We start from the raw sequence: 54,973 nt of genomic DNA, 5'->3' as shown, positions 1-54,973 counted from the left end.
CACAGGTGATGGCGATGAAGGAAGAACAGACCAGACAGGAACTGCGGATGCAGCAGGAATATGGTTGCGACATCTATGGTCAGTATGAATACCCATACAACACGATGTCGCAGGATTGGAGCGGAGATCAGGTGGAAGGATTCTACTATCACGAAATAACTGAAGAGTGCAAGAAAGCAGGCGGTCAGTTCCCTGTCATCATGCAGGTGTACACATACATCATCTGCGAGCAGAACGATGTGGATTATGAGATGGTGTTTGCCCTGATCGAAAGGGAGAGCAAGTGCGTGTGGAACGCTGACGGAGGCGGCGGAGCATCTGTCGGACTCATGCAGATCGCAGAGAAATGGCAGCAGGAGCGCATGGAAGAACTGAACTGCACGGACCTGACGCAACCGTTCCAGAACGTGAGAGTCGGGGTGGACATCCTGTCAGAACTTCAGGAGAAGCTGAAGGGAACAGTTCCGGCGGAGCAGTTACCATATGACGTTCTGGCCGCGTATAACTACGGACTCCGGGGAGCACAGAAAAATCTATGGGCCTATGGGGTGCATGAGTACGAATACAACAGAGCCATTCTGAAAAGGGCGCAGGAACTGAAACAGGAGACGAAGGAAGCAAAGGAGGAAAAGCAGTGAAAGAGGGATATGTGCTGAAAGCAGATGCGGCGAAGTACCTGACACCGGAGCCGATCACATACGCAGCGATGAAGAGAAAGAGCGAAAAAGCTGCACAGACCGCATTGAAAGATGCGAAGGCGAGTATCTTGAACGCAGCAGGAATCGGAAAGGTTGAGGCATACTGCATCAATACCGTGCTTGCAGAACTGAAGCGCAAGGGACTCACACCGGAGCAGGAAGAGTATAAACGCATCAGCAGAGAGACGGCCAGAATGGTCATCAGGGACCGAAAAGGAATCTGGACAAGATACTATACCGACAAAGAAGGTCTGAAAGACTGGCTCCTCTGGAAGCTGGGACTGAAGAAAGAGACAGTATTTGACCGGATGAAGCGAATGGGAGTGACCGGAGATGTTCTTCAGGACATGGAACTCCTGACAGGAGGGAAGAAGAGATGAAGACGAAAGAGTTGATTGAGTACCTTCAGGGGTTCGATGCAGAATCCGAAGTGGTGGTCATTGCGGCGAATCCGAAGGAACGGAAGAAGTATGACGGAGAGATGTTCGGAATCACGGACGGAGGGCAGCCGATCTTCTGCATTGAGATCAGCAACGAGTCCGATCTGGATGAGAAAGAGATCGCGGCAGCAGTACAGGATGAAAGAGAGGAAAAACAGAGATGAATTTGAGATACGCAAAGCGAAGCGAGGACACGGAGCAGATCAACGTGACATCGTGGGCGGCTTGGAACGAGAGACAGTACCCGGAACTGAAGTGGCTGCATCACATACCAAACGGAGGCAGCAGAAACAAGGCAGAGGCGGTCAAGCTGAAGCAGATGGGAGTGAAGGCAGGTGTCTCCGATCTCTGCCTGCCGTACCCAAAAGGAATTTACTGCGGATTGTACATCGAGATGAAGTTCGGAGACGGAAAGCACCAGAAGTCGCAGAAAGAGTTCCTGACCGATATGGCAGCAGTCGGACACTACGTCGCAACCTGCTACACATCAGAGGACGCGGTGAACGTGTTGAGAGAGTATTGCGAGCTATTATCTCCGCAGTGGATGAAAGAGCCGAACAACAGCGTCTGGAAAGAAGGTACGATTTCACCACTGAAGAAAAAGTGAGGACAGGAACATGGACGAATATGCAGCAGTAAGGAGGAAAACATGATTTTTATAAATTCACCATTCGCGATTCTGGATGAGGCTTTTCGGAGCCTCTATCCAGACAAGAAATACAAAGCCTGCATTGGACCGAGCATAAAAGACGATGAAGGAAACCGAGTGTTCGGGTTCACGCAGTTCAGCAAAGGAGAGACACCAGTCATCGCAATCAGCGCAGAATTGAACATCATGGACGCGACGGAGATATTCGCACATGAACTGGCTCATGTGGCAGCAGGCGAGGGAGCAGGCCTCGGAGAAAGATGGGACGAGGAGTTCCAGAGGATATTCGATGAGTACAACCGGATAGGAAAGGAACGGTTCAGAGAAGACGGAAAAGAGATCGAGACAGCACCGGAGTACAGAGGCGGATGGATTCGATCAGAAGACCGGATGCCGGAGGAAGGCGAAGATGTGCTCGTGTGGTTTGAGTATTTCCGGTTCGGGAACTATCAGAGATTATTCCAGACGGTAGGTATCAGTTGCGCATGGAGAGGCGAGTGGTCAGAGTTCGTGAATGGTTCGAGCGGTTGGAGAGATTTGAGAATTATCGCATGGCAGCCATTACCGGAACCATACAGAGAGGAGCAGGAAGACAATGGCGAAGAAAATGAGTGACGAAGAGATGTTGGAAGCAATGGAAGGGGCAGTGAAGATGCACTTCATGGCATTTCAGCAATTTATGAAGCAGACAGGCGGAGACATCGGCCTGTCACTGCAACTGACAACCAGTTACATGGCGGCGATGCTTAAAGGTTCACAAGAGCAGAACGAGAAGGAAGAGAAACTGTTAAAATTGTTGCTTCCGTCGGGGGAAAGCAATCTGACGAACTAAAGGGAGGAATTGACATGGCACTATTAAACGGATTCAAAGAAACAGAGACAGAGCAGCAGTACAGAAGAGGCGAAATCTATTACATCAACAACGCAAGCAAGGAACACGTCGGAAGTGAGATGAAAAAGGACAGACCTGCGGTGATCGTCTCCTGCGATGCGAACAACAAGCACAGCGATGTGCTCGAAGTGGTTTTCCTGACATCAGCACCGAAGAAAGACCTTCCGACGCACGTTACGATCAGGAGCACCGGAAGAAAGTCAGAGGCATTATGCGAACAGCCGACTCCGGTGTCTGTGGAGAGAATCAACAACTTCGTCGGTAAGGCATCAGAGAAGGAAATGGAGCAGATTGACATTGCGCTCCTGATCGGACTCGGCATCAAACTGGAAGGAGCCGAAAATCAATCGGGGGGGGCCTCACGGAAATCTGAACAGCAGATTCAGAGCAGCGTGAAGGACAGAAGCAAGGAAGAATCGGAGAAAATGGCCGAAGAGAACCAGATGCTTCGAGAAGAACTGAAAAAGCAGCAGGAGAGCACAATCCGATCAGAGGCGGAGTGCTCTGCATATAAAGCAATGCACGAACAACTGCTGAAAAAGCTAATGGAGAGGAGGGAATGAGATGCACAAGCTGGCACTACTGATGGAGGACATCGCAAGAGCAAGCGTGTCGGCAGTGGTTGGCCTGTTCATGTTAGGAGTCGCAATCGTGATCGGAATCATCGTTCTGGTCACGATTATGACCGTGTTGAAAATGGCAATCAATGACATCAGCGAGTTTTTCAAGAAAATAGCAAGGAGAAGATGATGAACAAAGCAATTTTGATGGGCCGCCTGACAAGGGAGCCGGAAATCCGGTATTCAAACGGACCGGAGCAGACAGCGGTGGGAAGATTTAGGCTCGCCGTGGACAGAAGAGGACAGAGACAGGGAAATCAGCAGAACGCAGACTTCATTCCGTGCGTTGCCTTCGGGAAGAAGGCGGAGTTTGTGGAGAAATACACGCACAAGGGAACAAAGGTGATCGTCGAGGGAGAAATCCGAACAGGAAGCTACACGAACCGGGAAGGGAGAAAGGTGTACACCACAGAAATCTATGTCAGTGACATTGAGTTCGCAGAAAGCAAGGCGGCAGCAGAACAGAACCAGAACCGGAACGACGATCAGTACGGAATGACAGGTGATGACGGATTCATGAACATTCCAGACGGCGAAGAGTTACCGCCTTTCAACTAAAGGGCGAGAAAGAAGGTGAAGAGATGAGATTGAGAGACGCAGCAAAGTGGATTAAAGAGAAAATCACAGGAAAGAAAGCAGAGGAGACTCCTGTTCTGACACCGATGATCGCAACAGAGGAAGACATCGAGAGGGCAAAGAAAATGGACAGGGAAATCGAGGAGATGGAAAAGAAATCAGCACTCATGGCCCCGGTTGTTACCTCGCAGGCAGAAATGGAACGTCTGAAAAGATTCGAGGCAGGTTCAAAGCAGATCGCAGAGATGACAGGGAAGCCACACGAAGAAGTGGCAGAAGCAATCCTGAAGGTCACAACAGAGACATCTGCATCACTGGAAGAAGCAACCGAACAGGTACGCGAAAGAATGGAGTTGCAGGCAGAGGTTGCAGCAGAGACGAAAGAAGAGTCAGACACTCCGTTCGTTCAGAGATGGGCGGAAGCGAAAGGAATGACAGTTCAGGAACTGGAACAGGAAACCGGATGGACGGCGGAGCAGTTGGAGCAGAACATCATTGACAGCAGCAGGATTATCACAACTGAACTCGTCAAAGCACAGAGACTCATGAAAATACTCATGACCAACAACAGCCGGAGACGAAAAGGGATTCCGATGGTGAGACGGCAGCAGTTACTGCGAGCAGAACGGAACCAGAGGAGGAGAAGGAGTGAGAACAGGAAAGAATCATGAAGGATATTCAGACCCGACGGCGAGTTGTGCTGTCGGGCATCTGACACATGAGGAGAAACAGAGGGAGAAGAAACGAAAGGAGGAAAAGAAGCGTGATAAAAGCAGTGTGCTGGGGAGTGCTCATTCTGATTCTTCTGGCAGTCGCAGCACTGGCACTGTACATCGTCGGGATGGCCCTGTACTTCCATTACCAGCTAAAGGACGGCAGGACAAGAAGAGAGTACACAGAGGAGCAGAAGAGGGCAGACGAAGAACAGATTCAGGCAATCAGGGAAATGCAGGCAAGGAGAGAAGAAAAGCGTCAGAAGAGGCGGCAAAGAAAGAGTAAAGCAAACAGGAGGTAACAGAGATGGATGCAACGAACAACGAGAAGGCGGATGTCCTGAAATGGATGCTCGGCCAGATTTACCGGGCAGAGAAGAGAAAGAAGCAGCTTGACGAGAGGCTGGTCAGGATTGCGGAAGAGAGGGACGCTCCGATCGGTGGTGTCGGATATAGACCACTGCCACGATCGTCTTCAGGAGAAGGGAATGGAGCAGCAAGCATCATCCTGAAGATGTCAGACATCGAGGAGAGAATCTACACACAGAAGGAAGAAGTGGAGAAAGCAATCGTCCGCGTGATGGACATTCTGGATTATCTGCCGCAGGATAGTCTGGAAAGAGAAATCTGCGAATTGCGACACATCGACATGAAACCGTGGAAGGATATTCAGGAGAGCATCCCGATGTCACGGAGCCAGTGCAACAAGAGATATAACAAAGCGATTGAGATGTTGCTGAATAAGGGACGCATTGAGCGAATGATCGAGGAGAACGAGGAAGCATACACGGACTGGAAGTTGGACAAGGAATGGAAGATGCTGAAGAAATCCCCTGAAAAACAAAGTGGGGGTATAGAGTCGGGAAACAAATCTGGAAAATATTTTCAGGAAAATCAGAAAGTAAAAGCGGTTAGCAATGCGGACAGAATTGATCGCAGAAAGAAGAAGGGAATGAAGACACAGAGGACATGATGAACGCACGGCAGCAGGAGCCGCATTCATCGCATCTGCATGGAGCAGGTCACAACACATCCATCTCACGGCAGCGGAGAACCACGAAAAAACAAGGTGGGGTATTCGTTGCCGTTTTCTTTTCTGGAAATATCAGATGGCCAGATCGGGAGCAGATCAGAGAGCCGGAGCAGATGCAGGTGTCAGACTCTGACACGCAGGAGATCAGAGCAGGAGCATCGGCAGCAGTACATACATAGCAGGACAGACAAGAGAAACCAGAGGCAGAGGACAGGCAGTGGAGCGCACGGAGGCAGTGAGAGCCAGTACAGAAGGACAGGAGAGCAGAGACAGCAGAGGAGACGGAGGCGGCGGCAGGAGGCGCGAGAGGGCGGCAAGGACACACAGGAGGAGCAGAGTGGACAGACACGACAGGGAGCAGAGGCAGGGCAGAGAGAAACATGAGACACAATGAGACATTCAAGTGTGCTATGATGGTAGCATGGACAAGCGGACGAGTGAGAGCGAAGCAACGTGACCGCACCACATAGTACAAGAGCGAGAGCACAGGGAGACACTGACGAGGTGATCTCCCTGTTTTTGTGTCCTGCGACTGCTGCAACGATGGCGGCAGGGCGCAAGGTACTTCCACAGGGGGGCCACGAATGCGGGGCGCGGAAGGTCCGGTATTTTTGCCTGTAAAGTCAAAAAAAATACGGCACTTCCTTCCTCTTTTGCCGCTGAAATGGAGGTGAAAATCAGAAAATGGATGTAAATCAGAAAGAACTCGCCGCCATTTTAGGCATCACAGACCGTCGTGTCCGGCAATTAAAGAACGAGTTCGGCTTGTTTTCAAAGGGTTTGTCGAGTGAAAAGAAACAAAAAAACTATGTTTTGGAAAAATGCGTCCCTGAATACATCAATTACAAGCTGGAAGCGGAAGTGCAGCAGGGTACAGGCTACAACAAAGAAAAGGAACAGGCCGAGCACGAGCAGATCAAGAAGAAAATCTCAATCCTGAAGCTGCGGAAGCTGAAAAGAGAGCTTCATGAGGCAGACGATGTGGAGGAGTTTCTGACAGATATGCTTGTGAATTTCAAGAACAGGCTTTTGTCCGTTCCGCAGAAGGTCGCACCTCTGATCGTGTCAGAGGATGATGTGAATGTCATTCTGGACATTCTGGAAAGAGAAATTTTTCAAACATTGGAGGAGTTGTCGGAATATGACCCATTGAAAATAGACAAAGATACCACATCACAGATACTGGAAGAGATGGACGAGGAAGAGGACGAGGACGAAAGCGAGTAAAGGGGTGAAAGAGTTTGTCATCGTCTGAACGACAGCGTTCCCGGCAACGGACGAGAAATTTATTTGTAAACACAATTAAAGCCACACTGAAGAAACCGGAAAAGCTGACCGTTTCACAGTGGGCGGAAAAATACAGAATACTGGATGAGTCCAGCAACTTCTCCGGCCAGTGGTCGAATGACATCACTCCGTATCTGGTCGGAATCATGGATGCGTTTAATGACCCATATATTCAGGAGATCAATTTCTGCAAGCCGACGCAGGTCGGCGGAACAGAAGCGATGCTCAATATGCTCGGATGGATAATCATGGATAGTCCATCACCGACGATGATTGTATATCCGAGCGATGATCTGGCAAAGGACACATCAAATGACAGAATCAAGCCGTCTCTGACAAAGACACCAGAGATCAAGGAGAGATTCTATGAACACTCATCGAAGGAACTGAACCTGAAGTTCCGGGGGATGAAGATATACCTTCGAGGTTCCGGTTCTCCCGGAAAACTGGCATCAAAGTCAATCAAGTACCTGTTTTTCGATGAGATTGACAAGATGGACGGTGCATCGAAAAAAGAGGCATCGCCTTACAATCTGGCGAAGGAGAGAACCAGAACATTCACATACAGCAAGAAGATATACACTTGCTCAACACCGACGCTGAAGACGAACTATGGCATCGGCCAGTACCTTGCGTGGAAAACCGATGAGGCTGACAAAGAGATAGGAGAAACCATTTCAAAATGCACTTACAGAAACTTAAAAACATCGTATGGACGAAGAGAATCGGGCATCTGTTCGAGAGAGTGACGGATATTGAAAATATCAAACGTGCGATCAAAAGAGCGGCGAAGCGGAAAACGCATCGGCCGTCCGTACAGAGAATACTGAATGACATCGACAGTTATGCAAGAAAGATTCAGGAAATGCTCGTGAATGAAACCTTCGTTCCGGGAAAATACACGATCAGAGAAATCTATGACGGCATAAAGAAGAAAAAGAGAATCATTGCTGTACCGAGATTTTATCCAGATCAGTGCATCCATCATGCGTTCGTGCAAGTCTTCAGGGAAATCGTTGAGCATGGAGCTGACAAGTTCTCCTGCGGATGTGTACCGGGAAAAGGTACAGACGGCGCACGAAAGATGATTAAACACTGGATAAAGAGTGACCCGATCGGGACGAGCAAAGTCCTGAAACTGGATGTTCACCACTGTTATCCGACAATGAGCCACGAAGAACTGCGGAAGAAGCTGGAAAGAAAAATCAAGGACAAGAGATTCCTGAATCTGGCATATAAACTGATTGCAAGTTATCAACAGCCTATGGCAGATCACACGAGGATGCTTCCAGAAGTTGACGCAGTTGGGATTCCGGTCGGATTGTACACATCGCCGTGGTTTTGCAATTTCTTCTTTCAGGATATAGACCATCTGATCGCAGAGAAAACAGGTGCAAAGCACCACACAAGATATGTGGACGATATAGTCCTTTTTGATTCAAATAAACGGAGGTTACACAAAGCACTCCGAATGATTGCGGATGAGTTGAGAAAGGTCAAGATGCAGGTGAAAGCAAACTGGCAGGTGTTTCCACTGAAGGACAGACCGCTGGACTTCTTGGGATATAAATTCCATGCAGGAGCGTGGACAACACTTCGGAAGTCGATCATGTTCAGGATAAGCCACAAAGCGAAGAAGATTTCAAAAGTATCTTACATCTCACCGACAAACGCATCCGGTATGATTTCATACATGGGATTCATTTATAATTCGGATTCATGGAACTTCTGGAAGGAACGTGTGAAACCGTTTATCAATTTAAAACTGCTGAAAGGAGTAGTGAGCAATGAGAACAGAAAGCAACATCAAGCCGCTTGTGCAGCATGAGATTGAGGCACTGCCGAAAATGGTCGGCAGAACCTGCACAGTCATTTTCTATGAGAACATCGAAGGCCCGATCGAGAAAGAAGAGGGCGATCAGGTGTACACCTATGACAGATACACTCTGGAAACACAGTACAGAGAGAATCTGGAAGAGTCCATCGAGAAAAACCGTGAGGCATGGTTACAGAAAGCAATCAAGGCAGAGCAGGAGGGCGAAGAGAAGACCGAGATGGAGATTCTTCAGGAACAGGTGGCATCACTTCAGGATGAGAATGCAGCACTGAAAGCCAGCAACGAAGAATTGAGCGGCATCGTGGATGACCTCATCGTCGCAAGTTTAGGAGGTGAAGAGGATGTATAAGCGTCTGAAAAAACTGTACCTTGCAGGAAGGTTGAATGACACAGGTCTGGAAAATGCGGTGACAAGGGGATGGATTACCGAAGACCAGAAGGCGGAGATCATTGAGGCAAAGAAAGAACAGGACGCACCGAAAGAATAATTTCCAGTGCAGTCACGCAGGACATGACGGTCATTGCCGGAGAACTCTTGAAGAGTGCCGGGGACCGGAGTGTCCTGTTTTTGGCTCATGCGGTGAATGTCAGGACTACCACATCCCGGCCGGACAGGAGCCGTGCAAGAATTGCCAGTATTTATTCAACATGAGAGGAGGTGAGGAACATGAGCCTGTATGACTGGCTGCAAGCAGGAGGCGGAGCAGCCCTGCTCCTGATGACACTGGTGCAGATCGCACCTATCAAGATCAATCCGTGGTCTGCCGTCGCAAGAGGCATCGGAAAGACCATGAACAAGGATATGATGGACAAACTGGAATCAGTTGAGACGGAAGTCAAGGACTTGAAAGAGAAACATGACAAACTGGAAAACAGGATGGACAAGGACGATGCAGATGCGTGTCGAACACGAATCATCCGATTCGCAGACGAATTGAGGAGAGGAGTGGAACATTCTGAAGAGTTTTTTAATCAGATTTTGGATGACGTTTCAGATTATGAGAATTACTGTTTGGAACATCCGAATTACAAGAACAACAAGGCAGGAAATGCCATCGCGGAGATAGACAAGGTTTATCAGAAGTGCATGGAGAAAAATTCATTTTTATAACAGGAGGAAAAGACAATGAAAAACATTAACTGGATGAAGAAACTGACAAGCAGAAAATTATGGACAGCAGTTGCGTCCTTCGTCTCTATGATGATTGTGGCCACAGGTGGAGCAGAGAACACTGCTACACAGGTGACAGCAATTATCATGGCAGGCGCATCCGTGATTGCATATATCATCGGAGAAGGTCTGACAGACGCAGCAAATGTCGAGATCGGAGAAGGACAGCTTCTGGAAGCAGATGTCATCGAAGAAAAGAAGGAGCAGTAAAAGCACGAGGCGGAGCAATCCGCCTCTTTTCATGGAGGTATCAGGACATGAAGAAAGAACATCTTGAAATACTGGCAAAGATCATCGGCGGAGTGGAATCAGGCGGTCAGGAATACGGCGGCCAGAACTATGCGGCATACGCAGGAAAAGCGGCAAACTCTGCGAATGAGAAGACCTGCACTCTTGGATGGGCGCAGAACTATGGAAACGAGGGCAGGAGACTCTGCAAGATGATTCTGGCCGCAGATGCCGCAGCGTTCAGAAAGGCAGATACGGCAGGAATCGAGAAGAAGCTGTCTGCTGACTGGGAGGCAACCGGATGGAATCCGTCCGCAGCGGAGAAAAAGGCACTGATTGCGATCATCACGACAGAAGCCGGAAAGAAGTGTCAGGACGAACTCTTTGCAGAACTTATGAACACATACATCAAGAGCGCAGAAGCGCATGGAGTGACTGACATCAAAGCGCAGATGATGTGGTGTGAGATTGAACACCTTGGAGGACTGGGACCAGTGAAGAGAATCTTCGGCAGAGCATCGAAGCCGTACACACCGGACACGATCTTCACATCCCTCCTGCTCGATCAGCAGGACACAAGCAACAACAATCAGGTCGGGGACAAGAAGTTCCAGAGCAGGCATGAGTGTTGCGTCCGCTGGATAAAGCAGTATGTCACAGACAAAAAGGCAGATTCAGGAAAGGAAGAAAAGAAAATGTATTCAAGACAGGCAGTTGTCGATCTGGTGGAAAGTTGGGTCGGCAAGAAAGAAGCAGACGGCTCGTACAAGAGTATTATTGATATTTACAACAGCTTCACCGGAGCACTTCCGAGAAATACGAAAATGGAATACTCGTGGCCGTGGTGTGCGTGTACATGGTCCGCACTGGCAGTGGCTCTCAAATATACTCCAATCATGCCGATCGAGATTAGTTGCTATTATCTGATCGAGAGAGCGAAAGCGATGGGAGTGTGGGAAGAGAACGACGCACACGTTCCGAAACTGGGCGAAGGTGTACTGTACGACTGGGACGACACCGGAATCGGAGACGACACCGGAAACCCTGAACACGTTGGAACAGTAACCTATGTCAATCAGGCATCGGGTTATTTTGTTGTAACTGAAGGAAATTTCGGAAATGCAGTCAAGAAGAGAACAATTTCCATCAATGGACGCTATATCAGAGGATTCATCACTCCGAAGTATGACTCCGATGCAGCACAGAGTCATCCGGTTCAGACACCGGGCAAGAGCACTTCGACAGTGGCTCATGAGGTCATCGCAGGTCAGTGGGGAAATGGAGATGCAAGAAAGAACGCTCTGAAGGCGGCAGGATATGACCCGGCAGTCATTCAGGCAGAGATCAACAAGATTCTGAACGGCTCCGCAGCAACTACAACCAAACCACAGCCAAAAGACCAGCCGATCACAAAGACCGTGAAGTCAACTTGCTATGCAAAGAGTTACGACAGAAGCCTTGCAGGAACTTACAAGACAACCGATGCGCTGTATTGCAGAAACGATGCAGGAAGCAACAAGAAAGCATTGTGCGTCATTCCAGCAGGAACTGAAGTGCATAACTATGGTTATTACACCACATACAACGGAGTGAAGTGGTTATACATCACAGTCACTCTCGACGGTGTTGAGTATATCGGATTCAGTTCAAAGAGTTATCTGAAGAAATAAGATGAGAAAGTAAAAGAGGACCGGGCAGGGAGCAGTTCCCTGTTCGGCCCTCTTTTTTGTGCAATTTGCCTTTTGCAAAGTCCAGATCGCGCCCCGATCGGAGCCAGAGAAAAGCAAAACTGCACAAAAGAATCGTTTTTACTAACTACGCAGTACCGACTGGAAACCTTGATTCCCAGACTGAGCTAGAGGTTATGAGCCTATTGAAAAGCTGCGTGTCGGATTTCGGGCAGACGCTTATCATGATTACCCATGATGAAACGATTGCCCAGATGGCGGATGAAATGATTATCATTGAAGATGGCAAGGCGGTGAGAAGATAATGAAGATGACGACCAGAGTTGCATATTGCAATATGCGGCATTATAAGAGCAAAAACATACTGATTGGAATTGCCATTATCCTGACAACATTACTGCTGTTCGTAATCCCATCAATCGGAAAAGATATGGTGGAAGTGAACTTTGCGGTAATCAATAAGATTTATCCAACATGGCATGCCCTTTATCGGAACGTGGACGAGAGTACAGTTATGAAACTGGCGGCACATCATGATGTGAAAACTTACGGACTCCGCAGCGATGCGGGGTACATGAATCTGGAAGATGCGACGGTTTCCATGATGTATATGGACAGAACAGGGATGGAACTTTATAAAGTGAAGCTGAAAGAGGGGCAACTTCCGCAGAAAGAAAATGATATTGTGGTTTCAAAAGGAATACTGGAAGCATTAGGACAGAATGGGAAAATCGGTGACACTATCACAGTACCTTATCAGATTCTGAAAGATGACGGACTGGATTATACGAAGGAGAAAGACTTTCGAATCTGTGGTTTTTTAGCAGATAATGAGAGCAGCAAAGAACAAAAACAATATACATCATTGGTTTCAGAGGCCTTTCTGAAAGCGGAGATACCGGTAGAACAGGTGAAATATCGGTTTTTACTTCAGGTGAATGGACAGAAAGGAAATACGACTGCAGATTATACAGAGACGATACAGAATATTGCCAGACAGTTCGGGATTTCCGAGGATGACATGAATATTAATAAAGAGTATCTTGCAGCAAATTATGTGGATCCGGCTACAATTCCGGTGATTGTAGGAATCATGCTTATTGTTGTATTGGCGGGCATTATCACAATTTATAGTGTTTATTATGTATCTATGAACCAGAGGGTTCGGGAATTTGGAAAGTTAAAGGCAATCGGGGCTACGAAACGGCAGCTTAGACAAATCGTACTAAGAGAGGGAATGGGAGTGGCGTTGTTTGCCATTCCGATAGGACTTTTGATCGGAACAGTTGCTGTGAAAGTTGTACTTCTCCAGTTTGTAGAACATGCAAAGGATTCAAACGTACTTATAACATAGGCATACAAGGTTGTAGCTAAGGGAGAAGTCCAACTTTATTATTGGTGGATTTATCTGTTGGCAATTGCAGTGACTCTGTGTACAGTGTATCTGTCACTGATGAAGCCTATGCGTATGGCGGCGAAGGTATCAGAAATAGAAGCTATGCGTTACCAGGGAGGCAGTAAGCGACAGAAAAGCAGCAGGAAGGGATATCAATTTCTGAATATCGGACGACTGACCAAGAGAAATCTTGCAGAGAATAAAAAGAAGAGTACTATCACGATTGTATCTATGGCCGTTACCGGAATATTTGTCATGATGGTAGCAACGGTGCTGTCTTGTGCAAATCCGATGGAAAGTGCAAAGAGTTCGATTGTGGGGCAATATGAGATTTCTCCAATTGTGGAATCCGGGAATAAAGAGCATCCTGAATATGAATGGGCGGAGGTTCAAAAGAATAATCCATTAAATGAAGGACTAAAGCAGCAGATAGAGGAGCTTGACGGTGTTGAGCGGGTAGATGTGTTTACCGCGTTGAAGGTATCAGGAGGACCTTTTGAAGAAAAAATTGGAACCGAATTTATCAATGGAGTGCCGGAAGAATACGCAGAAGAGCTGAAAAAAGGAATCACTGAAGGCAATGTCACATACGAGGAATTGAAATCCGGGGATAAAGTGATTCTGGACCGCGCGCTACTTCACTGGTATCCAGATATTAAAGTGGGAGATAAGCTGAAACTCAATATTCATGATGGAGATAATACCTTTCAAAAAGAGATTGAAGTGGCAGCAATTGGTGAATATGGAAGAGGTCTGACAAACTATAACTGTCTTATCATGGCAAAAGAAGGGGCAGAGAAACTTACCATAAATAATTCTTCCAGCTATTTTCAGGTGATTGCAGATAAGGATTATGATGAGGCACTGGAAGCATCTCTACAGGCTATTGTGGATGGATCAGGCAGACTGCAGATGCGTACCTGGAAGAATGAGTACGATACATGGGAAAATGCCATACAGATGACTAGAGGTGCATGTTATGCATTTATCATCATTCTGGCAGCAATCAGCATTATGAACTTGATTAACACAATGATCAATAGTGTCCATGTGCGAAAAAAGGAGCTTGGCATGATGCAGGCAATCGGAATGTCGGACCGTCAGTTGATGAAGATGCTCCAGTTGGAAGGTATATTCTATACAGTAGGCACTCTTATTATCAGTATCGGAGTGGGAAGTCTTGCAGGATATCCGTTGTTTTTATATGCAAAGCGTACAGGAATGTTTGATATCAGCACATACCATTATCCGGTAACAGCAGCTATTATTATAATTTTAACATTGTTTGTGATACAGATGTTATTGGCAATATTCATTGCAAAGTCAGTAAGGAAAGATTCATTGATAGAGAGAATTCGTTTCAGTGAGTAAGAATATAAATTTCTGATGTTTAATGCAGATACTAATCAATGTCATAATAAAAAGGGGGACTTGATTTCTCAAATCCCCCAGTGTATAATGAACTCAAGAAAGGTATTCAGATGCAAAATCTGATGCCCTCAGTTAAATTTTATATTCTATGTATAAGTCATAGCATCCAAAACTTTCCTAGGGTCGTGGATGCTATTTCTTATTATGTCGATCTATATAAGTCAAAGCCGCAAAAATTACCAATAGTAAAGTCAATACTTCCATTGTATTCATGGGCATCACCCTCCTTGGATACTAGAGGGCAAAATCGAAATGCATCCGTCTTTCCGGTTCAGTAATACCGAATCAGTATAACACGTTACCGTTTTCAGTACAATAAGGTAATGGTCTGAAAAATACTTTATTCTGTCACCTTATGTAGCTGTATCGTGAGTATTTGCTGGACTAATTGGTGCTGTATATGAAAAAAAGCTATTTAAAAATAAGGTGGAAGCCTTATATGGTCTGCTTGATGATGCGGGTGATGATGCCGAGGGCAACATTACGCTCTTCATCAATATGCGTCACCACAAAGGATACCTGATCCTTTTTCCCGACTGTCCGGCTGTCATAGCAGGAGTGGGCAATGGCATTGACACCGATGGAGAGCCGGACAAAGACGGTGCCTTTATGGATGTCTTCCACAGTTCCGGCGTATTTTCCCTGAATCTTACATTTTTTCATGTTTTCCTTGCTGGTGTTGCCTTCCACACTTTTGACATCTGCGTGGACAATGACCTGCTCCGGTGAGTCTGCCCGCACATCCAGGATGCGTACCAGGATGTGATCGCCTACCTGGAAGCGTTCTCTGGCATCACCCATCCAGTCGAAGGACAGGTCTCTGGCAAGAATGGAGGTTTCCACACCGAAAATTTCTGCCCGGACTACCTTTTCCGCAACAGCAATGACTCTTGCCTGCACGATACGGTCTTCATAAACTTTCGGCATTCCGGAAGCATCTTTATCCAGATAGAAGATCTGGCGTTTCTTCAGCATCGCTTCTTTCCGGCTGGCGACAATGCTGCGTGTCTTCGGATCTAATCCCTTAATCAGAAAATCAATCTCACATCCAAGCATATTGTTGAGGATTTTGTTCTGCCGCAGAGCAAGCTCCCCATAATCGTGTGCTTCATCCTGCATGAGATGGATCATCATCTCAGTTACTGGGATGACAGTACGGAAATCCTTGTAGTAAACCACGGCAATGAGGCTGCCGTTTTCTGTTTTCTCGATACCGCCAAGCATTCCGGTTAAGATCCGGCGGGTACGGTAGGCATTCTGGATCTCATGCCAGGTAAGGTCTGAAATGGACTGGGCTGTTTCCAGCTTCGCATCGGAATCCAGAGTTAAAATAGGTGTGTTGGTTGTTTCGTTTGGCATCATAGTGTCTCCTTTCAAATTATGACATGATAGAATCTTTATCTAAAGGAACCATGTCTGTGTGATCCGAATAGTTATCTGCTGAGAAGTCATCCGGGAAATCGTGATAGCCAGGTTCCTGATAAACGCTTTGCTGGTCAAAGTGCGGTTCAGCTTTTTTCTTTTTCTGCTTTCCATAAGAAGCGGTTTTTTTCGGGTGGGAAGCAGGAATAGTTGGAGTGTACGTATATTCTTCACTACATGCTCCTTTTCTCCATTCCGGAATATGTTCGGAAGCCTTCCGGGGAATGAGTTTTTGGGCATCCGGGTGCAGGGTGTAATCGTATTTTTCTACCTGCAGTACCTTCTGACCACGCAGGATAATCAGTGCAGTATCCAGCGGGAGCCGCAGGATCTCATCCGGAGTTAAGAGCTTTCGTTTCCCGATGGATCTGGTCTGGCGGTATTCCGGTGTATAATCGGATACCCTCCAGCTATTTAATTGTTTGGCTTCGCTGCTGACACCAACGGTCACATCACCGGAGCGGTTAGAGATAAATGTAGCAGTTACCTCATCCGTACAGCCTAAAAATAGCTGAGTGTCGCAGTTCCCGATGATTTCCTGCCATTGGTTTAAGGGATACCGGTTCTGCATCTGAGGCAGGTTTTGGAAAATGCAGGAAATACTGAGGTTTCGACTTCGGATCACGGAAATCTTTTTGTTGAGCGATAGGATTGCTCCCGTATTCGCCAGCTCATCAGCCAGGATATGTACCGGAACCGGCAGTTTTCCATCTTCCCCATAGGTGTCTGCATAACGGACCAGTTTGATAAATACGAAGGTCATAAACAGGGAAGAAAGAAAATCAAAAGTGCTGTCTTGATCCGAAGTGATGCAGAAGTATGCACATTTTTCTTTTCCCGGCAGCGTCAGGTTGATCTCATCATAGGAAGTGATCTGGCGGATCAGCTTGTTCTGGAATACCTGAAGTCTGGAACCGAGTCCGATGATGACGCCGGAACGTACCGTGTCACTTGCCTGCTTATAGATGCAGTAGGGGACTTTTGCCGGATGGGAGACCGGAAGCAGGTCAAAGAGGCTGTTCAGTTCTTTTTCCGAACTCATGGTCAGGAGTTTGTATACCTGTCCGATATTCTTTGCCTCCGGTGGGAATCCCTGATCCACATAGAGAATCAGAGCTTTTAATAAGTTCATCTCGGCATTGTCCCAGAAGTGATCGCCTTTGGCAGAACCGGTATTCTGGATGATGACATCAGCAAATACCTGTGCCATGGTTTCCTGTCCGCCAATTTCACCCAGACAATTCCAACTATCCGAGTTTTCCGGGTTTACAAGATTAAAGGATTTCACGATATATCCGGCATTCTCAAGGTAAGTGGCTGTACTTTCGTACAATTCCGATTTTGGATCGGTGATGATGAGGCTTTCCCCGCGGGCAACACACTGGAAGATCATGTTGCGTGCAAAGGCCCGGCTTTTCATGGAACCGCTGGCACCGTAAACGGCAATATTCCGGTTCATGCGGGTATCCTTCGGGAGACAAACGGCTTTTCCGTTCAGTTTTCCAAGAATGGTTCCCTTGTGTTTCTTGACATCATTCGTAAGCTCCAGTACCTGATGCATTTCCTCCAAAGTCATAAAACCGGAAGTCCCATAGGTTCCCTTTGTGGAATAATTCAGGTTCCGGCCCCGGTCTGTTATTTCCCCGTTTCGGTCAAATCCCATACGCATGAGAAGGAAGGTCAGGAGTCCAAAAGCTGCCAGACATAGAAAAATCCCATACAGATTGTACGGGAAAGCAGTCAGGGCATCCAGACAGGCGAGCGGGTGCGGGGAGGGGATCTGCGGGGCAGTTCCGTTTCCGGCAAAATTGCCGGCAGATTCCCAGGTCTGATAGTTGCGGATAAATTGAGCAACATAGCCTCCTGCATAGAGGGTGCAGAAGGTGATCGGAAGCATATAAATGAGCTTCCACCATTTACGGTTCATGTAAAAACCCCCTTTTGAATTTGCAAAGGTCAATACTGGAGAAATGGATTGTGGCAGTTAAGTATTTTTTCAGGACCGGAATCTGAAAATCGAAACAGATCAGGTTCCCGGATCTGCCGTATACATTTAAGCCGGTATTGAACCGGTTGATTCGCTGCATGTCAAAATCATAAGCAAGAAGGATGGGGTTCCCGGAAGCATCCGTGGCATCATGTTCCAGTGGAATTGAATCGCTGCGGCAGCCCAGATCGGACAGCAGGAGGTTGTCCAGCTTTTCCATGATCTCAGGGTGAACCAGCAGTTTTAAAAGCACTTCCCCTTCCGGAGTATTGGGAAGGTAATGGAAATGCTCGAAGGAGGTGTCCAGCATAAACAGGCTCTTTTTGTAGCCTCCGGTACTGGTAAACAGCCGGAAAGCCATTTCCATGTCGGTTCCGGTCATGATTGCCCGGATCTGTGGATGTCCGTTGTAAGGGTAGCCTTGCAGGTAATGCTGCAGGAAGGCGTTTAAGCGGACTTCCGTTCGATATTCCCATTTCAGGACTCCGTTTCCCGTGTTATAAAGGACATAGACACATTGCGGTGCCATCAGGATGCCCATGCTGCGGGAGTTCCTAATCTTCGTGGTCTCCGGGCCCAATTCCTTAATTTCTCTGGAAGCGTAAAAAAGAGGAAGGCTTCGCATACCGATGGAACCAGCTTCGCGGTGATTACAGAAGATGTCAGGTTTTACATCCGGATAAAAGGGAATCCCGGCATGAAGGAGTGTCAGATACGTTTCGGCTTTCTGATGTAAGCGGATACGTCGGGATACTTCACTTCGGATGAGGTTCGTCTCGGTATTGCCGGTCAGATAGCACTGGAAGCGTAGCGGCGAGACAGATAACAGCATCTCTTTCGCAGCTTTTGTAAGACGGTAGCCTCTGAGAGCATCCCGGTAGTGGGTACGGATGAGGTGTTCCGCCTTCAAATCCGTAATGAGTTTTTCCGCATAGGAGGCACTTGGGATGAGTCTGTTTAGCTGGTCTGCGGGAAATTCCCCGCACATCCCTATCATTTCCAGTAAGCGGTATTTCGTAGTGTCAGGTCTTATCAAATAAGCATCACCTCAATTCAGTTCTTACCCATGCAAGCCTATACTTGGGTAAATCTCCGGTGGTTTGGAGATAAAAAAAGCAAGAAAACAAAGTTCCCTGCGGTGGTTCTTACCGATGTCGGATTTCTGCCTGAGAAGTCAGGAGATTTTCCGACATGCTTTCGTGATGATTTTTCTGGTTCTGCAGCCATTTCGGAAAGTCAGCTTTTTCCATAACCGATACCAGTGTACAGTCCTTTAAGCCAAGCTGTGTCGTGTAGTAGGAATCACAGAAAAAGCCGCTGTCATCTGTCAGAACATAAGTACAAAGTGTATCCAGAATCTGTTTAAACTCCAGATTGTCATAATCCCGGATACGTCTTTGAGGAAGTTCCCTGTCATATATTTGACTGAAACATATCATGCAGTCACGATAGAGGGGCAGGGCATTTTGTTTTACATACTCCCGAAGCATATAATTAAGCGGTTCATGGAGAAATGCAGTGTTTGTGTGGACTCTTCGTTTCGGAAGCAGTCCGGGAAGCGTAATGGTGAGAATCCCCTGCTGTTCTGCAATCCGCATTCCCTGTGCATCTGCCGCTTTGGGAAGATAAGCTGCTTGATTTGGGGAGAGAGCCGGACAGACAAGGTTACGCATCTGGCAGGCAATCCGCTCCGCCCGAAGAGCAGCACTGACGCTCAGTTCCTCAAAATTTTTATCATAATTCTGGATATCAGTGACCTTCAGAGCGTAAACGGTATTCGTCAGTTTTTGCAGCTCCCCTTCCAGTTTTTCAAGCCGCTGGTAAATGGTTGGTGTATTTTGCGTCATAATAACCTACTTTCTCATGTAGTAACTGACAGCACCGGATTCATTTACAAGGCAGTAAGCGGCTACATCATCAATGGTGATTTTGGCAGCCTGGCTTTCGGATTCTAAGACAATCAGGCGTTTGGAACCATGTGATGGGATACTTTCCATCACATGATTGATCAGAGCCTCCTGTTCTTCACCGATATAGATGATTTCGTATTGTTCATCTTGCGAAAAGAAATTGAGCTTGATTGGAAATTCGCCACTGGTGTGGTATACAACACCTTTCTTAAAATCCAGCAGTACCCAGAAGCATGTAATTATAGCATAGTCAGGATTCTCAGCAGACTGCTGGCTGTCACAAAGAAGGTCATACTCTTTATCGTAAATGATGCGCCCTTGTTTGATGAGGCTGGTAATCAATGACTTGATAGACTGCTCATGTCGGGAGAAAAGTTGTAAAACCTGGTCATACCTCAGAGTATGGTAAGTGGTAATGAACCGTAAGAGCTTGGCTCCCTCTCCTTGATAGATTTCGTTCCTTGTTTTCATGATTGACTCCCTTCTATATATAATAGGAAACTTTATACATATGGCTGTACGTACAGGATACGTTTGGTATTGTAAGTATAGTGTACGTACAAAGTACATAGAACCTGCTGTCAGCGATTGAATTTACAGGTACAAAAAAAGCACCATCTATGGGTGCTGGAAATAAGGAAAACTATAAGCAATACCTATTGTAGCATGGGTAATTTTACGCTTCAATCGCAGAAGCAGGTCATTTCTGTGCCATTTTCACTGGTTGGCATAAAAAAAGCAGGAAACCATTTTGATTCCCTGCATGGTGTATTGTTGTGCTTTTGTGTAGTTCTAATGATTACTTGTCTTTATAAAATGCTTCGAAAGCTTGTGCGAAGAATTCGGCTGTACCATTGCCGTATTTTTCATCTATCATAGGTTTGATTTTTTCATTACGGTAATATTGAGCCTGTGCAACCATCAGACCGTGTTCTTTCTTTATCTGTGAAAGTTGTTTCATAAGAAAACCGTATTCGGAAACAAGTTCTCTTACTTCAGAAGAATCTGGTGAACATACTTTTTTAGCTGCTAATTTGTATAAAAGATTGTCAAATTGTTGGTTGTAACTTTCTGCAGCCTCTTTGCTAATAGGATTGTTGGCAACAGACAGGAATTGCTCTTTTCCTCCATACCACTCAACAACTTTAGCATAGCCTTTCTGCATTTCTTCTGATGAAACTGTCTTAATATAATGCTTTTTCCATTCTTCAATGCTTCCAAACTCTTTTACAGCAAGTTCTTTCATATTGTCAGGCATATGTTCAAACATAGTTTGGAACATTTCTTCAACTTCCGTTTTACTAAAAATCGCAAAATCCATTTTATTCTCTCCTTTCAGGATATCATCAATGCTGGCAATCAGATGTTCCATACGTTCTTTCTTTGCTACCAACATTTTTCTCTGCATTTGCAAGATCTGGTTCCTTTCAAGAGCAGGATTCTCCAGAACAGCTTTGATTTCTTTCAAAGGAATGTCAAACTCACGGAAAAACAGAATCTGCTGTAATATTTCCAATGCCCTATCGTCATAAAGCCGGTATCCCGCATCACTTTTTTGTGTTGGTTTTAAAAGCCCGATTTCATCGTAATAGTGAAGCGTGCGAACGCTGATACCTGTAAGTTCTGATATTTCTTTGACTGTCCTCATAGTTGCTGACCTCCTGTTCCTGATAAGATAACTGTACGCTATGACGTTCCGTGAGAGTCAATATATATTTTGCATTTTTTATATAAACATTTTTATGATATTACGAAAAGCCGAGGAGATAGGCGATATGTATTACTCTGGAAAGAACTTGTTGAGCGTATCCAATGTCTCTTTTGCAGTAAATCCCCAAAGGATGGTACTGAGTGCTTCAATCGCAGCCCTGCGTTTCCGGTAATAGGTGCGGTAGGAAATATTGGTGATGTGGTGAGCCAGCTTATCCAATATCTCATCTGTATTTTTCATTTCCTGTGGAGAGAGAAAAGCGTAGTAGAGAATCCAGTAATACTGTTCCCCATGCTTGTGATTGTTCCGGAGGAGATCGATGGATGATTCCAAAAGCTTCAGCATCTGGTTGCTTCTGGCAATACTTTTTGCCCGTTGTTCGATGTCGCTTCCGGTAAGATCAGCCCCGGCAGCATAGATGGAGTCCAGAAATTTGTCGATGTCATTGTCGTATTGGAGCTTAAACTGGTGCTCCATCTGGTGTACGACTACCTTCAGGCTGTAGGTTGCATCCCGGTATCTGCGTAAAAACTGATAGGTGTCGTGAAAACGTGGATCTTCTTCGGGTGAAGGAAATCCCTGTGTATTGCGGTTTGCCATGTCTATTCCCCCCCTTTCAGTGCAGAAGGCTCTGCCACGGCAGGCATCTTTTGGGCAGACTCATCCCCTGGACTTACGGACAACTCAAACCGATAAGCGGCATTTCCGTAGGGACAGATAATATTTAGAGTAAATGTATTAAATATATCTTTGCAGGCTGATAATGGAGATAATATATAGCGGGTTTTGGAGCAGTGGCAACATGGAATCCCTTGTGAATCCAATAGTTCTGCGACTTTTTGCACGATAAATTTCATGTGTGAATCTGGAACGCAGGAATCATTTTTTGTAACGGTGATTTGTGAGTCTGTGACAGTTTCTGAAACGCTAACAGAAGCAGAATCCTCAATAGTGATTTCTTCAGGTACATGGATTGGTAATTGCATCTTCATAGCGATCTCCTCCTTGTCAATCATAACGTCGCTGATATTAAACATCACGGACAGGTAATTGTTGAGATAAATTACGCTTCCGTGTTTTCCTGTAAATGAGATAAGTGTAATGTATTCTTTTTCCTCCAGTTTCTTCAAGAGTCGTGATACCGATGCCTTTGACAGACTCCACCTTTCACCCAGTTCATTAAAGCTGGTAAGGGGATTTCCGGTATTATCCCGGTAATAGACAATGGGACCGGAATCAGATCCCAGGACAGAGGAATCGTTGTAAACTGCATGAATCCACAGATCCAGAATAACATCCATTTCCGAGCATTTTCCAATGCCAATTAGTTCGTGAACTTTGGCAATCGGGAAAAAGAAAAACCCTGTATCTTTTTTACAGGGATAGTTGTATTCCAATACGGTATTGTCTTTGGGCCAGTCTGATATTTTGAATTTGACCAGGCGGTTTTTGCCGAGAAGAGAGTAGGTAATGTAATTCTGCTCTTCAAAAAATCGAAGGATGGACAACGCTTGATGTTGGAAACGGCAGCGAAACCATTCCTGAAGATCTGTGACTGTGCAGATCCACTCTCCTGGACCAATGGTATAGGTAATGTGTTCCATCCGGCGGTAGGATGTGCGGTAATTTGCATAGGAGCATAATACCAGATAATAAAAAAGAAAAGAGCCCCCGGTAGTTCGGATGCTCTTGGTAGTGATTAAAGTTTGTATGAAGTCACGGTAAATGCGACAGCGTGGAAATTCCACGATTTTGTACGGTGTGCGAACATTATCAGCTCGTGCTGAGTTCTCCAGCCCATACCCATGCCCGGCGTTTTCTTATTCCAGACGATCATATTCTTGACGCCGAACCCGCTTTCCTCCATTACGTCGTAGAGATAGAGCCACATTCTCCAGTCGGTGAAGCAATAAACCACGGTACCGGTGAACTGTTTCAGGATCGAGCGCATGAGCTGCTGGTACCCGCGAGTGCTGAGGGTATCGTTCGCGATCGTCACTTTGATTTCCTTCCCGTTTGCGTCGTAGCGTTTGGTTCCGATACTTCCGGTGCTGCGTCCGGATTCCTGAAAACCTCCGGAGCAGTACGGCGGATCCATGAGAAGGATCTGAGGCTCGGCTCCGTCGAGTAGTAGAGCGCGATCGGCTTCGTTTGTGCTGTCTCCGCACACGAGGCGGTGGTTTCCGAGAATCCAAAGATCGCCGCGTTGCGTGATTGTCTGATCTTCCTCCGGAAGCTCCGGGATCTCGTCCGGTTCTGTGAGATCATTGTGCAGGGCTTCGGCCAGTCCAGTGACGAGGCTTTCCACTTCCTTGTCGGTGTAGCCGGTCAGCTCCATGGGGATCTCGCCGGTGTCAATGTCGGCGAAAATGTCAGCCAGCAGCTTGTTGTCGATCTCTGCCAGTTCTGCGATCCGGTTGTCGGCCACCAGATCGGCGTATTCCTCGGCCTCGTTCGTGTAGTTCTGGTAGTCCACCGGCACTTCGGTGAGTCCTTCGAGCTTGGCAGCAGCGAGGCGGCCGTGGCCCTTTACTATGAAGCCGGAGCGCTTCGACACTGTGATCGGCGCCCTCCACCCGGTCTGGCGGATAATGCGGCCGAGTGCTTGGATCTGTGCGTCCGGGTGTGTGTTCGGGTTCTTCGGGTTGGGGATCAGCTTCTCAATGGCCACGATCGCGTCATGGGCGCAGAATACCGGTACCCCTCCAGCGGTTGCCTTTGGCTGCGCTTCTGTTTTATAGTCCATGTTTTCGTTCCTCCTTTATTTTGATAGGCCGGTGGCAATACGGGCACGTCCCGGCTTTGATATTCTTCTTTGTGACCGCGCTCGCGATCTCGTAGTACATGTGGCAGCTCGTTGAGTACCACTCTTTAAAGCCGAGCCCCGGCACCCATGAGCAGGCGCCGGTCTCTTTGCTTGGCCAGCTCACTTTTTACCCTCTGTCCGGCGGTCGCCCGGTGCGCACTTGCCGGTTGGTAGCTGTACGGTATCAATAGTTTGGGCTGCTTTCAGGATTCTGCGGCGGTAGTGCTTCCAGCTTTCGTCCTGTTTCTTTACGACGCCATAGATCGGGCCCACATTGGAGAGGGTGAGCTGTTCCATGGTTTCGTATTTCGGCAGACTGCGCGGGGAAAACCCCAGCTTTTCGCGGATCCTTTTCTCGTAGTCGGTGTTGTTTTCGCCTTTATTTCTTCTAATACCATAAATGGGGCCGACGCCGTTTAGCGTGAGCCCTTTCATGGATTCGTCCAGAGTGCGGGAGATCTTTCTCCTGCGATTGTATTCCCTGATCTTTTTCTCGGTTCGTCCGATCCAGATCAGGAGAGTGGCCACCCAGAGAGTGATCAGCAGCAGCGCGGTGGGTACCCACACGAGCCCGGCAATCACCACCGGCCAGCTCATTGAAATAATGCCGCAGGCTTTCAGGATTGCCAGCACTGCCACGCCTGCGAGTGTTGCCAGTGTGTAAAGTATCGGCCAGCCCATAGGCTTGTTCTTGTTATCGTCCATTTCGTCCTCCTTTTCTTTTAGCTGCTCGTCTGGCTGCGCGGTTCGGTCGAACCGGTTCCCGTCTGATAGGCCAGAGGGAGAGTGGGGCCGGTTTTTCCTCCTTGCTTCGCAGCATATCTCCGCCGATCTTGTGGAGCGCTTCTGAGTAACTCAGCGCGGTGCTTTCCGCGAGTCTGCGAGCTTGTTTTTCTATGTCGTCGAGGTCACACTCCAGATAGAAGGCCAGCACTTCGGCGTATTGCCTGCACCTGAGCGCCTCCAGCACGTCCCTTGTTATTTTTCCGTCGGGGAAGTAGTGCCTCGCGTCTATTTTGAGATAGTAGAGCCCCTCTGTGTTATTTTCTTCTTTCACGCTTTGCCCTCCTTCGCTGCGCGCGGTTTGGGCCTTCCTTTCGGAACGGTGACAGGAGCCCAGCCTTGATCGCGCACTCAGTACAGAGCATTTTCGCGCCCTGTTCTTTGGCGAGTCGGTCGGCTTCCGGGTGTTTCCAGCATTTCCGGCCGCATGTCGGGCACTCGACTGGCTCCCAATCCGGGTGCTTGGCCTGCACGTCGCCGTTCAGGTTCTTGTCCAGTGGTAGGCAGATGATCCCGCCCCGGTCAGTCTGCTTTCTCGGTCTCAGATCGAAGCCGTGAGCCCGGAGCTGTTCGCGGGTGTTGTTGGTGCTTTCTTCCTGCTTTACCTCCAGCACTTCCACCTTGTCTAATGGCAGGCAGAACGAGCCCTGCGGCTCCCATTTCTTCGCCTTCCAGTCCTCTGCGAACTTCTCCAGCGTATCGAACAGGCAGAGGCCCGCCTCGGTTTCGGTCTGGAATACGGTCTGCATGACTGCCTCGTCCTCTGAGTCCTCCCAGCCGTAGAGGTGCCAGCTCTCGCGGTTGTCGTAGTCCCACTGTGAGAACCAGAGCACATGGCCGTCGATCGGCCAGCCGGTGCCGGTTACTTTTCCGGTGATAACTTTCGGTTTATATTCCATGGTTTTGTCCTCCCTTAGAAAAATCTATTTAATGCGATAATGAGCACGATCACGGCCACGAAGGCGATCGTGATGTTCTGCTGTCTGAGCCCGTCCTTTTCTCCGATAACTCCAAAAAGCAGGAGAGCAGCCACGAGGGCCAGCACTATGTTTATGATCAGCATGTTCTTGTCCTCCTTTGGTTTGCCGGGAGAGCTTGGCCCTCCCGGTATGTTCCCGACATTTATGTCGGCCACATTATGCAATGATCGTGATTTTCTCGCGATCCGGAACGTCTGCCAGCGCTTTGACGAGGTAGTTCTTCACATTGTCCACCGCCTGAGACTTCCAGAGGCCACCGTCAGCAGCCACCAGCTTGAAGGCAGGGGCTCCGCCGCGTCCCTCGCTGATTCTGAACACGAAGTCGCTCGCAGGCTGCGGAACTTCCAAAAATGTGCGGTACGGGATCAGGTTCACCGGGTTAGGGACGAAGGCGGCGTCCTTTGTGGTTACTCCGGTTTTGATGATTGCCTGCTGGCTTACGCCGTCGTCTGAGAAGGTTCCCTGCTGTGTGTTCACGATATTGCTCGCCATAATAGTGACGGCTTCGCGGTCGTCTGTTTTCTGGAAGCATGACTGCATAGCCACGAGGAAGCTCTCCTGATCATACTCGCGGCCATACTCAAACTGCGGCAGCAGGGCGTTGACCTCGAACAGAGTCTCACGGTCACGCTCGGCCAGCAGTCCGGAGTAGAGCAGCACCTTTGTGGCACTTACCACCTGAATGATCATTCTGTCGCGGAGTTCCTCGCGGCTTTCCTTGATGTAGTCCACCAGAGAGGTGAGAGTGGTCGCCTTGATTGGCTCGGCCTTGTCGGCTGCGTCATAGCGTCTGAGATCCTTCGTGCAGTATGTCCGGCCGTTGATCTCGATTGTTTCCGGCTTCTCAGCCTTTACGGCCAGCCCTGTGATATATGCGATTGCTTCTTTGATTCCTTCCATTTTCTTGCCCTCCTTATGCTTCTTTTGCTGGTGCGATTTTTACCACCTTCATGTTATTGCGTCCGCCGGTTGTCTGGCGGTCGTCCGTAGGCTGCCCGGCGGTTTCGTATACCTCGCCGGTGTCCGGATCATAGTCGCGGCCCGGAACTAACTCAGCAGCGGCAGCAGGCGCCTGTTTTCCTCTGTTTTTCAGATCCAGAGGTTTGCCGGTTGGATTCTGTACCGGTGCAGGAGCTGCAGCCTGCGTTTCCTCTGGTTCCGGATCCTGATCGGCGTCCGTGAAGTCGGAGAGATCCATCTGTCCGCGGATCTGCCCGTCGTATTCGGCAATCTCGATCTGGCCGGTTCTCATATTGACGCCCATCACCATTTGCGTGTCGATTGCTTCGGTAGCTGCGAGCTTGGTCGTGACAGCAATCTGGGTTCCTACCATTTGGCGGGTTTTGTTCGGCGTAAATTTAATATTTACCGTGATCTGGCGCTTAGTGGTTGCTTCTGTGTTCGGATTCTGAATATTTTCAGCCACCTGCATGAGTGCCTCGTTGAGTTTCTCGGCGAAGGCTCCGCCTGCGAGAGCTTCGAGGTTGATCTTTGCCTGTACTTTCTGCTTTTTCATGTGCTTACCTCCTTACCGCAGCCCATACGGCTGTATTTTTTCCGGTTCTTTTGCTCGGTTTCTTCCCGACGACTTCCAGAACTCCGGCGCCTTTCAGCTCTGTGAGTCTCGGCGCCACGAAGTTGCGGTCGTAGTATTTCAGGTGGCCAGCAGCCACCAGCTCGTCGGTGATTTCTTCCACGGTCATTGACCGGTTTCCGAGGGTTTCCAGTATTAGCTTGCAGCGCTCGCCGCTGCGTGTTCGTATGCCGTCGTAACTTTGGCGGCGCGTCTGTTTGGTAATCCCGTTCATGGTTTCCTCCTTATCTGAACCGGCGGAGCAGTGGCCCCGCTGGCTCTGGTGCTTTTATATGTGCCATGTGGCAAACTCGCGCCCGGTGCTTTCCGGACTCCGCCACACTATGACGGCAGAAGGAAACGGAGCTGCGTCCTCGCCGTTTCCGTCCTCGTCGGTGAATTTCAGGCGGCCGCGGAGGAATCTCACCTCGCTGGCCTTGCCGAAGATCCAGTCATGAAAATATGCCGTGTCAGTCCGCGAAGGAATGAGCATAACCACGGTGGTGCCGGGCTTCCGGCTTTCTTCGTAGCCTTTGCGTACCCAGTCTGCGATCGCTCGGCCGTATGGCGGATTGCAGAACACGCGATACCCCCCCCCAGTCTTGCTTTAGGCCGTCGTCGTCCGGCGTGAAGTGTTTCGCGCACTTGGCGCTTTTGTCGGTGCTGGCCGGATCCAGTTCAAAATGAAACTCGCGATCCAGTTCCGCGAAAAAATCCGGCGGAGTGCACCAGCACATGTTTTTACTGCTCAGCAGTGCGTTGTTCATTGGCTTGATCTCCTTTCTGTGATTTGTAGAGCCCGCAGCCGTTCCCGTTGTTCATACACGGATCCGGGTAGGCCATGTGGTGCATACAAATTTTTAACGGTTCGCCCGTCTGTTTGTTTATGATCTTTCCGCTCAGCATGGTGCAGGCTTTTGAAATTACAAAAGGCCCGACTCTGCGGAGCTCGCAGTATTCGCATTTCATGGCGTGCCTCCTTCCTCGGTGTAGTCGATCTCCACACCTTCCAGCAGTTTGAGGATCCCGGCGATATATTGCACGCGGTACGGTTCCAGATCTTCGAGTTTCATGTGCTTGCGTCCGTAGATCTGTTTCATGTCTCGCCATACTTCCCACGGTACCCGGTAGAAGTTTTCCAGCCCCACGCTCACCATGATGAAGGCAGCAGCTCCGAGCTTGTGGTGGAGCGTCAGGCTTTCCACCTGCTCAGGGGTGAGGCGGCTCTGGTCGATCTTGTCGCTGTCGGTGTGCTTTGCCTCAAATACCACGGCCCGGCCGCCTGCGAGCGTTCCCTTGAAGTCAGGCTGCCCGGCTTTGGTGTAGCAAGCAAGGAACCGGCCCTGTCGGTCTGGCTTCCTGAGTGGCTTCATGGGCTCCGGAGTTTTTTCAACGAAGGCCACGCTCTTGTCGCAGTACCAGTTCAGGCTTGCGGTGATCATATTCTCGAAGTGTTCACCGGCTCGCTTGCTCTGGAGCCCTTTCTGGCTATGCTGCACCCGTGCAAGGGCGGTGCTGGCTGTCGGATCCGGGTAGCCTTCGCCATTTCTTCCCGGAACCGTGTCCCAACTCATTGATCTACCTCCGAGCCTGCGCCTTTGTCGGCCTCCAGTGTGATGTCGTGGCCGGGGTGTCGTCTGAGCTCGATCGCAAGGTCTAAGATCATTTCGCCATTGATCCGCACGGTGGTGGATTCGATCGCGGCGACTCCGTTCAGGTTCCCGACGTGAGAGGGGAGGACGATCAGAGCGTCACCGATCGGAAGTGCCTCGACTTCGCGGTTTCTGTAAAGCTCGGCAGCGTCCCGGATCGGGATCTGGTGCTGCTTCGCGTATTCGATCTCGTTTCTCATGCCTTCGCTCGGATTCTCGATCCCGTAAACCCAGAGCTCGTCGCACATGGTCAGAAGTGAGAGGCCCATGTCCATGCCCGCGGCGCGTTCCTCCTGCTTGGTGTCGTCAAGAAACTGGGTAAAATATACATGAGGCGCGATCGGGATCACGTCGTCCCAGAGTTCGACGGCTTCGCGGCAGTAGCGCTGGGCCTTTTCTATGTTCTTTTCAATGTCCCCGCGACACGGGGAGCAGATGTAAACCAGTCTTTTTCTCATGCGCTTGCTCCTTTCATGGTTTTGCTCAGCAGCTCATTGTATAAATTCCGGTAGAGATCGCGCTCGGTTTCGAGCTTGATCTTTTCAATGTCTGGATCCTGCTGGACGATCTGGAGTGGCTGCTTGCTTATTTCTTTCAGTAAATGTTCCGCTTCTTTGGCTGCGGGCTTCGGATCCATGAAGTCGATCCCCAGAGAGATTGCCAGAGCAGAGTCCACGGCTGTGAGCTCGCTCTTTGTCAATTTTCCGATCAGCGTCCCGATCCTTTTCACGCTTACGCTGTTTACCTGTTCGCATAAGACGGTAGAAGGGGAGAGTGCGCTCCGGATAAATACATGAGTTGGGAGGTCGTTTTTTGGTTTGGTGGTCATGTATACCACTTCCACAACCTCGCTGTTTTCGTTGTTCTTGTCATTGGAGACGATCACCGCAGGACGGCCGCCTCTCTGCTCGCTTCCGGTTTCCCGGTATGTGCTTTCGATATAATAAATTTCACCGCGTTTCATGGTTTGGCTCCTTCCTGAGCAGCCTCAGCGAGTCGCTGCTCTTGTATTTTGCAGGTGTCGGGGTTAATCTCTATCCCGATATAGTTCCGCCCTTCTTTGAGGGCTGCGGCTCCTGTGGTTCCACTTCCTGAGAATGGATCCAGAACCGTGTCGTCCGGTTTACTCCCGGCCAGTATGCAGATCTTGGCCAGTTCCTCCGGAAACGTGGAGAGGTGGGCGCCTTTATATGGCCGTGTGGCGATTGTCCAGACGTCCCGGCGGTTTCTCTTGCCGGTTTCATTTCTCTGGAGCCCGTGGCTGCCTCGATCCACCTCAGCACTGTTGGCTTTGGCCTGATCGTGAGTGTAGGCAGTGCCGCCGCGGAAGGTTTTCGCATTGCCGCGCTTCCGGCCGGGCTTTTTTGGATCGTATCCGACGGCCAGTTCTTTGACGGCCTCGGCGTCGTAGTAATAGGCGGCCGCTTTACTGAGCAGAAAAACATACTCGTGAGATCTTGCTGGTCTGTCTTTGGCACTTTCCGGCATGGCGTTGGGCTTGTTCCAGATAATGTCCGCCCGGAGGTACCAGCCGTCACTTCTGAGAGCCAGAGCCAGCAGCCACGGGATCCCGATCAAATCCTTGCGCTTGATCCCTCCGTCCTCGATATGTCTCGCGTAGCTGTCGCCGATATTCAGCCAGAGAGTGCCGTCGTCTTTCAGAACTCTGGCGACTTCCCGGAAGATTTCCACCATCTTGCGGGTGTATTCCTCCGGAGAGCTTTCGGTTCCGAGCTGATCGGCCACGCCGTAGTCTCTGGCGTTGTAGTAGGGTGGAGAAGTTATGCAGACGCTGCAGCATTTGTCCGGCAGCTTTCTGAGTTCCGCCAGTGCGTCGCCTTGTAGGATCATTCCGGCACCTCCCCTCTGAGTTCGAGCTTCGTCTTTTCGACGATCTGGCTCTCCAGCCGGAGGGCTCCGCGGGTGAGCGCTTCCATTTCCTGTTCTTTCCTGCGGCGTTCGCTTTCTCGGTACCCGATCAGGTGTTGGCCTTTGTCCGGAAGGGATCCGGCCACGTTGTCGATCTTCTCAGTTAATTGTGCCGGTGTCATGCTGCGGGCCTTTTCCCGTTCGTACATTGGCGTGTACTGTTGCATGAAGGCTACCCGATCCATGCCGGGCTTGCCGCCTATGTATGCGCTGCGGTGCATTTCCCAGAGGGAAGTCCAGCCGATTGACTCAACGGCCCGCGCCACCAGAGGCGGGAGCTGGCGGGAGAGATCTCCGTGGTTGAATTGTCCGGCGCTGTACATGAGGTCGCTCACGGCCAGCCATGCCTTGTCCGGCTCTATGAGCTCCGGGTGCTGGATCTCCAGCATGATCTCCCGGATTTCGGCCACGCTCGGCGGCCATTTGTTTGTTGCAATGTGTTTTTTGACCGCCAGCGCTACGATCCCGGATTCGTCTTGTTCAAACATCATAGCCCAGAGGTTCACCGTGGCCTCGATTGCTTTCGCGTCCTTGAACTTGTCAAAATTCGGGTAGGCGGTGACGACGATCGCCACCAGTCGAGCCGCGTCTGCTTTTGTCATATCTCGAAGCCTCCTTCCTCGTCTGCGATTATCCCCGCGAGTACGTCCATGGTGTCAGGTTTTCCACAATTTCCACCCGGTCGCTGTTGATAGCTTCCGGATCCGGCAGGTGGGAGAGGTTCGTCGTCCCATCGCCCCTGATTGATCCACGTTGACGGGTTGGGAATGAAGCGGCCACCTTCTCGCAGCCATTGTTCCGAGGTTTTAGCTGTTGCCACTGCCTGCATGATCTTCTCGAACAGTTCGGCGTCAGGCTTTGCCTTTTCCCATGCCTTCTGTGCGGCTTTCTTGCCGACTTTCTTCGGGTATGCAGTCCAGAACTCTGCGAAACGTCGCTCCTGAGCGCTTGGCTGCTTCTCGGTCGCGGGGGTTATGGGGGTATCCCCCTTATTTTCTGGTCTACTCTGGTTTACTCTGGTCTGGTCTACTCTACCTGCGGTCTTTTTCTGGTCGCTCTTGCTTGCGTCCGCAGACTGTCCGGAGGTCGTCCTCCGGTCGTTTGACTTAGCAGCAGCGCGGCGGGCTCTCGAACGGTTTTTCTCATTTTCTCGCTGTTCGATCAGCTTTCCGGTGTACTCGCTCCAGTCGTGGATCTCCAGAACGCCGTCCTCTGTTGCGTCCAGCAGAGACGCAGAGGTCAGGGCGGCCACAAATTCCTCCGGATCTTTGTCCCACTGGGCCGCTCTTGCGATCATTCTGTCGGATATTCCAGCGAGGGATCCGTCCGGTGCGTTATCAATGGCCCAGAGCCAGAACGAGATCAGCAGGCCGAGCATGTGAGCCGGTTCAATGTCGAGCTCGTCAGCAGCAGCCAGTACCTTGCGGTGGTCTTTCAGTTGTTGGTGAATTTGGATCCATGCCACTGTCGGCACCTCCTTTCGTGGTTTGTTTCTGGTTTGGCCGTGGAGTTCCGTCGGTCTGTCCTCCGGTCGTCCTCCGGTCGGTGTGATTAGTTAAAAGGGAGCTGTCCGTCGTCCGGCATGTCCATGAATCCGTCATTGTTGGCGGGCTGAGAATTGCCATTTGCGTTGCCTCCGTTGCTGTCTGCGAAGTAAATGTTCGAGGCCGTGACCTCCACGGCTTTGCGGTTCTGTCCGGTTTTCTCGTCCTTCCATTTACGGGTTGAGATCCGGCCCTCGACTACGATCTGGCGGCCTTTGGAGAGGTAACGGCCGCAAAACTCAGCGCGTTCTCTCCAGCAAACGATCGGGATATAGTCCGGAGCGGCATCCTTGTTCTTGCTCGGTACCTGCACGGCGAGGTCGAAGCTCGCCACCGGTGTGCCGCCCTGTGTGTATCTGATTTCAGGCTCCTGAGCCAGACGGCCCAGAAGCTCCACATGATTAAGCATTGTCTTGTCCTCCTTGCTGCTTTGCGTTGTCCATAGCGGCGCAGGCTTCGTCGTACTGGGCCCGCGTCAGGTTGTGCGGATCCTGCTGTCCGTATTTTTTCAGGATCCAGTCGTTGATCGACTGCTGAGAGTACCCGGCGTCCTCGCCTTTACGGTAGAGGCGGGAGAGCTGAGCGTCTGAGAGTGGCCGTGCGGCGCCTGAGCGCCCCGTCTGGCCGTTCTGCGCCTGCGGCTGGGTGTTTCCCTGCCGGTTTCCGTTCTGAGCTCCTGTGTGCTGCTTCTGGCTCTGCTGAGGGGGCTCGCTGCTGTGGTCGCTCATGTCTGGATCGTCGTCGCCCTGATCAATGCCGAACTTCTCGAACAGGTAGTATTTGAGGCAGTACGTCCACGCGGAGCCTTTGGCCTTGTCCGGCCCTCCGTCATTCGTTCCGATCGCGTGGAGGGTAACTTCCAGAGTCTCGTCCGGGTTGTCTGCGTTCGTCCAGCGGATCGTGAGGTCGGCCTCGTACACCCAGACAATGCGGTCGCCGTTTCTGGTGTGCTGCGTGAAGTTGGAGTAGTAGATCGGATCCCCGTTTTCACTGTGCCGGGTTGCCTGCTCGCCTACAATGTCAAAATTGACGCCGAACTCATTCATGGCCGGAGTGAGAAGCTGGTACACGTCGAAGATCTTCGCGAACTTGTACTTTACGCCGTCGCTGTGGGCCTTCTGGGTGATAGAGGGAACGGCTTCGCGCAGCTTGATGAATTTTTGCTGCAGCGTCAGCGGTACCGGTGGGGTTGTGGCCGTTTTAGCTGCTGTTGTGTCCTTGGTTGTTGCCATGCGCTACCTCCTTACACGTCCACCGTGAAGGTGTCCGGCTTTTCAATGATCTGCACGCCCTCCACCAGCTCGCCGGTGGTTTTGTCTACGATCTGGCCTCCTACGATTTCGAGCCGCTTCTTGAACTCGCCCCACTTTGGTTTCTCTGTGGTCTGGATCATGTCCTCGTTGTCTGAGGCTTTCAGGTAGGCCAGCAGTGCGTCGTCGTCCTGTTTCATGGTGCGGCCGCCGATTTTCTTCACCAGAGTGCCGGAGAGAAGGCGGTAGCTGTGCTTTGTCTTGGTTGTCTTGTGTGGAACTGTCTCGAAGTATTCCGCGAGCTTTCCGGTGAGAAAACGGGTGCCGTTTTCATATCTGCGCTGAGCTGCCTCGACGCGCTGCTGGATCTTTTCGATCTGGCTGTCTGCCAGTGAGGTGATCCGGTCGAGCTCAGCCTTTTCTTCTGCGATTTTCTGGCAGGCCCAGTCGGCGCAGCCGTCGTCAGTGATACGCCATACCGGATGCGGAGCGCTTTCGGTTTCCTCCACATCGAACATGTTCATGTCCATGCCTTCCAGCTCGTCCAGTGTTACGGCCGGAGCTTCCGGCTCTGCGGTAGGTGCTGCGGTTGCTTCTTTGATTTCTGCGGCCTGTTCGGCCTCAGCTATTGCTTTCTTTGTCGTTGCCATGGTTCTGTTCTCCTTCCTTTGCTTCCAGAGCTTCGAGGGCTTTCTGGAGTTCTGCCTGCGTGTCTCTCAGTTCCTTGTCTTTGCTGGTGAAAAACTGATACCACTCGCCTGAGCTTTTCTTGTACTGCTCGGCTTCGGCCTCAGCAGCGGCGGCACGTTCCGCCATGCTGGCAAGTGCAGCCGTGAGCTCTGCGATCACGCTTGGCTTGTTTTCGTTATTCATTCGGTTGCCTCCTTAAAAAATCGGTGTCCGTTAATGGTCATTACATAGATCTGGGACTCGTGCCACTCGCTGTCCACGAGAGCGGGAGCGTAAAAGTATTTGATCGGCTCGGTCGTTGCCACGATCCCGAAGTCGAACACGTCCTGCACGGCTTCGAGGGCTTCCTGAGTCGGCTCCGGTCGGCGCTTGCTATATGCGTACACGCGCAGCGCTTCGTCCGGTCGGATCCCTTCGTCCTCGCAGGTCTGGAGAATACACTGAGCTACTGCGATCTTTCCGGCGAAGGGTTCGCCTCCGGCTTCGGCTGTGAGCACCTGAGCGATCTCCAGTCGCTCGGCGTCGGTGAGAGTGTAGCGCTTCTGGAATCCTGCCTCTGCGGCCCATGCGTCTGTGACGTCCTCCCAGTTTACGGCCTGCCCGTCTTTGTAGTAGAAAACGTAGGATTGAGGTTCTTCGGCCGCCGGGCTGCTGGTTGCGGTCGGGGCGTTTTTTGTCTGGGTGTGTTCCGAGAACATACCCACGGCGCCGCGTACTGCGAACACGATCACCACTGTGGTGACTGCCAGCCCGCCGATCCTTTTCCAGTTCAGGCGCTTGCAAAAACGGCGCAGCCGGTATAAAATAGGCTTAGGCTTTCGCGTGGTTTTTCGATTGCCTGTGCGGCTTCCCGGTTCCGACGGGTGGCCGCTTCTTTTTTCTTTGTACCCGGTGTATTCCACCGGGCTGTATACTTTCAGCGAGCTGCTTCGCATTTCTGTTACCTCCTTCTTTGTCTGAGTTTGGCCGGGAGCGTATAGCTCGGAGCCTGCATGTATTTGTTGAAATTCTGTGGCCAGTAGGCCACCTTTTCGATCCGTTTCCCACTTACTCCATACTTCGGGTTATATCCGAACACGTTCACATAACTGAGAAGATCGGAGCGTTCCGCGTCCATGGCCTTGCACACCTCAAACAGTGCCGCCACGTCGTCGATCGCTCTGTGGGAGTTCTGAACCTTGTCCTCCAGCTTATAGGTGAGGATCGCGTTCGCCAGCTTGTGAGGATATGCCCGGCGGTCTTTGTAAACGGTTAGGCTGTCCAGATAGTCGGCAGCTTTCAGGGCTTCCAGGCCACCGTTTCCGTGTCTCCGGAGCATTTCAGCAGTAAACAGGAGATCAAACTGTGCATTGTGGGCTACCAGAAGGACGCGGCCGCCGCCGATCAACTCAGTGAAGCGAGCGGCAGCCTCAGCCTCGGTGATTCCTTCGTTTTCGAGCTGCTCGTCTGTGATTCCTGTTAGCTCGACGATCTTCTGAGGGATCCGCTCACCTTCCGGCAGCTTCACGAACACGTCGGCGCTGTCGGCCATGCGGAGGGTGCCCCGTTCGGTTTTCTCGACTCTGATCGCTGCCAGTTCAATGATCTGGCAGCTTTCAGCTTCGAGCCCGGTTGTCTCAGTGTCAAAAAATACGGCTGCTTTGTATTTCGTGAATATGTCCCGGAGCTCATTCATGGTTGTTCACCTCCGTTTTGATTGTGATCGAGGTTGTGGCTGCGAGCTTTAACTGCTTAGCGGTCAGCTCGTACATATCCACGGCTGCGTTCACCTGAGCCAGTGTGGCGCTGAGTTTTGCAGCCTTGGCGAGTTCTTCGTCTGTTGCCTTCTCGGCCAGTTCAGCGAAGCCTTCCGGATCCTCGCCGTGTGCGGCTTCGTAGAGCTTCTGAAACTGCCGGGCGAGTGCCTGCTTGATCCGTCCGATAAAGTCCGGAGCTAAAATGCTACGCTTTTTTGGTTCTGGCTGCTTCTTGTCAGAGTCCAGATCGTCCAGAGTGTCAGAGTCGCAGATAAACCGAACGCAAGCGGCACGGAAGCCGACGCTCGCGCCCGCACCGCTGCGGGAGGAGTTGCCGAGGAGGTAGAACACACCAGCGTGCGCACCGTTGAGCCAGAGGCCCCCGCGATAAATAACCCGCTCGCCGTTAGAGTCGAGCCAGAAGTATTCGTCGCTTTCGTAGTCGTCGGCAGGATAGAGGCCGAGGTCTTTCAGCCTGTCCGGTGCGTCCATGTCGCTGCGAACTTCCAGATCCGTGAACTTTACGCCGTCATAGTCGGTGCCGTCCGGGTGTACCGGCTGGAGTGTGATCTCGCCGTTGTGTACGTTGTAGTAAACCGGATCGCCGTCCTCGGTGTAGATTGCCTCCCACTCTGGAGAGTCTTTGGACTGATCCGCGCCATAGGCTGCGCCATTGTTCGGGATCACCTGCGGCATACCGTCCATAAACCGAACGCCGCCGACGTGCTCCCAGATGTTACCGCTCATGTCAGCTACACCGTAGGCCGTGCCGTCGTGATTCCACTGAACCGGGCCGGATCCGGTCAACGTCTTGCCGCAGCCTCCTTCGTATGTAGTGCCGGTCTGTTCTGGGTGGCTGTGGCTTTTGCCGCTCGCAGTATTTCCGGTCGGCATGGTGTCGTTGTCCCAGCTCCAGAAGCCGAGAGCCACCCATTCGTCGTTAGTGATCAGGTGCCAGCCTTCGCCCTTGCTCTCGCAGAGGCGGATCGCTTCGTCGTGGTTGATATTCACAGCCGGTTTCATAAATGGGAGAGAGTACGGAACGCCGTCGATCAATGTGTTCTGGTACTTGCTGATCGCGTATTCCTTAACCTTGCGGCCTCTCAGGGTGTCAGGGAGTCCCAGCTCGGACGGGGTAAAAACCACCATAATGTCCGGGCGCCCGTTTTTGTCGTAAATTACTTCGTTTCTCATGGTTTTGCTCCTTTTCTGTATTTGCTGCGGCAGATCGGGCACTTGTAGCCGTACCACGGGATCACCGCCTGCTTGCTTACATTCCAGTCCAGCCCGCACTCTTGGCATACTTCATAGCGGCAGCCGTCGCGCTGAGCATGAGTACGGGCCCGCTTAGGTTTCGCGAGTCGTTCATGGGATCACCTCCTATCCAGCGGCCAGCCTGCTGCATAGCTGCCTCATAAGCAGCCGCTTGTATTTCTTCCGGGTTCTCCATTTCCGTGCGTGTTTGTATAGGTGCCACCATTTCGGGTGGGTGTTGGCTCTATATAGTAGGGAGTCCACAAAAGTGTCCACGGCCTTTCTTGCGTATTGCCGGAACTTCCGGAACCGCTCCGCGAGCTCGTCCATGAGTTGCCGGACTGCGTGAGCTGCTGCCTTTATTGCGTCGGCGAGAGCGCCGAGCAGGGCAGTAGCGGCAGGTGGGCCGATCTGGATCGTGAGCTCTGTGTGCTGAGGTTCTGGTGGCGGCTCGTCCGGGAGTGGATCGCTTCGCGCCTGATCCGCAGCTATGAGCTGCTGGCGTTTCTCGTAGTCCTCGACGCTCATGTAGCCGTCGAATATATAGGGATCCGGTTCCTCGGTGGTTTCCTTTCCGTACCATGGAATATCTGCCGGGAGGTTTTCCGGACGTGGTATCGGCTCAGGAGGGAAGGCCGTCGAGTCTTTCAGGAGATTGCGGCCGCCTTCGTAGTGCCAGAGAATACCGGCCTCCAGTTCTGCGATCGTCATGTTCTCGCCGAAGTGCCCGCAGTAGTAGCCGTTCACCATGACAGCGTTCGGATCCTGCTCCAGAATTTCGGTGGCAGTGCTCAGATCCTCCAGCTCGAAGGTGTCAGAGTCTTGGTTGAGCCAGACGCTTTCAGCGTGCCAGCTTCGGCCAGTTTTCCATATAATCACCCACGCTATACCGTCGCGGATTTCTTCGGCGTACTGCCGAGCTATTTCGTGTAATGCTGCCATGTTGTCGCTCCTTTCTTTTTTATATAGTGGGGGATTTTCGCCCGCGGCACTTAAAGCTCTCAATGAGTCGGCGCTGGGCGAGTTCGGCGCTATACTCTCGGCGCATGTTCTTGTCGAGCTGGCCGGTGTCGCCTCTTTTCAGTTCTTTATAGATAGTCGCCACATGGACGTCGAGGTCGATCGCAATGTCGGCCGGACGTCCTCCGGCTGCGTATTCCGTCTCGATTTTCTCGCGGTCGCCGAATGTCAAATATCGGTAGTTTCGCACGTTCTCACCTCTCTTTCTGTGCTTTTCAGGTAAAAAAATAATGCGTCCGGAGGCTTTCGCTTCCTTTCGCATTTAATATTATCTTTTCCGTCTGGCCGGAAAGTGAAAGATTTTGATTGAATATTGAAAAAAATAATGATAATATAGAAAGAGACGATGGAGTCCGGATACTTTGGTATCTGGGCTCTTTTTGTATTTATGGATGGGAGATGAAGGATTATGAAACTGATCACAGCAATCGTAAGACCTGAGAAAGTGATGGACGTCATCAAAGCACTGGAGCAGGAAGGATATTTTGCTTTTTCAAAATGGGCAATTTCAGGAAGAGGTAAGGAAAAAGGAATTCAGGTAGGGGATGTCCTTTATCAGGAAATGGCAAAAAACATGCTGTATATTACTGTTGGGGACAAAGAAAAAGATGAGGTTGTAGATATTATCATTAACAGTGCAAAGAGTGGGCAGTATGGACATTATGGTGATGGAAAAATTTTTGTTTCCGATATCAGTGAGGCATATACGATCAGTGAAGAAACCAGAGAAGATGATGATGAATGATATGCTTGATGAAGCAGGAGGATATATATGGGTGAAAGAAATAAAAGAACAAAATTAAAAAAATCCATGGGACCTGGTTCGATCTGGGCAGTTGCAGTCGGTTCCATCATTGGATGGGGATGTTTTATACAGGGTGGTCTCTGGACAGAACGTGCAGGTGGACCGCTCCCGCTGTTTCTGGGATTTCTGGCAGGCGGTCTTTTAATGATCGTGGTAGGCTACAGCTATTCTTATATGATCGCAAAATTCCCGGTAGCGGGTGGTGAATTTGCCTATGCATATAAAGGCTTTGGAAGAACTGCTTCGTACATATGCGGATGGATGCTGTCGCTTGGATATCTGTCTATTGTAGCTTTGAATGCAACGGCACTTCCGGTATTGGCATCCTATATTTTTCCTGGAGTCTTTAACAGAGGTTACCTGTATACAATTGCAGGATATGATGTATATATGGGTGAAGTCGGATTATCCCTGTTCTTTATCATACTTTTCGGGATCATGAATTACAAAGGTGCGAAATCTGTAGGAAATCTTCAGCTTGCGATGGTCCTTATCATGTGTGCAGCGGTTGTTGTATCAGTCATTGGTGTGATCGCAACAGGACATTTTGATGCTTCAAACTTGCAGCCGGCATACGGAGCCGAAGGCAAGTCTCTTGGAAGTGGTTTTGTATCTATCCTGGCATTGGCTCCGTTCCTTTATGTAGGATTTGACTGTATTCCACAGGCGGCAGAAGAATATGATTTTCCACCACAGAAGTGCAAAATGCTGATCATTTCAGCATTGATCGTAGGTGCTTTGATCTATGGTGCAATGGCACTGGTGACAGATTGTGTTGTTCCCTGGCAGCAGGTTCTGACTATGACAGATGCGAATGGAACTCTTGTAAAATGGCATACAGGTGCAGTTCTTGATCTTGCAATGGGAAAAGTTGGTGTGTGCTTTGTGGCACTGGCAGTGTGCATGGGGATTTTTACCGGTATGAACGGATTCTTTATGACATCCAGCCGTCTTTTATTTGGTATGGCAAGAGCAAAAATGCTTCCGTCAGCTTTTGAAAAGGTTCATCCGGAGCATAAAACTCCGTCCATATGTGTTGGGTTTACCATGATTATCTGCTGTATCTGCCCATTTTTCGGCAGAGAAGTGATCGGCTGGGTTGTAGATATGTGTTCCGTAGGTACTGCGTTCGGATATTTCTTTACCTGTGCAGGTGCTTATATTCTTCTGAAAAAATATGGCGATGATACAGATACAAATAAAATCCATCCGGCAGTAGCAATGGGCGGCTGCGTGATCTCTGTTGTAATATTACTGCTTCTGATCGTGCCCGGTTCTCCAGCATTCATGGCTCCACAGTCCTTTGCAGCACTGATCGTGTGGGTGTTGATGGGAGTTACCTTCTATTTTGTTTCAAAGAAAAATTTTGCGAAAATCACTAAGAGAGAAATGGATTATCTGATTCTTGGAAATGTACAGGTAGTTCGAGGACTGAGAAAAGGAAAAAATCAGGGAAGAGTTGTACAGGGAAATATTGTGGCTGATCAGAGTAATAAATCTTAAAAGGTAATAAAACGGCTGCAGGCCTATAATACTTTCAGGGTAACAGAAAAACTTCCATTCAAAAAATGGGAGTTTTTCTGTTACCGGAGTATCATATTTGCAAGGTGTGATTTATAAAGTATCTTGACAGAGGTACCGATCCTGTTATACTATTAAAACTGATAAAGGGGAGTAACCTACGTTTGGAAATCTGCGTTTGCAGTGTCGTCAGTACGGTGGAAACATCCGGCGCTGCAGGGAAATGGTGAGACTTTTATTGCATTTTTTGTTGTGCAATAAGGGTTTCTTTTTTTATATCCTTTTATCAAAAAAATCCTTTATTGCATAAAAAAATTACAGTTGGTGAATATTTGCAAAAAAGGAGGCAAAGGTAATGAAAGAAATTTATCAGCAGACAGCAGAAGAAGTTCTCGAGCGTGTGAAAAGCAGGGAATCAGGGCTTACCGATGAACAGGTCAGACGGTCCAGAGAGAAGTGCGGATGGAATGAGCTTGCAGAAGGAAAGAAAAAAAGTATTTTGCAGATCTTCTTTGAACAGTATAAGGATTTTCTGGTGCTGATCCTGATCGCATCGGCAGTGATATCCGGTATGCTTGGAGATGTGGAAAGTGCAGCAGTTATTGTGATCGTTATTACGATCAATGCGATTTTGGGAACTGTGCAGACAGTAAAGGCTGAGCAGTCCCTGCAGAGCTTAAAGAAGCTTTCCGGACCGGAGGCAAAGGTATTACGTGATGGTGTGGCGGTACAGCTCCCGGCAAGAGAACTGGTTGTAGGAGATGTGATCCTTCTTGAAGCAGGTGATATGATCCCGGCCGATGGAAGATTGATTGAAAATGCAAGTCTTAAGGTCGATGAAAGTGCCCTTACCGGGGAAAGCCTTGCGGTTGAAAAGAGTATGGACACTATTTTGGAAGAAGCACCGCTTGGTGATCGGACAAATATGCTGTTTTCCGGAAGTTTTGTCACATATGGGCGTGGCAGAGCAGTTGTAACGAATGTAGGAATGCAGACAGAGGTTGGAAAGATTGCGGGACTTCTGAAATCGACTTCGGAAAAACAGACGCCACTTCAGGCGAATCTGGATGATTTTGGAAAGAAGCTTTCTATTCTGATCCTGATATTTTGCGGAATTCTGTTTGCGATCAGTGTATTCCGCGGTGAGAAGATCAGCAGTGCATTTATGTTTGCAGTAGCACTTGCAGTCGCAGCGATTCCGGAAGCTTTAAGCTCCATCGTGACGATCGTCCTTTCTTTCGGAACACAGAAGATGGCAAAGGAGCACGCGATCATTCGTAAGCTCCAGGCGGTGGAAGGTCTTGGAAGCGTTTCTGTTATCTGTTCAGATAAGACCGGAACACTCACACAGAACAAAATGACAGTGGAAGATTATTATATTGATGGAAAAAGAATCACAGCAGATGCAATTGATGTAGCAGATCCGGCGCAGAGATGTCTTTTGGACTACAGCATTTTATGTAATGATTCAACAAATGAAAATGGAGTGGAGATCGGAGATCCGACGGAAACGGCATTGATCAATCTGGGCAGCCGGTACGGAATCGAAGCTGCAGGTGTAAGAAAGCTTTATCAAAGAGAAGGAGAGCTTCCCTTTGACAGTGACCGTAAGATGATGTCAACACTTCACAGAATTGATGGTGAGAACCGGATGATCGTAAAAGGTGCGGTTGACCGGCTTCTGGAGCTGACAGACAGAATCTGGACAAAGGACGGAGTTCGGGAAATCACAGAAGCAGATAAAGAAAAGATCCAGCGCCAGAATCAGGAATTTTCAATGGAAGGGTTACGGGTACTGGCATTTACCTATCGTGAAATTCCGGAGAAGCATGTATTGACGACAGAAGATGAGAACCATCTGGTATTTCTTGGCCTGATCGCTATGATGGATCCGCCGAGGGAAGAATCAAAGGCTGCAGTTGCAGAATGTATAAAAGCGGGGATCCGGCCGGTCATGATCACGGGGGATCATAAGATCACAGCAGCTGCAATTGCAAAGAGAATCGGAATTTTACACGATCTGTCGGAGGCCTGCGAGGGCGCTGATATTGAAAATATGAGTGATGAGCAGCTGAGGGAATTTGTCCCGAATATTTCTGTGTATGCAAGAGTGTCACCGGAGCACAAGATCCGTATTGTCCGTGCATGGCAGGAGAAGGGGATGATCGTGGCAATGACCGGAGATGGTGTGAATGATGCTCCGGCATTGAAGCAGGCAGATATTGGTGTTGCAATGGGAGTGACCGGAACAGAGGTCGCAAAGGATGCTGCAGCAATGGTGCTTACAGATGATAATTTTGCAACAATTGTAAAAGCAGTGGAAAATGGACGAAATTTATATCAGAATATCAAGTATGCGATCCAGTTTCTTCTGTCAGGAAACTTTGGTGCGATCCTGGCAGTTCTTTGTGCATCCCTTGCAGGACTTCCGGTTCCCTTTGCACCGGTACATCTGCTGTTTATCAATCTTTTGACAGACAGTCTTCCGGCGATCGCATTAGGCGTGGAGCCGCACAGCAGTGAGGTGATGAATGAGAAACCAAGATCAGCAGACGAGTCAATACTGACAAAGGATTTTCTTGGTAAAATCGGTCTGGAAGGACTGGTAATCGGTATGATGACGATGATCGGATTTTTGACAGGATATCATCAGAATGGTGCACTGCTTGGCAGTACTTATGCCTTCGGAACACTTTGTCTGGCACGTCTGTTCCATGGATTCAACTGCAAATCGGATCATCCGGTTATCTTTACAAAACGTTTCTTTAATAATAAATGGCTTCAGGGAGCATTTGCACTTGGGGCAGTACTCATTACCGTTGTACTGACGGTTCCGGGACTTCATCTCCTGTTTAAAGTAGAGACGCTGGATCTGATGCAGCTTGGCTGTGTATATTTGTATGCGTTTGCAAGTCTTCCAATCATTCAGCTACTTAAATGGATACGTATGAAATTGAAAAAAAGAGAGGAAAAATAGTGGATTTAAGCAAAATATCTATAAAAAAAATCAGGGAGCTTATTGTGTTTACGGCACTTCTTGTAGTTGCCCTATGGAAATTCGATGTGGTGCTCAGCATGCTAAAAGCAATATGGGGGATTATATTTCCGTTTGTGCTTGGCGGGGCGATCGCTTTTATAACAAATGTGCCAATGAGCTTTTTGGAAAAGAAAATTTTCGGAAGAGTAAAAAAAGAAAATAAGACAGTTGGAAAACTGGCAAGACCGATAAGTTTGCTCCTTACAATCATATTGGCGGTTGGTGTAATCGTACTGGTAATGTTCGGGGTGATTCCGCAGCTTACGCGGACAATGGGAACTCTGATGATGAGTATCGCTGATTTCATTCCGCAGATGCAAGGCTGGATTCGGGAATTTTCCCATAATAACCAGGAAATCATGAAGCTGGTAAATCAGGTGCAGTTTAATCCGGATCAGGCGATCAAGTGGGGGATAAGCCTTCTTGGAAACGGTGCAGGAAATATGATGAATACCACAATGTCAGCAGTGGGTTCCATAGTCAGTGGATTGGCAACCTTTTTTATTGCTTTTTCATTTGCCTGCTATGTCCTTTTTCAGAAGGAGAAGCTGCATGTGCAGATCCGAAAAGTATTTTTTGCCTTTCTCCCAAAGAAAAAGGCAGATGCTTTTCTTAAAGTCTGTTCTCTGACTTATCGGACATTTGCAAATTTTCTTGCAGGTCAGTGTCTGGAAGCTGTGATCCTCGGCTGTATGTTTGTTGTGATACTGAGTATTTTGAGGATGCCATATGCACTTTTGATCGGAGTTTTGATTGCGTTTACCGCATTGATTCCGATTTTCGGGGCCTTCATCGGGTGTGCGGTGGGAAGCTTTTTGATCTTTATGGTAAATCCGAAACAGGCAATTTTATTTATTATAGTATTTCTGGTGCTGCAGCAGATCGAGGGAAATCTGATCTATCCTCATGTTGTGGGTGAATCCGTAGGACTTCCGTCGATCTGGGTTCTTGCAGCAGTTACGATCGGCGGAAACCTTATGGGAATTGTAGGTATGCTTGTTTTCATTCCGCTGCTTTCCGTATTCTATACTATCTTTCGGGAATTCGTATATCTGCGCCTGAAGAAAAAGCATATCAAACAGGTGACAAAGACAGAAATAGAGGAATATACGGCGGAGGAAATTGTAAATAGTGACATATCAGAGGGGAAATGATATGATGGACTTGTATTGGGATAGTTAAGAAAAATCTTATATTTAAGGGGGAGTTACTATGTGGTTTGTGTTTGCCTTGCTGTCTGCTGTATTTGCGGCACTGACCTCCATACTGGCCAAGATAGGTATTGCCGGTGTTAATTCGAATCTTGCAACAGCGATTCGAACGATAGTGGTGCTAGTTATGGCTTGGGGAATGGTTTTCCTCACAAATACCCAGGGCGGGATCGCAGCAATCAGCAAAAAAAGCTGGCTGTTTCTGACCCTTTCAGGTCTGGCAACGGGTGCTTCGTGGTTATGCTATTATCGTGCCCTGCAGATAGGCGATGCATCCAAGGTTGTGCCGATAGACAAGCTGAGTGTCGTGATCACACTGGTACTGGCATTTGTTTTTTTGCATGAGAAATTCACAGCAAAATCGATGATGGGATGTATTTTGATCGGTATGGGAACATTATTGATGGTTTTGTAAAAAGGCATAAGAAAACTATATACAAAAGGAGAGTGTTATGAAAACACGAAAGAAAATTTCAGCAAGGCTGCTGGCGATCATGCTTATTGCTGCATTGCTGCTTCCTCTTGCATGGAATGTTCCGGTGGAAGCAGCCGAGGCAAAACAGATCGATGTTTTGTTCAGCCATGATACACATTCGCATTTGAACAGCTTTTCAACCATCGTAGATGGAGAGCAAAAAGAAGTTGGCGGATTTGCAAGGATCAAAACCCTGATCGATGAAAAGAAGCAGGAAGATCCGGACACCCTGGTGCTGGATGGCGGCGATTTTTCCATGGGAACCCTGATTCAGACCGTATACGAAACGGAGGCGGCAGAGCTTCGGATGCTGGGATATCTGGGGTATGATGTGACGACTCTGGGGAATCATGAATATGATTATCGTTCAAAGGGACTGGCAAATATGCTGGAGGCTGCGAAGGCTTCCGGTGAGACAGTGCCGGCACTGGTAGTGTGCAACGTGGACTGGGACAGCATGGAGCAGGATGGATTAAGCGATGGTCAGAAGCAGATCCGGTCGGCATTTGAAGCCTACGGTGTGAAGGATTATGTAGTAGTTCAAAAAGGAGATGTAAAGGCTGCGGTAGTCGGTGTGTTCGGTAAGGATGCCCTGGAATGTGCACCGACCTGTGAATTAAAGTTCAAGGATCCGGTTGAGGCCGTAAAACAGACGGTAGAAGAGATCCGAAAAAATGAAAAAGTGGATATGATCGCTTGTGTGTCCCATGGAGGAACCTGGGAGGATGAGAACAAATCGGAGGATGAGATTCTTGCAAAAGAGGTGCCGGATATCGACTTGATCATCAGCGGACATACGCACACAGAGCTGAAAGAGGCAATTCAGCATGGGAATACATATATCGTATCCTGCGGCGAATACGGAAGAAATCTGGGATCACTTTCCATGACACAGAAACAGGACGGACGGTGGGAGCTGACATCCTATGAGCTGATCCCTGTTTCTGAGGATGTAAAACCGGACCAGGCGACACAGGAACAGATCGATGCCCTGATGGATACGGTGGATAAGAATTATCTTGCCGATTTCGGCTATACAAGGGAAGAGGTTCTTGCTGAAAATGATGTTGAATTCAACAGTCTGGAAGAAATGGGCACGAAGCACGAAGAGTTGAATCTTGGTGATATCATGTCCGATGCATACATATATGCAGTGGAGAATTCCGAGTATTATGATGGTGATCCGGTTGATGTAGCCGTTGTTCCAAGCGGAACCGTGCGGGATACATACACAAAGGGCGATATCACAGTAGAGGATGTTTTTAATTCCTTTTCACTGGGGATAGGAAAAGACGGTGTTGCCGGATATCCGCTGATCAGTGCATACCTGACCGGAAAAGAGCTGAAGCTGGCAGCGGAGGTGGACGCTTCTGTATCGGATTTTATGACAACGGCAAGGTTATATTGCAGTGGATTGAATTTTGCATACAATCCACATCGGATGATCCTGAATAAGGTGACAGATTGTTATCTCACCAGGGCAGACGGAGAGCGGATCGAGATCCAGGATGACAAGCTGTATCATGTTGTGACAGATCTGTATACCGGCCAGATGCTTGGTTCTGTGATGAAAATGTCCTATGGACTGCTGTCTCTTGAACCGAAGGACAGGGATGGAAATCCTATTGAAAATCTGGAAGATCAGGCGATCATGGAGGATGACAGGGAATTAAAGGCCTGGGATGCGATCGCAAGATATATGCAGTCCTTTGCGGATACAGACGGCGACGGAATTGCCAATGTGCCGGAATCTTATGAGACGACACATGGACGTAAGGTTGTGGAGGACAGCAGAAATATCATTGATCTGGTGAAGCAGCCGAATAAGTTTTCGGCAATGATCGCAGGTATTTGTCTGATCTTTATCGTGATCATTGTGCTTGTGGTATTTCTGATTCGAAGGATGATCCGCAGGATCAAAGTCAGAAAAGGAAAGAGAAATTCAAAATAAATATACGGCTGAGATCGTTAAAGTCCGTAAGTCGACGAAATCCCACGTGTCCTCTTCTCTGAAAAATCTGGAGAGCAGAGGTCTGATCGAAAGGATCCAGAGTGCGGACAATAAGAAGCCTGATGATCCCAAAGACCTGTGCATATATGTGGATCATTGCAATGGGACTTCAGCTTCTGTTTTAGGACAGCAAGCATTAAGTAATCGCCTGACTATGGATCAGACATTGGATGTCTGCAGCGTATTTTGGTACGTCTGCGGACATCTTTTTTTGAGATGAATTGCAATTTTTTTTGTAAAATTGTAGAATGAAAGAGCTTATGAAAAAGAGTCATGAAAGAGAGAATCAGGAAATGAATGATAAAATCGCAGTCTGTCTTGGAAAGGGCGGACAGAGAGATATGGCGGAAGCCTTTTGCAGGAGGACCGGAGCGCAGCTTCAGGATAAGCCGGGAGATTTTCTGACGGTGCGGTTTGATTCCAGGGGCGTTTCGCTGTCCGGTTTCGGGCTGACCTATCAGGGGGATTTTGTGGAGACGATGCTTCACAGAGTTACCAGAGGCAGACTTCAGCATGAGATGCTGGTGAAGGCGGTGAAGTCAGATAAGGAGGGAAGGAAGGCCATCGATGCTACGGCAGGAATGGGTGAGGATGCCTTTCTTCTGGCAGCCCAGGGCTATGAGGTGACGCTGTACGAGCAGAATCCGGTGATCGCAGCCCTTCTTAAAGATGCCATTCGCCGTGCCAAGAAAAATATGGATCTGAAAGATATTGCCGGTCGTATGAAGGTAATCGAGGGAAACAGTGTAGAAGGTATGTCAAAGCTTCTTGATCCTGTAGACGTGATCTATCTGGATCCCATGTTTCCGGCAAGACAGAAATCCAGCCTGATCAACAAGAAACTTCAATTGATCCAGAAGCTGGAACCACCGTGTTCCGGGGAAAAGGATCTTTTTGATGCAGCTATCAGAGCAAATCCGGATAAGATCATCGTCAAGCGTCCGCTGAAAAGTGAATGTCTTGCCGGCCGGGAGCCCTCTTATACATTGAAGGGGAAGGCAATACGATATGACTGCTATGTATTATAAAGTCAGACACTATCAATACAAAAATCGAATCGGAAATCTTAAGTCTGAAGCTGTAGGCGTGGTAAGCGGGGAAAAACATTTTCCCATATTTCCTGGAAATATGATTTTCAAGCCACTGACGAAATCCAAACCATTTTCCACGCCACTATATGCTTATGCAGAGGTGTTCTGGTCAACGATCATTAATGAATATTTTATGCCTGCGCCCAGGTATGAACTGGCCATCTGTGAAGGGTATGAGGCAGTAAATGAAAAATATCTTGACTACGGAACGGCAGTACCCATGGCCTATAAAGAAGGAGAATCCCTTTTGAATCTTCTGGAGTTTTTCAGGAAATATCCGGATGAAAAGGTAGATATAGATAATTATGTAAACTATTGCCAGATGTTTTATGATTATAGAGATATTTTTGAAGCTGATTTTTTGCAGGAGCATCAGGAAATGGCGGAACAGCTTGCCATGCAGGTACTGATCTCTGTCCTGAAGGGAGACCAGAATTATCATTATGAAAATGTAGCATTTCTCTGTGATAAAGATGGCGGGATCATAAGTCTTGCACCTATGATCGATCATGAATTTTCTACGTATTTTATGTTTCCGGACGATATTTCCCGTCATGTATACTGGCTGATGGAATTAAGCAAATCCATCCGCGGATGGGAAGTCCGGCCTGGGGAATATGATAATTTCAAAGATTCGGAAGAACGGAAACTAATGGAAAAAAGTGCCACCTGTATTCATAAAAATCTCCTTTATATAAAAGAACATTATCCGCAGACAACGGAAGAATTTCTGGATAAAGCAGAAAAACTGAAAACAGCATTGACGGAAGCTTCAGAGGATTTTCTGATCCGGGGAAATACGGAATATCCGGACTGTGCGGATTCCAGTGCCTGGCTGATCGGAAAAGCCCGATACAAGGATAAAGATGAAGAGAAAGCCAGTGCTTATGAGGCGGAATTATACGGAAAGGGGAAAAAGCTTGATTTCCGGGACGTAAGTATCAGTGCAATAAATGAAATAAAAGCTGTGATCAGTCAGATGGAAGAAGTTTTGAGAAAGAGAGAATAAACAAATGGAACAAACAAAAACAATATTAAAAAAAACCTGGGTGGTGGCAGCGCTTGCCTGCGTCTGCTGTCTTCTCTGGGGGAGTGCGATCCCGCTGATCAAGACAGGATACCGTCTGATGCAGATGGATTCTGCAGATACGGCAAGTCAGATCGTTTTTGCAGGTGTGCGTTTTGCACTGGCAGGAATCCTTGTACTGATCTTTGCATCTTTGCGTGAGCACAAGGTTCTGCTTCCGGATCGAACTGTTCTGAAATATGCGGTGCCAGTATGTATGGCTCAGACGGTATGTCAGTATTTCTTCTTTTATATAGGTGTGGCACATACCTCCGGTGTAAAAGGCGCTATTATCACAGGTCTTGGGAATTTTATTGCGATCCTGCTGTCCTGCCTTGTTTTTCACAAGGAAAAAATGACCGGGCGAAAGATGCTTGGCTGCATCCTCGGTTTTGCCGGCGTGGTCGTGATCAATCTCATGGGAAATTCTCTGGATGCGGGTTTTAGGCTCACAGGAGAAGGATTTATTCTGATCGCGCAGTTTTCTTACGGAATGTCCACGGTGCTGATCAATATTTTTTCCAGAAAGGTATCTCCGGTGGTACTCAGCGGAACGCAGTTTACCATGGGCGGGATTATTCTGTTCCTGATCGGAAAAGGGATGGGAGGACATTTCGGAGTGGTAAATGCCGCCGGTATCGGGATCATCTTTTATCTGGCAATGGTGTCTGCGGTGGCCTATACACTGTGGTCAGTGCTGCTTGCCTGGAATGATGTATCCAGGGTAGCGATCTTTGGCTTTGTAAATCCTTTGTTTAGTGTGATCCTGTCTGCACTGGTTCTGGGAGAGGTACGTCAGGCATTTAATATGGGAAGTCTCATCGCACTGTTTCTTGTCTGTGTGGGAATTTATGTGGTAAATCAAAAAAAATCTTCATAAGTGGTATTGCAGTTATTGTTCTCAGGCAATATTTTTTGAAGCATGTTGCTGAGAACGGAGTGAACAGTAACGGTCGCAGAATGAACAGTAACGATGCCGGAGTTCTGAAAATTGATTTCAATACGGCATTGTGTTAAAATAGCTCCATAAAAAGTGTGAACATAAAAATCCATGCCGGAATAACTGCAGGATCCGGAAGCATATCCTGCACCGGACAGATAAGGAGGAAAAATATGGAATTTCAGAAACTGATCGAAGAGAGAAGGACCATCCGTAAATACAGCCCGGAGAGCAGGATCACAAAAGAAGATCTTCTTGCAGTGATCCGGGCCGCTCAGGAAGCACCCAGCTGGAAAAACTCCCAGACCGGAAGATATTATTGTGTAATGTCCGAAGAGATGGTGGAGAAGGTCAGCAGAGAATGTCTGCCGGAAATGAACCAGGCAAAAGCAGAGAATGCCTCCCTGATCGTTACAACCTTTGTACATAACCATGCCGGATTTCAGAAAGACGGAACACCAGATAATGAACTCGGAAACGGCTGGGGCTGCTATGATCTGGGACTTCAGAACGAGAATCTGATCTTGAAGGCAAAGGAGCTTGGATATGGAACCCTGATCATGGGACTTCGTGCCGGAGACAAGCTCCGTGAGATCCTTTCCATTCCGGAAACAGAAACGGTAATGGCAGTGATCGCCATCGGAAAAGCAGCCGAAGAGCCTGCAAGACCGAAACGTAAAGATGTGGAAGATATTGTGAGATTTTATTAAATAATAGAAGAAATGCCCGGTACATATCAAAATGTTCGGGCATTTTTTAATGGAAATTAAAGAGCAAAATGGTCTGAAAAGGATTGCCTGGAGGAGTGAATTCTGTTATCCTGTAAGAAAACAGCTGTGACAACATGGAAGGGTTTTGAAAAGCAGAGTTTGGGAGAAGCAAAAAAGCAATACAGTAATAGCAAGGGAGGTTTTTAACCAATATGCAGATCATACATGAAAATGAATACGAAGAAACCATGAAAAATATCGTAACGCCATATCTTCTGTCTCACAGAAGGGAACTTTATGTACCGGGTGCGGATTATCCGTTTCGTAACGAAAGCAAACGGATCACAGGTAAGATCCATATGCTGCAGTATCTGTCTGATATTGATATGCCTAAAGGTGTGGTAGTCATCAGCCACGGATTCACAGAATCAGCAGTAAAATATGATGAAGTGGCCTATTATTTTCTTAAGGAAGGCTATCATGTATATATTCCGGAGCATTGCGGCCATGGCCGCAGCTATCGTCTTACCGCAGACCCGTCTCTGGTCCACATCGATACATGGAGAAGATATATCCGCGATTTTCTGAAAGCATGCCGCTATATAAAGAAAGCACATCCGGATCTGTCACTTAACTTGTATGCACATTCCATGGGTGGTGCCATCGGTGGTATTGCTGCAGCCTGGGAGCCGGACTGGTTTCACAAGGTGATCCTTTCTTCTCCGATGATCCGTCCTCTTACAGATAATGTTCCGTGGCCGGCAGCCACCGGCATAGCTCTGGAGAAATGCATTTTCGGAAAAGATGAGGAATATGTAGCTGGCCGAAAGCCTTACGATGGCAGCGGTTCTTTTGAGACAAGCTCCGCAACATCAAAACCAAGATACGAGCGATACAAAAATCTCCGTGCAGAACATAAGGAGCTCCAGACCTGGTCTCCATCCTACGGCTGGCTCTGGGCTTCTGCGGAAATGAGCTGGTATCTGCGTCTCTACGGATGGAAAAAATATACGGCACCAATGCTGCTCATCCAGGCCCAGACTGAAGATCTGGTGTCTGTCCGTGCCCTGAAAAATTTTGCCGGAAAGATCAATCGCCAGGGAAAAACAAGCTGTGATTATATCCATATGATTGGAACAAAGCATGAGATCTATGGAAGCAGAGGTAAGATCCTGGAGAAATACTGGGGATATATATTTACATTCCTGGACGATACGGAAAATGATATTGATCACAGATAAGTATTTTTACTACAGGTGTATCACATATTTAACAACAGGATTGGCAGCTTTTATTCACTTTCTTTCTTTATCATAGTAAAATTATAAAGCTTTTCTCTTATACATTCGACAAAAAATGTGATATAATCTAACGAATCGTCTTTTTGTACAGACAAACGTACAATCCAAAAAGACAAAATTAAATAAGGGAAGGATTATAGAATGTTATCTGTTATTGAATCAGTGAATGCTGCTGTAAACAATTTTATCTGGGGCGTTCCTGCGATGATCTGTATTATTGGTGTAGGTCTTTATTTAAGTATCCGCACGAATTTTCTTCAGATTCGGAAATTTCCCTATGCCATCAGGGTCACTATCGGACGTATGCTTCGGAAAAGAGAAGCTTCCGATGGAAGTCTGACACCGTTTCAGGCTGTTTGTACGGCGTTAGCTGCTACCGTGGGAACGGGAAATATTGCAGGTGTGGCAGGTGCTATTGCCATCGGAGGACCGGGAGCCGTATTCTGGATGTGGATTTCCGCACTTCTTGGAATGTGTACAAAGTTTTCAGAAGTAACACTTGCGGTACATTTCCGCGAAACCAATGCCAACGGAGATCTGGTTGGAGGACCAATGTATTACATTAAGAATGGTCTAAAAAAACACTGGCACTGGCTGGCATATCTGTTTTCCGCTTTTGGTGTGCTTACTGTTTTCGGAACCGGAAATGCAACCCAGGTTAATACCATTACAACAGCTATTGATTCTGCACTGATCAATTACAATGTGATCGCTGCAGACAATACTTCTACGGTAAACCTTGTTATGGGGATCATCCTTGCGATTCTTGTGGCAATGATCCTGCTTGGCGGAATCAAAAGGATCGGCCAGGTTACAGAAAAGCTGGTACCGTTTATGGCATTGTTTTATATTATTCTTGCTGTCGGTGTAGTTATCATCAACTGGAAAAATGTTCCGGGTGTTTTCAGCGCTATCATCAGAGGGGCATTTAATCCGGCATCTGTGACAGGCGGCGTAGTAGGAAGCTTTTTCATGAGTATGAAAAAAGGTGTTTCCAGAGGTATTTTTTCCAATGAGGCAGGTCTTGGTACCGGTTCCATCGCACATGCCTGTGCAGACACCAGAAAACCTGTAAAACAGGGATTTTTCGGGATCTTTGAGGTATTCACGGACACGATCGTGATCTGTACGCTGACAGCGCTTGTCATCCTCTGCAGCGGGGTGCCGGTTGGTTATGGCGCAGCAGCAGGAGCGGAGCTTACCATCAGCGGTTTTACCAGTACATACGGAAACTGGGTTTCCATCTTTACAGCAGTTGCCATGTGCTGCTTCGCATTTTCCACTATCATTGGATGGGGACTTTACGGAGCCAGATGTGCGGAGTTCCTTTTTAAGGAAAAAGCTATCAGACCTTTTATGGTACTGTACTCTCTGGTAGCGATCATCGGCGCAACTGTTGACCTTGGACTTCTCTGGAGTATCGCAGAGACCTTCAACGGTCTGATGGCGATCCCTAACCTGATCGCAGTATTCCTGCTTTCCGGTGTGGTTGTAAAGCTTGTGAAGGAGTACTTCGCCGGAGAAGGAAAGAACGCCTGAAGGAGTTTTTGAAAAAAAAACTTGACTATCAAAACAAACAGAGTTAGAATTGGTTTAGCTCATTAAAGAGTTAACACATAACAGAAGTAAATTCCATGAAGGGAATCAGTAAAGACAGAGGAACCGTCTTCAGAGAGCTGTGACTGGTGTGATGCAGCGTCGGAACTGCCTTGAATATCATCCCTGAGAAGGAAAGCCGAAAGTTTCAGACAAGTAAGTAGGTTTTCACGGGTGCTTCCCGTTACAGAAGTCGCGTATGCCGGTACGTTGCAGAATCGTGCTTGTTTCAATGGAGAAACAGGGTGGTTGCGGAATTTTATATCCGTCCCTGAAAGGGGACGGATTTTTTTTATCCAAAAC

67 protein-coding genes, 2 pseudogenes and 1 other annotated feature (1 of these 70 only partly in view) are annotated in these 54,973 nt (G+C 48.6%); of the genes and pseudogenes, 36 read left to right on the top strand and 33 right to left on the bottom strand.

Annotated elements, in window-relative coordinates; translation table 11 throughout:
* From DWW77_RS01190 to DWW77_RS18215, 24 genes and pseudogenes are all read left to right on the top strand, one after another.
* Positions 1-638, top strand: partial view of a lytic transglycosylase domain-containing protein gene (locus tag DWW77_RS01190; RefSeq protein WP_243037943.1) — the 3' portion only. 154 nt of this gene lie to the left of the window's left edge; the window shows 638 of its 792 coding nt (coding positions 155-792); its start codon lies beyond the left edge, outside the window; the stop codon is at positions 636-638.
* Positions 635-1,078 (top strand): hypothetical protein, encoded by a 444-nt coding sequence (locus DWW77_RS01185; RefSeq protein ID WP_118594655.1) that lies wholly within the window; start codon positions 635-637, stop codon positions 1,076-1,078. The genes DWW77_RS01190 and DWW77_RS01185 overlap by 4 nt, the downstream gene beginning before the upstream one ends.
* The gene (locus tag DWW77_RS01180; protein WP_118594656.1) at positions 1,075-1,302 is read left to right on the top strand and encodes a hypothetical protein; all 228 of its coding nucleotides are present in this window, start codon (positions 1,075-1,077) and stop codon (positions 1,300-1,302) included. The genes DWW77_RS01185 and DWW77_RS01180 overlap by 4 nt, the downstream gene beginning before the upstream one ends.
* 44 nt (positions 1,303-1,346) lie before the next feature.
* Positions 1,347-1,745 (top strand): VRR-NUC domain-containing protein, encoded by a 399-nt coding sequence (locus DWW77_RS01175; protein ID WP_286187977.1) that lies wholly within the window; start codon positions 1,347-1,349, stop codon positions 1,743-1,745.
* Positions 1,746-1,787: 42 nt separating this feature from the next.
* Positions 1,788-2,402 (top strand): DUF551 domain-containing protein, encoded by a 615-nt coding sequence (locus DWW77_RS01170; protein WP_118594662.1) that lies wholly within the window; start codon positions 1,788-1,790, stop codon positions 2,400-2,402.
* Entirely contained in the window at positions 2,383-2,619 is a 237-nt protein-coding gene (locus DWW77_RS01165) for a hypothetical protein (RefSeq protein ID WP_118607921.1), read from the top strand. The genes DWW77_RS01170 and DWW77_RS01165 overlap by 20 nt, the downstream gene beginning before the upstream one ends.
* 14 nt (positions 2,620-2,633) lie before the next feature.
* Positions 2,634-3,242, top strand: a complete 609-nt coding sequence (locus DWW77_RS01160; protein ID WP_118607920.1) for a type II toxin-antitoxin system PemK/MazF family toxin — start codon at positions 2,634-2,636, stop codon at positions 3,240-3,242.
* Between the two features lies 1 nt (position 3,243).
* Positions 3,244-3,429, top strand: a complete 186-nt coding sequence (locus tag DWW77_RS01155) for a hypothetical protein (protein WP_004840201.1) — start codon at positions 3,244-3,246, stop codon at positions 3,427-3,429.
* The gene (locus tag DWW77_RS01150; RefSeq protein ID WP_118594665.1) at positions 3,429-3,857 is read left to right on the top strand and encodes a single-stranded DNA-binding protein; all 429 of its coding nucleotides are present in this window, start codon (positions 3,429-3,431) and stop codon (positions 3,855-3,857) included. The genes DWW77_RS01155 and DWW77_RS01150 overlap by 1 nt, the downstream gene beginning before the upstream one ends.
* 23 nt (positions 3,858-3,880) lie before the next feature.
* Entirely contained in the window at positions 3,881-4,546 is a 666-nt protein-coding gene (locus DWW77_RS01145) for a hypothetical protein (protein ID WP_118594666.1), read from the top strand.
* Positions 4,547-4,638: 92 nt separating this feature from the next.
* Complete coding sequence (locus DWW77_RS01140) at positions 4,639-4,890, top strand: hypothetical protein (RefSeq protein WP_118594667.1); 252 nt, start codon at positions 4,639-4,641, stop codon at positions 4,888-4,890.
* A 5-nt stretch (positions 4,891-4,895) separates the two neighbouring features.
* Positions 4,896-5,561 (top strand): hypothetical protein, encoded by a 666-nt coding sequence (locus tag DWW77_RS01135; protein ID WP_118043609.1) that lies wholly within the window; start codon positions 4,896-4,898, stop codon positions 5,559-5,561.
* Between the two features lie 108 nt (positions 5,562-5,669).
* On the top strand, positions 5,670-6,005 hold the full coding sequence (locus tag DWW77_RS17850; protein WP_147419576.1) for a hypothetical protein: 336 nt from the start codon (positions 5,670-5,672) through the stop codon (positions 6,003-6,005).
* A gap of 300 nt (positions 6,006-6,305) precedes the next feature.
* Positions 6,306-6,848, top strand: coding sequence for a hypothetical protein (locus DWW77_RS01125; RefSeq protein WP_004840208.1), 543 nt, complete (start codon positions 6,306-6,308; stop codon positions 6,846-6,848).
* Positions 6,849-6,862: 14 nt separating this feature from the next.
* The gene (locus tag DWW77_RS01120; RefSeq protein ID WP_118607918.1) at positions 6,863-7,657 is read left to right on the top strand and encodes a phage terminase large subunit family protein; all 795 of its coding nucleotides are present in this window, start codon (positions 6,863-6,865) and stop codon (positions 7,655-7,657) included.
* Complete coding sequence (locus DWW77_RS01115; RefSeq protein WP_118607917.1) at positions 7,591-8,736, top strand: RNA-directed DNA polymerase; 1,146 nt, start codon at positions 7,591-7,593, stop codon at positions 8,734-8,736. The genes DWW77_RS01120 and DWW77_RS01115 overlap by 67 nt, the downstream gene beginning before the upstream one ends.
* A complete protein-coding gene (locus DWW77_RS01110; protein WP_118607916.1) occupies positions 8,696-9,094 on the top strand; it encodes an FtsB/FtsL family cell division protein in 399 nt (132 codons plus the stop codon). The genes DWW77_RS01115 and DWW77_RS01110 overlap by 41 nt, the downstream gene beginning before the upstream one ends.
* Positions 9,087-9,233 carry an XkdX family protein gene (locus DWW77_RS01105; protein WP_118607915.1) on the top strand — a complete coding sequence of 49 codons (147 nt, stop codon included), beginning with the start codon at positions 9,087-9,089 and terminating at the stop codon, positions 9,231-9,233. Before DWW77_RS01110 ends, DWW77_RS01105 begins: the two co-directional genes overlap by 8 nt.
* Positions 9,234-9,412: 179 nt before the next feature.
* Positions 9,413-9,856, top strand: a complete 444-nt coding sequence (locus DWW77_RS01100; RefSeq protein WP_118607914.1) for a hypothetical protein — start codon at positions 9,413-9,415, stop codon at positions 9,854-9,856.
* 15 nt (positions 9,857-9,871) lie between these two features.
* Positions 9,872-10,126, top strand: a complete 255-nt coding sequence (locus DWW77_RS01095; RefSeq protein WP_118607913.1) for a hypothetical protein — start codon at positions 9,872-9,874, stop codon at positions 10,124-10,126.
* Between the two features lie 47 nt (positions 10,127-10,173).
* Positions 10,174-11,814, top strand: a complete 1,641-nt coding sequence (locus DWW77_RS17880) for a hypothetical protein (RefSeq protein WP_182431175.1) — start codon at positions 10,174-10,176, stop codon at positions 11,812-11,814.
* 155 nt (positions 11,815-11,969) lie between these two features.
* Positions 11,970-12,137: pseudogene (locus DWW77_RS01085) on the top strand (ABC transporter ATP-binding protein); the annotation flags it as partial.
* Positions 12,137-13,186, top strand: a complete 1,050-nt coding sequence (locus tag DWW77_RS18220; RefSeq protein ID WP_286187976.1) for an ABC transporter permease — start codon at positions 12,137-12,139, stop codon at positions 13,184-13,186. The pseudogene DWW77_RS01085 and the gene DWW77_RS18220, both read left to right, overlap by 1 nt.
* Positions 13,187-13,243: 57 nt before the next feature.
* Positions 13,244-14,599, top strand: coding sequence for an ABC transporter permease (locus DWW77_RS18215; protein WP_286187975.1), 1,356 nt, complete (start codon positions 13,244-13,246; stop codon positions 14,597-14,599).
* Between the two features lie 495 nt (positions 14,600-15,094).
* On the opposite strand, the gene DWW77_RS01075 is transcribed toward DWW77_RS18215, so the two are convergent.
* From DWW77_RS01075 to DWW77_RS00910, 33 genes and pseudogenes are all read right to left on the bottom strand, one after another.
* A complete protein-coding gene (locus DWW77_RS01075; RefSeq protein WP_023921587.1) occupies positions 15,095-16,018 on the bottom strand; it encodes a S1 RNA-binding domain-containing protein in 924 nt (307 codons plus the stop codon).
* Positions 16,019-16,037: 19 nt separating this feature from the next.
* The gene (locus DWW77_RS01070) at positions 16,038-18,008 is read right to left on the bottom strand and encodes a VirD4-like conjugal transfer protein, CD1115 family (RefSeq protein ID WP_022415647.1); all 1,971 of its coding nucleotides are present in this window, start codon (positions 18,006-18,008) and stop codon (positions 16,038-16,040) included.
* Positions 17,998-19,104: a hypothetical protein gene (locus tag DWW77_RS01065; protein ID WP_022415648.1), complete on the bottom strand. Its 1,107-nt coding sequence runs from the start codon at positions 19,102-19,104 to the stop codon at positions 17,998-18,000. The genes DWW77_RS01070 and DWW77_RS01065 overlap by 11 nt, the downstream gene beginning before the upstream one ends.
* A gap of 109 nt (positions 19,105-19,213) precedes the next feature.
* Positions 19,214-19,915 carry a DUF6100 family protein gene (locus DWW77_RS01060; protein ID WP_118367812.1) on the bottom strand — a complete coding sequence of 234 codons (702 nt, stop codon included), beginning with the start codon at positions 19,913-19,915 and terminating at the stop codon, positions 19,214-19,216.
* Between the two features lie 6 nt (positions 19,916-19,921).
* A complete protein-coding gene (locus DWW77_RS01055; RefSeq protein WP_118607912.1) occupies positions 19,922-20,449 on the bottom strand; it encodes a DUF5697 family protein in 528 nt (175 codons plus the stop codon).
* Between the two features lie 328 nt (positions 20,450-20,777).
* Positions 20,778-21,626: a MerR family transcriptional regulator gene (locus DWW77_RS01050; RefSeq protein ID WP_005333545.1), complete on the bottom strand. Its 849-nt coding sequence runs from the start codon at positions 21,624-21,626 to the stop codon at positions 20,778-20,780.
* 132 nt (positions 21,627-21,758) lie between these two features.
* Positions 21,759-22,289, bottom strand: coding sequence for a hypothetical protein (locus tag DWW77_RS17845; RefSeq protein WP_005333547.1), 531 nt, complete (start codon positions 22,287-22,289; stop codon positions 21,759-21,761).
* Between the two features lie 2 nt (positions 22,290-22,291).
* Positions 22,292-23,293, bottom strand: a complete 1,002-nt coding sequence (locus tag DWW77_RS01040; protein WP_005333551.1) for a MarR family transcriptional regulator — start codon at positions 23,291-23,293, stop codon at positions 22,292-22,294.
* Positions 23,294-23,388: 95 nt separating this feature from the next.
* A complete protein-coding gene (locus DWW77_RS01035) occupies positions 23,389-24,435 on the bottom strand; it encodes a ParB/Srx family N-terminal domain-containing protein (RefSeq protein WP_286187974.1) in 1,047 nt (348 codons plus the stop codon).
* Positions 24,436-24,615: 180 nt separating this feature from the next.
* Positions 24,616-25,200 carry a tyro protein tyrosine kinase-binding protein gene (locus tag DWW77_RS01025; RefSeq protein ID WP_118607911.1) on the bottom strand — a complete coding sequence of 195 codons (585 nt, stop codon included), beginning with the start codon at positions 25,198-25,200 and terminating at the stop codon, positions 24,616-24,618.
* Positions 25,190-25,552, bottom strand: a complete 363-nt coding sequence (locus DWW77_RS01020; RefSeq protein ID WP_118607910.1) for a hypothetical protein — start codon at positions 25,550-25,552, stop codon at positions 25,190-25,192. Before DWW77_RS01020 ends, DWW77_RS01025 begins: the two co-directional genes overlap by 11 nt.
* The gene (locus DWW77_RS01015; protein ID WP_118607909.1) at positions 25,536-26,177 is read right to left on the bottom strand and encodes a hypothetical protein; all 642 of its coding nucleotides are present in this window, start codon (positions 26,175-26,177) and stop codon (positions 25,536-25,538) included. The genes DWW77_RS01020 and DWW77_RS01015 overlap by 17 nt, the downstream gene beginning before the upstream one ends.
* A 14-nt stretch (positions 26,178-26,191) precedes the next feature.
* On the bottom strand, positions 26,192-26,341 hold the full coding sequence (locus tag DWW77_RS18210) for a hypothetical protein (RefSeq protein WP_227910121.1): 150 nt from the start codon (positions 26,339-26,341) through the stop codon (positions 26,192-26,194).
* Positions 26,342-26,414: 73 nt separating this feature from the next.
* The gene (locus tag DWW77_RS01005; RefSeq protein ID WP_118607908.1) at positions 26,415-27,158 is read right to left on the bottom strand and encodes a hypothetical protein; all 744 of its coding nucleotides are present in this window, start codon (positions 27,156-27,158) and stop codon (positions 26,415-26,417) included.
* A 13-nt stretch (positions 27,159-27,171) separates the two neighbouring features.
* Positions 27,172-27,774, bottom strand: coding sequence for a YfdP family phage-associated protein (locus DWW77_RS01000; RefSeq protein ID WP_118607907.1), 603 nt, complete (start codon positions 27,772-27,774; stop codon positions 27,172-27,174).
* Positions 27,775-27,778: 4 nt separating this feature from the next.
* Positions 27,779-28,066 (bottom strand): hypothetical protein, encoded by a 288-nt coding sequence (locus DWW77_RS00995; protein WP_004220597.1) that lies wholly within the window; start codon positions 28,064-28,066, stop codon positions 27,779-27,781.
* Positions 28,067-28,120: 54 nt separating this feature from the next.
* A pseudogene (locus DWW77_RS00990) lies at positions 28,121-28,568 on the bottom strand (DNA N-6-adenine-methyltransferase).
* Between the two features lie 4 nt (positions 28,569-28,572).
* On the bottom strand, positions 28,573-28,800 hold the full coding sequence (locus tag DWW77_RS00985) for a single-stranded DNA-binding protein (RefSeq protein WP_118043835.1): 228 nt from the start codon (positions 28,798-28,800) through the stop codon (positions 28,573-28,575).
* Positions 28,797-29,405 carry a Holliday junction resolvase RecU gene (locus tag DWW77_RS00980; RefSeq protein WP_118607906.1) on the bottom strand — a complete coding sequence of 203 codons (609 nt, stop codon included), beginning with the start codon at positions 29,403-29,405 and terminating at the stop codon, positions 28,797-28,799. The genes DWW77_RS00985 and DWW77_RS00980 overlap by 4 nt, the downstream gene beginning before the upstream one ends.
* Positions 29,402-29,941: a DUF7768 domain-containing protein gene (locus DWW77_RS00975; RefSeq protein WP_118607905.1), complete on the bottom strand. Its 540-nt coding sequence runs from the start codon at positions 29,939-29,941 to the stop codon at positions 29,402-29,404. Before DWW77_RS00975 ends, DWW77_RS00980 begins: the two co-directional genes overlap by 4 nt.
* On the bottom strand, positions 29,938-30,447 hold the full coding sequence (locus DWW77_RS00970; RefSeq protein ID WP_118607904.1) for a type II toxin-antitoxin system PemK/MazF family toxin: 510 nt from the start codon (positions 30,445-30,447) through the stop codon (positions 29,938-29,940). Before DWW77_RS00970 ends, DWW77_RS00975 begins: the two co-directional genes overlap by 4 nt.
* Positions 30,444-31,334, bottom strand: coding sequence for a DNA-methyltransferase (locus DWW77_RS00965; RefSeq protein ID WP_118607903.1), 891 nt, complete (start codon positions 31,332-31,334; stop codon positions 30,444-30,446). The genes DWW77_RS00970 and DWW77_RS00965 overlap by 4 nt, the downstream gene beginning before the upstream one ends.
* On the bottom strand, positions 31,331-32,014 hold the full coding sequence (locus DWW77_RS00960) for a replicative helicase loader/inhibitor (RefSeq protein ID WP_118607902.1): 684 nt from the start codon (positions 32,012-32,014) through the stop codon (positions 31,331-31,333). The genes DWW77_RS00965 and DWW77_RS00960 overlap by 4 nt, the downstream gene beginning before the upstream one ends.
* Positions 32,011-32,877, bottom strand: a complete 867-nt coding sequence (locus DWW77_RS00955; RefSeq protein ID WP_118607901.1) for an LvrA C-terminal domain-related protein — start codon at positions 32,875-32,877, stop codon at positions 32,011-32,013. Before DWW77_RS00955 ends, DWW77_RS00960 begins: the two co-directional genes overlap by 4 nt.
* Positions 32,878-32,963: 86 nt before the next feature.
* Positions 32,964-33,365, bottom strand: a complete 402-nt coding sequence (locus DWW77_RS00950) for a single-stranded DNA-binding protein (protein ID WP_118607900.1) — start codon at positions 33,363-33,365, stop codon at positions 32,964-32,966.
* Complete coding sequence (locus DWW77_RS00945; RefSeq protein ID WP_009299106.1) at positions 33,358-34,188, bottom strand: ERF family protein; 831 nt, start codon at positions 34,186-34,188, stop codon at positions 33,358-33,360. The genes DWW77_RS00950 and DWW77_RS00945 overlap by 8 nt, the downstream gene beginning before the upstream one ends.
* Positions 34,189-34,199: 11 nt before the next feature.
* Positions 34,200-34,856 carry a host-nuclease inhibitor Gam family protein gene (locus DWW77_RS00940; protein ID WP_118607899.1) on the bottom strand — a complete coding sequence of 219 codons (657 nt, stop codon included), beginning with the start codon at positions 34,854-34,856 and terminating at the stop codon, positions 34,200-34,202.
* Entirely contained in the window at positions 34,828-35,079 is a 252-nt protein-coding gene (locus DWW77_RS00935) for a DNA-binding protein (protein WP_118607963.1), read from the bottom strand. Before DWW77_RS00935 ends, DWW77_RS00940 begins: the two co-directional genes overlap by 29 nt.
* Positions 35,076-35,831 (bottom strand): spore cortex-lytic protein, encoded by a 756-nt coding sequence (locus DWW77_RS00930; RefSeq protein WP_118607898.1) that lies wholly within the window; start codon positions 35,829-35,831, stop codon positions 35,076-35,078. The genes DWW77_RS00935 and DWW77_RS00930 overlap by 4 nt, the downstream gene beginning before the upstream one ends.
* A 5-nt stretch (positions 35,832-35,836) precedes the next feature.
* Complete coding sequence (locus tag DWW77_RS00925; protein ID WP_118607897.1) at positions 35,837-36,571, bottom strand: 3'-5' exonuclease; 735 nt, start codon at positions 36,569-36,571, stop codon at positions 35,837-35,839.
* Positions 36,564-37,826 (bottom strand): SUMF1/EgtB/PvdO family nonheme iron enzyme, encoded by a 1,263-nt coding sequence (locus tag DWW77_RS00920; RefSeq protein ID WP_286187973.1) that lies wholly within the window; start codon positions 37,824-37,826, stop codon positions 36,564-36,566. The genes DWW77_RS00925 and DWW77_RS00920 overlap by 8 nt, the downstream gene beginning before the upstream one ends.
* Before the next feature lie 186 nt (positions 37,827-38,012).
* Positions 38,013-38,828 (bottom strand): hypothetical protein, encoded by an 816-nt coding sequence (locus DWW77_RS00915; protein ID WP_118607895.1) that lies wholly within the window; start codon positions 38,826-38,828, stop codon positions 38,013-38,015.
* A gap of 19 nt (positions 38,829-38,847) precedes the next feature.
* Positions 38,848-39,168 (bottom strand): helix-turn-helix domain-containing protein, encoded by a 321-nt coding sequence (locus DWW77_RS00910; protein WP_118607894.1) that lies wholly within the window; start codon positions 39,166-39,168, stop codon positions 38,848-38,850.
* Between the two features lie 147 nt (positions 39,169-39,315).
* Between DWW77_RS00910 and DWW77_RS00905 the strand changes: the two genes are divergently transcribed.
* The 12 genes from DWW77_RS00905 to DWW77_RS00845 all read left to right on the top strand — a co-directional run bounded on the left by DWW77_RS00905 (position 39,316) and on the right by DWW77_RS00845 (position 54,613).
* On the top strand, positions 39,316-39,651 hold the full coding sequence (locus DWW77_RS00905) for a P-II family nitrogen regulator (protein ID WP_015525489.1): 336 nt from the start codon (positions 39,316-39,318) through the stop codon (positions 39,649-39,651).
* A gap of 27 nt (positions 39,652-39,678) precedes the next feature.
* Positions 39,679-41,214: an APC family permease gene (locus tag DWW77_RS00900; protein ID WP_118607893.1), complete on the top strand. Its 1,536-nt coding sequence runs from the start codon at positions 39,679-39,681 to the stop codon at positions 41,212-41,214.
* Positions 41,215-41,587: 373 nt separating this feature from the next.
* Positions 41,588-44,209, top strand: coding sequence for a cation-translocating P-type ATPase (locus DWW77_RS00895; protein ID WP_118607892.1), 2,622 nt, complete (start codon positions 41,588-41,590; stop codon positions 44,207-44,209).
* On the top strand, positions 44,209-45,423 hold the full coding sequence (locus DWW77_RS00890; protein WP_286187972.1) for an AI-2E family transporter: 1,215 nt from the start codon (positions 44,209-44,211) through the stop codon (positions 45,421-45,423). The genes DWW77_RS00895 and DWW77_RS00890 overlap by 1 nt, the downstream gene beginning before the upstream one ends.
* Before the next feature lie 58 nt (positions 45,424-45,481).
* Positions 45,482-45,895 (top strand): EamA family transporter, encoded by a 414-nt coding sequence (locus DWW77_RS00885; protein ID WP_118607891.1) that lies wholly within the window; start codon positions 45,482-45,484, stop codon positions 45,893-45,895.
* 37 nt (positions 45,896-45,932) lie between these two features.
* The gene (locus DWW77_RS00880) at positions 45,933-47,906 is read left to right on the top strand and encodes a bifunctional metallophosphatase/5'-nucleotidase (RefSeq protein WP_118607890.1); all 1,974 of its coding nucleotides are present in this window, start codon (positions 45,933-45,935) and stop codon (positions 47,904-47,906) included.
* Between the two features lie 353 nt (positions 47,907-48,259).
* Positions 48,260-48,994, top strand: coding sequence for a class I SAM-dependent methyltransferase (locus DWW77_RS00870; RefSeq protein ID WP_044962204.1), 735 nt, complete (start codon positions 48,260-48,262; stop codon positions 48,992-48,994).
* Positions 48,975-50,066, top strand: coding sequence for a hypothetical protein (locus DWW77_RS18205; protein ID WP_286187971.1), 1,092 nt, complete (start codon positions 48,975-48,977; stop codon positions 50,064-50,066). Before DWW77_RS00870 ends, DWW77_RS18205 begins: the two co-directional genes overlap by 20 nt.
* A gap of 4 nt (positions 50,067-50,070) precedes the next feature.
* Positions 50,071-51,003 (top strand): DMT family transporter, encoded by a 933-nt coding sequence (locus DWW77_RS00860; protein ID WP_118607889.1) that lies wholly within the window; start codon positions 50,071-50,073, stop codon positions 51,001-51,003.
* Between the two features lie 233 nt (positions 51,004-51,236).
* A complete protein-coding gene (locus tag DWW77_RS00855; protein WP_015525501.1) occupies positions 51,237-51,773 on the top strand; it encodes a nitroreductase family protein in 537 nt (178 codons plus the stop codon).
* 212 nt (positions 51,774-51,985) lie between these two features.
* Positions 51,986-53,014 carry an alpha/beta fold hydrolase gene (locus DWW77_RS00850; protein WP_015525502.1) on the top strand — a complete coding sequence of 343 codons (1,029 nt, stop codon included), beginning with the start codon at positions 51,986-51,988 and terminating at the stop codon, positions 53,012-53,014.
* A 201-nt stretch (positions 53,015-53,215) separates the two neighbouring features.
* On the top strand, positions 53,216-54,613 hold the full coding sequence (locus DWW77_RS00845; protein WP_015525503.1) for an alanine/glycine:cation symporter family protein: 1,398 nt from the start codon (positions 53,216-53,218) through the stop codon (positions 54,611-54,613).
* A gap of 86 nt (positions 54,614-54,699) precedes the next feature.
* Positions 54,700-54,946: a binding site (T-box leader), on the top strand.
* The last annotated feature ends 27 nt before the right edge of the window (positions 54,947-54,973 follow it).

Origin of the sequence: Ruminococcus sp. AF17-12 (assembly GCF_003479245.1) — a bacterium.
GTDB classification, from domain to species: Bacteria; Bacillota; Clostridia; order Lachnospirales; family Lachnospiraceae; genus Blautia_A; species Blautia_A fusiformis.
The sequence above is the reverse complement of the archived record's forward strand: the minus strand, read 5'-3'. Positions and strand labels throughout refer to the sequence as shown.

Bases quoted from the DNA above. Each gene is read 5' to 3' on its own strand.
- DWW77_RS01110 (WP_118607916.1), top strand. From the start codon at position 8,696: ATGAGAACAGAAAGCAACATCAAGCCGCTTGTGCAGCATGAGATTGAG.
- DWW77_RS01095 (WP_118607913.1), top strand. From the start codon at position 9,872: ATGAAAAACATTAACTGGATGAAGAAACTGACAAGCAGAAAATTATGG.
- DWW77_RS01005 (WP_118607908.1), bottom strand. From the start codon at position 27,158: ATGGAAGGAATCAAAGAAGCAATCGCATATATCACAGGGCTGGCCGTA.
- DWW77_RS00925 (WP_118607897.1), bottom strand. From the start codon at position 36,571: ATGAATGAGCTCCGGGACATATTCACGAAATACAAAGCAGCCGTATTT.
- DWW77_RS01040 (WP_005333551.1), bottom strand. From the start codon at position 23,293: ATGGAACACATTACCTATACCATTGGTCCAGGAGAGTGGATCTGCACA.
- DWW77_RS00905 (WP_015525489.1), top strand. From the start codon at position 39,316: ATGAAACTGATCACAGCAATCGTAAGACCTGAGAAAGTGATGGACGTC.
- DWW77_RS00970 (WP_118607904.1), bottom strand. From the start codon at position 30,447: ATGAAACGCGGTGAAATTTATTATATCGAAAGCACATACCGGGAAACC.
- DWW77_RS01100 (WP_118607914.1), top strand. From the start codon at position 9,413: ATGAGCCTGTATGACTGGCTGCAAGCAGGAGGCGGAGCAGCCCTGCTC.
- DWW77_RS01000 (WP_118607907.1), bottom strand. From the start codon at position 27,774: ATGAAAAAGCAGAAAGTACAGGCAAAGATCAACCTCGAAGCTCTCGCA.
- DWW77_RS01050 (WP_005333545.1), bottom strand. From the start codon at position 21,626: ATGAGGACAGTCAAAGAAATATCAGAACTTACAGGTATCAGCGTTCGC.
- DWW77_RS00980 (WP_118607906.1), bottom strand. From the start codon at position 29,405: ATGAGTTGGGACACGGTTCCGGGAAGAAATGGCGAAGGCTACCCGGAT.
- DWW77_RS01015 (WP_118607909.1), bottom strand. From the start codon at position 26,177: ATGGAATATAAACCGAAAGTTATCACCGGAAAAGTAACCGGCACCGGC.
- DWW77_RS01105 (WP_118607915.1), top strand. From the start codon at position 9,087: ATGTATAAGCGTCTGAAAAAACTGTACCTTGCAGGAAGGTTGAATGAC.
- DWW77_RS01070 (WP_022415647.1), bottom strand. From the start codon at position 18,008: ATGAACCGTAAATGGTGGAAGCTCATTTATATGCTTCCGATCACCTTC.
- DWW77_RS00985 (WP_118043835.1), bottom strand. From the start codon at position 28,800: ATGAAATGCGAATACTGCGAGCTCCGCAGAGTCGGGCCTTTTGTAATT.
- DWW77_RS01125 (WP_004840208.1), top strand. From the start codon at position 6,306: ATGGATGTAAATCAGAAAGAACTCGCCGCCATTTTAGGCATCACAGAC.
- DWW77_RS00995 (WP_004220597.1), bottom strand. From the start codon at position 28,066: ATGAACGGGATTACCAAACAGACGCGCCGCCAAAGTTACGACGGCATA.
- DWW77_RS01115 (WP_118607917.1), top strand. From the start codon at position 7,591: ATGCACTTACAGAAACTTAAAAACATCGTATGGACGAAGAGAATCGGG.
- DWW77_RS17845 (WP_005333547.1), bottom strand. From the start codon at position 22,289: ATGGCAAACCGCAATACACAGGGATTTCCTTCACCCGAAGAAGATCCA.
- DWW77_RS00935 (WP_118607963.1), bottom strand. From the start codon at position 35,079: ATGAATAACGAAAACAAGCCAAGCGTGATCGCAGAGCTCACGGCTGCA.
- DWW77_RS00845 (WP_015525503.1), top strand. From the start codon at position 53,216: ATGTTATCTGTTATTGAATCAGTGAATGCTGCTGTAAACAATTTTATC.
- DWW77_RS00930 (WP_118607898.1), bottom strand. From the start codon at position 35,831: ATGCGAAGCAGCTCGCTGAAAGTATACAGCCCGGTGGAATACACCGGG.
- DWW77_RS01060 (WP_118367812.1), bottom strand. From the start codon at position 19,915: ATGACGCAAAATACACCAACCATTTACCAGCGGCTTGAAAAACTGGAA.
- DWW77_RS00920 (WP_286187973.1), bottom strand. From the start codon at position 37,826: ATGAGAAACGAAGTAATTTACGACAAAAACGGGCGCCCGGACATTATG.
- DWW77_RS01160 (WP_118607920.1), top strand. From the start codon at position 2,634: ATGGCACTATTAAACGGATTCAAAGAAACAGAGACAGAGCAGCAGTAC.
- DWW77_RS00885 (WP_118607891.1), top strand. From the start codon at position 45,482: ATGTGGTTTGTGTTTGCCTTGCTGTCTGCTGTATTTGCGGCACTGACC.
- DWW77_RS18220 (WP_286187976.1), top strand. From the start codon at position 12,137: ATGAAGATGACGACCAGAGTTGCATATTGCAATATGCGGCATTATAAG.
- DWW77_RS00880 (WP_118607890.1), top strand. From the start codon at position 45,933: ATGAAAACACGAAAGAAAATTTCAGCAAGGCTGCTGGCGATCATGCTT.
- DWW77_RS01135 (WP_118043609.1), top strand. From the start codon at position 4,896: ATGGATGCAACGAACAACGAGAAGGCGGATGTCCTGAAATGGATGCTC.
- DWW77_RS18205 (WP_286187971.1), top strand. From the start codon at position 48,975: ATGACTGCTATGTATTATAAAGTCAGACACTATCAATACAAAAATCGA.
- DWW77_RS00870 (WP_044962204.1), top strand. From the start codon at position 48,260: ATGAATGATAAAATCGCAGTCTGTCTTGGAAAGGGCGGACAGAGAGAT.
- DWW77_RS01145 (WP_118594666.1), top strand. From the start codon at position 3,881: ATGAGATTGAGAGACGCAGCAAAGTGGATTAAAGAGAAAATCACAGGA.
- DWW77_RS01155 (WP_004840201.1), top strand. From the start codon at position 3,244: ATGCACAAGCTGGCACTACTGATGGAGGACATCGCAAGAGCAAGCGTG.
- DWW77_RS17880 (WP_182431175.1), top strand. From the start codon at position 10,174: ATGAAGAAAGAACATCTTGAAATACTGGCAAAGATCATCGGCGGAGTG.
- DWW77_RS00915 (WP_118607895.1), bottom strand. From the start codon at position 38,828: ATGGCAGCATTACACGAAATAGCTCGGCAGTACGCCGAAGAAATCCGC.
- DWW77_RS01055 (WP_118607912.1), bottom strand. From the start codon at position 20,449: ATGAAAACAAGGAACGAAATCTATCAAGGAGAGGGAGCCAAGCTCTTA.
- DWW77_RS00900 (WP_118607893.1), top strand. From the start codon at position 39,679: ATGGGTGAAAGAAATAAAAGAACAAAATTAAAAAAATCCATGGGACCT.
- DWW77_RS00975 (WP_118607905.1), bottom strand. From the start codon at position 29,941: ATGAGAAAAAGACTGGTTTACATCTGCTCCCCGTGTCGCGGGGACATT.
- DWW77_RS01170 (WP_118594662.1), top strand. From the start codon at position 1,788: ATGATTTTTATAAATTCACCATTCGCGATTCTGGATGAGGCTTTTCGG.
- DWW77_RS00960 (WP_118607902.1), bottom strand. From the start codon at position 32,014: ATGACAAAAGCAGACGCGGCTCGACTGGTGGCGATCGTCGTCACCGCC.
- DWW77_RS00950 (WP_118607900.1), bottom strand. From the start codon at position 33,365: ATGCTTAATCATGTGGAGCTTCTGGGCCGTCTGGCTCAGGAGCCTGAA.
- DWW77_RS00940 (WP_118607899.1), bottom strand. From the start codon at position 34,856: ATGGCAACGACAAAGAAAGCAATAGCTGAGGCCGAACAGGCCGCAGAA.
- DWW77_RS01035 (WP_286187974.1), bottom strand. From the start codon at position 24,435: ATGGACTATAAAACAGAAGCGCAGCCAAAGGCAACCGCTGGAGGGGTA.
- DWW77_RS01025 (WP_118607911.1), bottom strand. From the start codon at position 25,200: ATGGACGATAACAAGAACAAGCCTATGGGCTGGCCGATACTTTACACA.
- DWW77_RS00860 (WP_118607889.1), top strand. From the start codon at position 50,071: ATGGAACAAACAAAAACAATATTAAAAAAAACCTGGGTGGTGGCAGCG.
- DWW77_RS00910 (WP_118607894.1), bottom strand. From the start codon at position 39,168: ATGCGAAAGGAAGCGAAAGCCTCCGGACGCATTATTTTTTTACCTGAA.
- DWW77_RS00965 (WP_118607903.1), bottom strand. From the start codon at position 31,334: ATGATCCTACAAGGCGACGCACTGGCGGAACTCAGAAAGCTGCCGGAC.
- DWW77_RS01150 (WP_118594665.1), top strand. From the start codon at position 3,429: ATGAACAAAGCAATTTTGATGGGCCGCCTGACAAGGGAGCCGGAAATC.
- DWW77_RS00855 (WP_015525501.1), top strand. From the start codon at position 51,237: ATGGAATTTCAGAAACTGATCGAAGAGAGAAGGACCATCCGTAAATAC.
- DWW77_RS01180 (WP_118594656.1), top strand. From the start codon at position 1,075: ATGAAGACGAAAGAGTTGATTGAGTACCTTCAGGGGTTCGATGCAGAA.
- DWW77_RS18210 (WP_227910121.1), bottom strand. From the start codon at position 26,341: ATGCTGATCATAAACATAGTGCTGGCCCTCGTGGCTGCTCTCCTGCTT.
- DWW77_RS01075 (WP_023921587.1), bottom strand. From the start codon at position 16,018: ATGCCAAACGAAACAACCAACACACCTATTTTAACTCTGGATTCCGAT.
- DWW77_RS00850 (WP_015525502.1), top strand. From the start codon at position 51,986: ATGCAGATCATACATGAAAATGAATACGAAGAAACCATGAAAAATATC.
- DWW77_RS00895 (WP_118607892.1), top strand. From the start codon at position 41,588: ATGAAAGAAATTTATCAGCAGACAGCAGAAGAAGTTCTCGAGCGTGTG.
- DWW77_RS01165 (WP_118607921.1), top strand. From the start codon at position 2,383: ATGGCGAAGAAAATGAGTGACGAAGAGATGTTGGAAGCAATGGAAGGG.
- DWW77_RS00945 (WP_009299106.1), bottom strand. From the start codon at position 34,188: ATGGCAACAACCAAGGACACAACAGCAGCTAAAACGGCCACAACCCCA.